This window comes from Amycolatopsis sp. NPDC033938 (genome assembly GCF_055575975.1).
Window position 1 is genome coordinate 906,269 of record NZ_JBVIRO010000001.1, and the last position, 55,554, is coordinate 961,822.

At 69.0% G+C, this 55,554-nt stretch carries 61 protein-coding genes (1 of these 61 running past the window's edge); 43 read left to right on the forward strand and 18 right to left on the reverse strand.

Going from position 1 to position 55,554, the window contains the following annotated elements:
* Positions 1-145: 145 nt before the first annotated feature.
* Complete coding sequence (locus tag ACZ5ZX_RS04500; RefSeq protein ID WP_465500626.1) at positions 146-646, reverse strand: CGNR zinc finger domain-containing protein; 501 nt, start codon at positions 644-646, stop codon at positions 146-148.
* A gap of 60 nt (positions 647-706) precedes the next feature.
* Here ACZ5ZX_RS04500 and ACZ5ZX_RS04505 point away from each other — a divergent pair, with 60 nt between their 5' ends.
* From ACZ5ZX_RS04505 to ACZ5ZX_RS04515, 3 genes are read left to right on the forward strand one after another with little or no spacing between them, the layout of a single operon-like run.
* On the forward strand, positions 707-1,075 hold the full coding sequence (locus ACZ5ZX_RS04505) for a VOC family protein (protein WP_465500627.1): 369 nt from the start codon (positions 707-709) through the stop codon (positions 1,073-1,075).
* A 33-nt stretch (positions 1,076-1,108) separates the two neighbouring features.
* Positions 1,109-1,480 carry a TFIIB-type zinc ribbon-containing protein gene (locus ACZ5ZX_RS04510; protein ID WP_465500628.1) on the forward strand — a complete coding sequence of 124 codons (372 nt, stop codon included), beginning with the start codon at positions 1,109-1,111 and terminating at the stop codon, positions 1,478-1,480.
* A gap of 2 nt (positions 1,481-1,482) precedes the next feature.
* The gene (locus tag ACZ5ZX_RS04515; RefSeq protein WP_465500629.1) at positions 1,483-2,109 is read left to right on the forward strand and encodes a P-loop nucleotide/nucleoside kinase family protein; all 627 of its coding nucleotides are present in this window, start codon (positions 1,483-1,485) and stop codon (positions 2,107-2,109) included.
* Between the two features lie 87 nt (positions 2,110-2,196).
* Here ACZ5ZX_RS04515 and ACZ5ZX_RS04520 read toward each other — a convergent pair whose 3' ends face one another.
* Entirely contained in the window at positions 2,197-2,460 is a 264-nt protein-coding gene (locus ACZ5ZX_RS04520) for a hypothetical protein (protein ID WP_465500630.1), read from the reverse strand.
* Positions 2,461-2,545: 85 nt separating this feature from the next.
* Positions 2,546-3,676, reverse strand: coding sequence for a methyltransferase domain-containing protein (locus ACZ5ZX_RS04525; protein WP_465500631.1), 1,131 nt, complete (start codon positions 3,674-3,676; stop codon positions 2,546-2,548).
* Between the two features lie 151 nt (positions 3,677-3,827).
* Here ACZ5ZX_RS04525 and ACZ5ZX_RS04530 point away from each other — a divergent pair, with 151 nt between their 5' ends.
* From ACZ5ZX_RS04530 to ACZ5ZX_RS04550, 5 genes are all read left to right on the forward strand, one after another.
* Positions 3,828-4,259: a helix-turn-helix domain-containing protein gene (locus ACZ5ZX_RS04530; protein ID WP_465501042.1), complete on the forward strand. Its 432-nt coding sequence runs from the start codon at positions 3,828-3,830 to the stop codon at positions 4,257-4,259.
* Positions 4,256-4,945 carry a hypothetical protein gene (locus tag ACZ5ZX_RS04535; RefSeq protein WP_465500632.1) on the forward strand — a complete coding sequence of 230 codons (690 nt, stop codon included), beginning with the start codon at positions 4,256-4,258 and terminating at the stop codon, positions 4,943-4,945. The genes ACZ5ZX_RS04530 and ACZ5ZX_RS04535 overlap by 4 nt, the downstream gene beginning before the upstream one ends.
* Before the next feature lie 85 nt (positions 4,946-5,030).
* Entirely contained in the window at positions 5,031-5,324 is a 294-nt protein-coding gene (locus tag ACZ5ZX_RS04540; RefSeq protein ID WP_125678935.1) for a DUF2516 family protein, read from the forward strand.
* Positions 5,325-5,337: 13 nt separating this feature from the next.
* A complete protein-coding gene (locus ACZ5ZX_RS04545) occupies positions 5,338-5,892 on the forward strand; it encodes a YbaK/EbsC family protein (RefSeq protein WP_465500633.1) in 555 nt (184 codons plus the stop codon).
* The gene (locus ACZ5ZX_RS04550) at positions 5,889-7,343 is read left to right on the forward strand and encodes an aromatic amino acid lyase (protein WP_465500634.1); all 1,455 of its coding nucleotides are present in this window, start codon (positions 5,889-5,891) and stop codon (positions 7,341-7,343) included. The genes ACZ5ZX_RS04545 and ACZ5ZX_RS04550 overlap by 4 nt, the downstream gene beginning before the upstream one ends.
* Here ACZ5ZX_RS04550 and ACZ5ZX_RS04555 read toward each other — a convergent pair.
* Entirely contained in the window at positions 7,282-7,998 is a 717-nt protein-coding gene (locus ACZ5ZX_RS04555; protein WP_465500635.1) for an ABC transporter permease, read from the reverse strand. The genes ACZ5ZX_RS04550 and ACZ5ZX_RS04555 overlap by 62 nt on opposite strands.
* Positions 7,995-8,681 (reverse strand): ABC transporter permease, encoded by a 687-nt coding sequence (locus ACZ5ZX_RS04560; RefSeq protein ID WP_465501043.1) that lies wholly within the window; start codon positions 8,679-8,681, stop codon positions 7,995-7,997. Before ACZ5ZX_RS04560 ends, ACZ5ZX_RS04555 begins: the two co-directional genes overlap by 4 nt.
* Before the next feature lie 173 nt (positions 8,682-8,854).
* On the opposite strand from ACZ5ZX_RS04560, the gene ACZ5ZX_RS04565 reads away from it, so the two are divergent.
* From ACZ5ZX_RS04565 to ACZ5ZX_RS04575, 3 genes are all read left to right on the forward strand, one after another.
* On the forward strand, positions 8,855-9,751 hold the full coding sequence (locus tag ACZ5ZX_RS04565) for an ABC transporter substrate-binding protein (RefSeq protein WP_465501044.1): 897 nt from the start codon (positions 8,855-8,857) through the stop codon (positions 9,749-9,751).
* Positions 9,752-9,906: 155 nt separating this feature from the next.
* The gene (locus ACZ5ZX_RS04570; protein WP_465500636.1) at positions 9,907-10,341 is read left to right on the forward strand and encodes an SRPBCC family protein; all 435 of its coding nucleotides are present in this window, start codon (positions 9,907-9,909) and stop codon (positions 10,339-10,341) included.
* Positions 10,342-10,445: 104 nt separating this feature from the next.
* Complete coding sequence (locus tag ACZ5ZX_RS04575) at positions 10,446-11,444, forward strand: NADP-dependent oxidoreductase (RefSeq protein WP_465500637.1); 999 nt, start codon at positions 10,446-10,448, stop codon at positions 11,442-11,444.
* Between the two features lie 79 nt (positions 11,445-11,523).
* Here ACZ5ZX_RS04575 and ACZ5ZX_RS04580 read toward each other — a convergent pair whose 3' ends face one another.
* The 5 genes from ACZ5ZX_RS04580 to ACZ5ZX_RS04600 all read right to left on the reverse strand — a co-directional run bounded on the left by ACZ5ZX_RS04580 (position 11,524) and on the right by ACZ5ZX_RS04600 (position 15,030).
* Entirely contained in the window at positions 11,524-12,153 is a 630-nt protein-coding gene (locus ACZ5ZX_RS04580; RefSeq protein WP_465500638.1) for a pyridoxamine 5'-phosphate oxidase family protein, read from the reverse strand.
* 15 nt (positions 12,154-12,168) lie between these two features.
* Positions 12,169-13,053: a formyltetrahydrofolate deformylase gene (purU, locus tag ACZ5ZX_RS04585; RefSeq protein WP_465500639.1), complete on the reverse strand. Its 885-nt coding sequence runs from the start codon at positions 13,051-13,053 to the stop codon at positions 12,169-12,171.
* A complete protein-coding gene (locus ACZ5ZX_RS04590; protein WP_465500640.1) occupies positions 13,031-13,690 on the reverse strand; it encodes a DedA family protein in 660 nt (219 codons plus the stop codon). Before ACZ5ZX_RS04590 ends, purU begins: the two co-directional genes overlap by 23 nt.
* Before the next feature lie 63 nt (positions 13,691-13,753).
* Positions 13,754-14,551, reverse strand: coding sequence for a class I SAM-dependent methyltransferase (locus ACZ5ZX_RS04595; RefSeq protein WP_465500641.1), 798 nt, complete (start codon positions 14,549-14,551; stop codon positions 13,754-13,756).
* A complete protein-coding gene (locus tag ACZ5ZX_RS04600) occupies positions 14,533-15,030 on the reverse strand; it encodes a DUF2505 domain-containing protein (protein WP_465500642.1) in 498 nt (165 codons plus the stop codon). The genes ACZ5ZX_RS04595 and ACZ5ZX_RS04600 overlap by 19 nt, the downstream gene beginning before the upstream one ends.
* A gap of 26 nt (positions 15,031-15,056) precedes the next feature.
* Here ACZ5ZX_RS04600 and ACZ5ZX_RS04605 point away from each other — a divergent pair, with 26 nt between their 5' ends.
* The 7 genes from ACZ5ZX_RS04605 (at position 15,057) to ACZ5ZX_RS04635 (ending at position 22,326) form a co-directional block, all read left to right on the forward strand.
* Positions 15,057-16,121, forward strand: coding sequence for a UDP-N-acetylmuramate dehydrogenase (locus ACZ5ZX_RS04605; protein WP_465500643.1), 1,065 nt, complete (start codon positions 15,057-15,059; stop codon positions 16,119-16,121).
* 160 nt (positions 16,122-16,281) lie between these two features.
* Positions 16,282-17,460: a L,D-transpeptidase gene (locus ACZ5ZX_RS04610; RefSeq protein WP_465500644.1), complete on the forward strand. Its 1,179-nt coding sequence runs from the start codon at positions 16,282-16,284 to the stop codon at positions 17,458-17,460.
* Positions 17,461-17,507: 47 nt separating this feature from the next.
* Positions 17,508-18,320 (forward strand): alpha/beta fold hydrolase, encoded by an 813-nt coding sequence (locus tag ACZ5ZX_RS04615; RefSeq protein WP_465500645.1) that lies wholly within the window; start codon positions 17,508-17,510, stop codon positions 18,318-18,320.
* A 21-nt stretch (positions 18,321-18,341) separates the two neighbouring features.
* On the forward strand, positions 18,342-19,646 hold the full coding sequence (gene mshA / locus ACZ5ZX_RS04620; RefSeq protein ID WP_465500646.1) for a D-inositol-3-phosphate glycosyltransferase: 1,305 nt from the start codon (positions 18,342-18,344) through the stop codon (positions 19,644-19,646).
* The gene (locus ACZ5ZX_RS04625) at positions 19,643-20,158 is read left to right on the forward strand and encodes a type III secretion system chaperone family protein (protein ID WP_465500647.1); all 516 of its coding nucleotides are present in this window, start codon (positions 19,643-19,645) and stop codon (positions 20,156-20,158) included. The genes mshA and ACZ5ZX_RS04625 overlap by 4 nt, the downstream gene beginning before the upstream one ends.
* 67 nt (positions 20,159-20,225) lie before the next feature.
* A complete protein-coding gene (locus ACZ5ZX_RS04630) occupies positions 20,226-21,143 on the forward strand; it encodes a DUF4349 domain-containing protein (RefSeq protein ID WP_465500648.1) in 918 nt (305 codons plus the stop codon).
* Positions 21,144-21,576: 433 nt separating this feature from the next.
* The gene (locus ACZ5ZX_RS04635) at positions 21,577-22,326 is read left to right on the forward strand and encodes a phosphoglyceromutase (protein ID WP_465500649.1); all 750 of its coding nucleotides are present in this window, start codon (positions 21,577-21,579) and stop codon (positions 22,324-22,326) included.
* A gap of 83 nt (positions 22,327-22,409) precedes the next feature.
* On the opposite strand, the gene ACZ5ZX_RS04640 is transcribed toward ACZ5ZX_RS04635, so the two are convergent.
* Positions 22,410-23,327, reverse strand: a complete 918-nt coding sequence (locus ACZ5ZX_RS04640; RefSeq protein ID WP_465500650.1) for a hypothetical protein — start codon at positions 23,325-23,327, stop codon at positions 22,410-22,412.
* Positions 23,324-23,971 carry a DNA-binding response regulator gene (locus tag ACZ5ZX_RS04645; RefSeq protein ID WP_465500651.1) on the reverse strand — a complete coding sequence of 216 codons (648 nt, stop codon included), beginning with the start codon at positions 23,969-23,971 and terminating at the stop codon, positions 23,324-23,326. The genes ACZ5ZX_RS04640 and ACZ5ZX_RS04645 overlap by 4 nt, the downstream gene beginning before the upstream one ends.
* Positions 23,972-24,262: 291 nt before the next feature.
* Here ACZ5ZX_RS04645 and ACZ5ZX_RS04650 point away from each other — a divergent pair, with 291 nt between their 5' ends.
* The 11 genes from ACZ5ZX_RS04650 (at position 24,263) to ACZ5ZX_RS04700 (ending at position 35,548) form a co-directional block, all read left to right on the forward strand.
* Complete coding sequence (locus ACZ5ZX_RS04650) at positions 24,263-25,495, forward strand: sensor histidine kinase (protein ID WP_465500652.1); 1,233 nt, start codon at positions 24,263-24,265, stop codon at positions 25,493-25,495.
* Positions 25,492-26,181: a response regulator transcription factor gene (locus tag ACZ5ZX_RS04655; protein WP_037319339.1), complete on the forward strand. Its 690-nt coding sequence runs from the start codon at positions 25,492-25,494 to the stop codon at positions 26,179-26,181. Before ACZ5ZX_RS04650 ends, ACZ5ZX_RS04655 begins: the two co-directional genes overlap by 4 nt.
* 150 nt (positions 26,182-26,331) lie before the next feature.
* On the forward strand, positions 26,332-27,321 hold the full coding sequence (locus tag ACZ5ZX_RS04660; RefSeq protein ID WP_465500653.1) for a Ppx/GppA family phosphatase: 990 nt from the start codon (positions 26,332-26,334) through the stop codon (positions 27,319-27,321).
* 105 nt (positions 27,322-27,426) lie between these two features.
* Positions 27,427-29,028: a hypothetical protein gene (locus ACZ5ZX_RS04665; RefSeq protein WP_465500654.1), complete on the forward strand. Its 1,602-nt coding sequence runs from the start codon at positions 27,427-27,429 to the stop codon at positions 29,026-29,028.
* Between the two features lie 22 nt (positions 29,029-29,050).
* Complete coding sequence (locus ACZ5ZX_RS04670; protein ID WP_465500655.1) at positions 29,051-29,848, forward strand: sugar phosphate isomerase/epimerase family protein; 798 nt, start codon at positions 29,051-29,053, stop codon at positions 29,846-29,848.
* A gap of 141 nt (positions 29,849-29,989) precedes the next feature.
* Positions 29,990-30,820 carry a thioesterase family protein gene (locus ACZ5ZX_RS04675; protein ID WP_465500656.1) on the forward strand — a complete coding sequence of 277 codons (831 nt, stop codon included), beginning with the start codon at positions 29,990-29,992 and terminating at the stop codon, positions 30,818-30,820.
* A 24-nt stretch (positions 30,821-30,844) separates the two neighbouring features.
* Positions 30,845-31,660 carry a pyrroline-5-carboxylate reductase gene (gene proC, locus ACZ5ZX_RS04680; RefSeq protein ID WP_465500657.1) on the forward strand — a complete coding sequence of 272 codons (816 nt, stop codon included), beginning with the start codon at positions 30,845-30,847 and terminating at the stop codon, positions 31,658-31,660.
* A 984-nt stretch (positions 31,661-32,644) separates the two neighbouring features.
* Positions 32,645-32,860: a helix-turn-helix domain-containing protein gene (locus ACZ5ZX_RS04685; RefSeq protein WP_016330918.1), complete on the forward strand. Its 216-nt coding sequence runs from the start codon at positions 32,645-32,647 to the stop codon at positions 32,858-32,860.
* Between the two features lie 145 nt (positions 32,861-33,005).
* A complete protein-coding gene (locus ACZ5ZX_RS04690) occupies positions 33,006-33,107 on the forward strand; it encodes a 30S ribosomal protein bS22 (protein WP_007030867.1) in 102 nt (33 codons plus the stop codon).
* 288 nt (positions 33,108-33,395) lie between these two features.
* The gene (locus ACZ5ZX_RS04695; protein ID WP_465500658.1) at positions 33,396-34,445 is read left to right on the forward strand and encodes an NAD-dependent epimerase/dehydratase family protein; all 1,050 of its coding nucleotides are present in this window, start codon (positions 33,396-33,398) and stop codon (positions 34,443-34,445) included.
* Positions 34,442-35,548, forward strand: coding sequence for a lysophospholipid acyltransferase family protein (locus ACZ5ZX_RS04700; RefSeq protein ID WP_465500659.1), 1,107 nt, complete (start codon positions 34,442-34,444; stop codon positions 35,546-35,548). The genes ACZ5ZX_RS04695 and ACZ5ZX_RS04700 overlap by 4 nt, the downstream gene beginning before the upstream one ends.
* Positions 35,549-35,633: 85 nt before the next feature.
* On the opposite strand, the gene ACZ5ZX_RS04705 is transcribed toward ACZ5ZX_RS04700, so the two are convergent.
* The 3 genes from ACZ5ZX_RS04705 to ACZ5ZX_RS04715 all read right to left on the reverse strand — a co-directional run bounded on the left by ACZ5ZX_RS04705 (position 35,634) and on the right by ACZ5ZX_RS04715 (position 38,566).
* A complete protein-coding gene (locus ACZ5ZX_RS04705) occupies positions 35,634-36,536 on the reverse strand; it encodes an HAD family hydrolase (protein ID WP_016330921.1) in 903 nt (300 codons plus the stop codon).
* 96 nt (positions 36,537-36,632) lie between these two features.
* Complete coding sequence (locus ACZ5ZX_RS04710; protein WP_465500660.1) at positions 36,633-37,727, reverse strand: DUF5667 domain-containing protein; 1,095 nt, start codon at positions 37,725-37,727, stop codon at positions 36,633-36,635.
* 113 nt (positions 37,728-37,840) lie between these two features.
* Entirely contained in the window at positions 37,841-38,566 is a 726-nt protein-coding gene (locus ACZ5ZX_RS04715) for a sigma-70 family RNA polymerase sigma factor (RefSeq protein ID WP_465500661.1), read from the reverse strand.
* A 292-nt stretch (positions 38,567-38,858) separates the two neighbouring features.
* Here ACZ5ZX_RS04715 and ACZ5ZX_RS04720 point away from each other — a divergent pair, with 292 nt between their 5' ends.
* The 8 genes from ACZ5ZX_RS04720 (at position 38,859) to ACZ5ZX_RS04755 (ending at position 47,839) form a co-directional block, all read left to right on the forward strand.
* Positions 38,859-40,343 (forward strand): AMP-binding protein, encoded by a 1,485-nt coding sequence (locus ACZ5ZX_RS04720; RefSeq protein ID WP_465500662.1) that lies wholly within the window; start codon positions 38,859-38,861, stop codon positions 40,341-40,343.
* A 10-nt stretch (positions 40,344-40,353) separates the two neighbouring features.
* The gene (locus ACZ5ZX_RS04725; protein ID WP_005151738.1) at positions 40,354-40,590 is read left to right on the forward strand and encodes a glutaredoxin family protein; all 237 of its coding nucleotides are present in this window, start codon (positions 40,354-40,356) and stop codon (positions 40,588-40,590) included.
* Between the two features lie 57 nt (positions 40,591-40,647).
* Positions 40,648-42,183, forward strand: coding sequence for a molybdopterin-dependent oxidoreductase (locus ACZ5ZX_RS04730; RefSeq protein WP_465500663.1), 1,536 nt, complete (start codon positions 40,648-40,650; stop codon positions 42,181-42,183).
* 477 nt (positions 42,184-42,660) lie between these two features.
* The gene (locus ACZ5ZX_RS04735) at positions 42,661-43,488 is read left to right on the forward strand and encodes a redox-sensing transcriptional repressor Rex (protein ID WP_465500664.1); all 828 of its coding nucleotides are present in this window, start codon (positions 42,661-42,663) and stop codon (positions 43,486-43,488) included.
* A gap of 1 nt (position 43,489) precedes the next feature.
* The gene (locus tag ACZ5ZX_RS04740; RefSeq protein WP_465500665.1) at positions 43,490-44,803 is read left to right on the forward strand and encodes a glutamyl-tRNA reductase; all 1,314 of its coding nucleotides are present in this window, start codon (positions 43,490-43,492) and stop codon (positions 44,801-44,803) included.
* Entirely contained in the window at positions 44,800-45,747 is a 948-nt protein-coding gene (gene hemC, locus ACZ5ZX_RS04745; protein ID WP_465500666.1) for a hydroxymethylbilane synthase, read from the forward strand. The genes ACZ5ZX_RS04740 and hemC overlap by 4 nt, the downstream gene beginning before the upstream one ends.
* A gap of 59 nt (positions 45,748-45,806) precedes the next feature.
* The gene (locus ACZ5ZX_RS04750; protein WP_465500667.1) at positions 45,807-47,339 is read left to right on the forward strand and encodes a bifunctional uroporphyrinogen-III C-methyltransferase/uroporphyrinogen-III synthase; all 1,533 of its coding nucleotides are present in this window, start codon (positions 45,807-45,809) and stop codon (positions 47,337-47,339) included.
* A gap of 125 nt (positions 47,340-47,464) precedes the next feature.
* Complete coding sequence (locus tag ACZ5ZX_RS04755) at positions 47,465-47,839, forward strand: hypothetical protein (RefSeq protein ID WP_465500668.1); 375 nt, start codon at positions 47,465-47,467, stop codon at positions 47,837-47,839.
* 150 nt (positions 47,840-47,989) lie between these two features.
* Here the strand turns inward: ACZ5ZX_RS04755 and ACZ5ZX_RS04760 are convergent, their stop codons facing one another.
* Positions 47,990-49,276 (reverse strand): Nramp family divalent metal transporter, encoded by a 1,287-nt coding sequence (locus ACZ5ZX_RS04760; RefSeq protein WP_465500669.1) that lies wholly within the window; start codon positions 49,274-49,276, stop codon positions 47,990-47,992.
* A gap of 151 nt (positions 49,277-49,427) precedes the next feature.
* Between ACZ5ZX_RS04760 and hemB the strand changes: the two genes are divergently transcribed.
* Positions 49,428-50,399: a porphobilinogen synthase gene (hemB, locus tag ACZ5ZX_RS04765; protein WP_465500670.1), complete on the forward strand. Its 972-nt coding sequence runs from the start codon at positions 49,428-49,430 to the stop codon at positions 50,397-50,399.
* A gap of 63 nt (positions 50,400-50,462) precedes the next feature.
* On the opposite strand, the gene ACZ5ZX_RS04770 is transcribed toward hemB, so the two are convergent.
* The gene (locus ACZ5ZX_RS04770; protein ID WP_465500671.1) at positions 50,463-51,959 is read right to left on the reverse strand and encodes an outer membrane protein assembly factor BamB family protein; all 1,497 of its coding nucleotides are present in this window, start codon (positions 51,957-51,959) and stop codon (positions 50,463-50,465) included.
* A gap of 88 nt (positions 51,960-52,047) precedes the next feature.
* Here ACZ5ZX_RS04770 and ACZ5ZX_RS04775 point away from each other — a divergent pair, with 88 nt between their 5' ends.
* The 3 genes from ACZ5ZX_RS04775 to ACZ5ZX_RS04785 are packed head-to-tail and all read left to right on the forward strand — an operon-like array spanning position 52,048 to position 53,412.
* Positions 52,048-52,599, forward strand: coding sequence for a hypothetical protein (locus ACZ5ZX_RS04775; protein ID WP_465500672.1), 552 nt, complete (start codon positions 52,048-52,050; stop codon positions 52,597-52,599).
* On the forward strand, positions 52,596-53,051 hold the full coding sequence (locus tag ACZ5ZX_RS04780; protein ID WP_465500673.1) for a hypothetical protein: 456 nt from the start codon (positions 52,596-52,598) through the stop codon (positions 53,049-53,051). The genes ACZ5ZX_RS04775 and ACZ5ZX_RS04780 overlap by 4 nt, the downstream gene beginning before the upstream one ends.
* The gene (locus ACZ5ZX_RS04785; protein WP_465500674.1) at positions 53,029-53,412 is read left to right on the forward strand and encodes a hypothetical protein; all 384 of its coding nucleotides are present in this window, start codon (positions 53,029-53,031) and stop codon (positions 53,410-53,412) included. Before ACZ5ZX_RS04780 ends, ACZ5ZX_RS04785 begins: the two co-directional genes overlap by 23 nt.
* 9 nt (positions 53,413-53,421) lie before the next feature.
* Here the strand turns inward: ACZ5ZX_RS04785 and ACZ5ZX_RS04790 are convergent, their stop codons facing one another.
* Positions 53,422-53,913, reverse strand: a complete 492-nt coding sequence (locus ACZ5ZX_RS04790) for a tryptophan-rich sensory protein (protein WP_465500675.1) — start codon at positions 53,911-53,913, stop codon at positions 53,422-53,424.
* A 121-nt stretch (positions 53,914-54,034) separates the two neighbouring features.
* Here ACZ5ZX_RS04790 and hemL point away from each other — a divergent pair, with 121 nt between their 5' ends.
* On the forward strand, positions 54,035-55,339 hold the full coding sequence (hemL, locus tag ACZ5ZX_RS04795) for a glutamate-1-semialdehyde 2,1-aminomutase (RefSeq protein ID WP_465500676.1): 1,305 nt from the start codon (positions 54,035-54,037) through the stop codon (positions 55,337-55,339).
* On the forward strand, positions 55,336-55,554 hold the beginning of the coding sequence (locus ACZ5ZX_RS04800) for a histidine phosphatase family protein (RefSeq protein ID WP_465500677.1). The gene runs 414 nt beyond the window's last position; the window shows 219 of its 633 coding nt (coding positions 1-219); it begins with the start codon at positions 55,336-55,338; the stop codon falls past the right edge of the window. The genes hemL and ACZ5ZX_RS04800 overlap by 4 nt, the downstream gene beginning before the upstream one ends.

A 55,554-nucleotide genomic window follows, 5' to 3' on the forward strand; every position in this document is an offset into this window, starting at 1 on the left:
CCCGACCCGGGCTGCGGTACCGGGGGTCGTGCGTGCCCTTTGGGTTCATAACCCGAATCGCCACTCACGACCAACCCGGCCCAGCTGGAACCGCCGCGGTCTCCGCCTGGCCCAGCTGGTACCGCCGCCGTCTCCGCCCGGCGCGTCAGGTCGAGACGTCCGCCGTCCGTGCCCGCCACGCCCGCGCCTTCTCCCGGTTCCCGCACGACCGCATCGAGCACCACGTCCGCGACCGGTTGCGCGACTCGTCGTAGAACGCCCACAGGCAGTCGTCCGCCGGGCAGATCTTGAGCCGGATCCACTCCCCGAGCACGGTCAGCCGGATCGACGCCGCCATCACCGCCTCGCTGACCGATTCCGCGACCAGGAGCGGGCCTTCCGGGCCGAGGACGACCTCCGCCGGCGCGCGCAGGCCGAGCCGGGGCAGCCGCGGATCGCCGATCGCGGCCCGAAGCGCGTTCCGGGTTTCACGGGCGGCCGCGGGGGTATCCGGGCGCAGCCGGTGATCGTGGGCCCAGCGTTGCCAGGTCTCCAGATCGTCCAAGAGGTCGGTGCCGCGTTCGACGTTCACCGTGTTCAAAAACTCGACCACCAGGGACGCGTCGGTGTTCACCTCGCCCAGTGTACGGCCGAGACCGGTTGTCATCGGCAGCGATAACCCTCATACTCGTTTCACTGGTTACTCGATCATTCTGGAGGCTGAAGCATGGGTGCGGTACCGACCTTCGGCGCGGTGGCCCTCGACTGCCCGGACCCGGTCGCGCTGGCGGAGTTCTACCGCGAGCTGCTCGACTGGAAGGCCGCGGAAGTCGCCGAAGACGGCCATTGGGTGACGCTGCGGAACCCGGAAGGCGGCGCGCGGTTCTCGTTCCAGCGCGTCCCGGACTACCGCCCGCCCGCGTGGCCGTCCGCCGAGAACCCGCAGCAGGCGCACGTCGACCTCGATGTCACGGATCTCGAAGCGGGGCACGAGCGCGCGCTGGCCATCGGCGCGAAGCTGCTCGACGACTCCCCGGAAAGCTTCCGCGTGTACGCGGATCCGGCCGGGCACCCGTTTTGTCTGTGCGCTTGCTGACCTGGGCGGCGAAAAATGCGTAATCTCTGATACGTGATTTGTCCGAAGTGTCAGAACGTCATGAAGACCGTCGACAAGAACGGTGTCCACATCGACCAGTGCCAGGGATGTCGCGGCATCTTCCTGGACCGAGGCGAGCTGGAAGCCATCGCCAACGCCGAGACTTCGTACTACGGCGGGCATCAGCCTCCGCCGTATCAGGGAGGTGGACACGCGCCGGCTCCGCACTACGGACGGCCGGACTCCCCGCGTCCCCATCGCGGCGGTTACGCCGACTCGCCGAAGGGCTACCGAGGCGGTTACGCGGATTCGCCGAAGGGCTACCGAGGCGGCTACGCGGACTCCCCGCACGGGTACGGCCACAAGCGTCGTAAGGGCGGTTTCCTCGAGGGTCTCTTCGACTGACCGTGGTCCTCGATCTCAAGATCTGCCCGGCCTGCGGTGATCGCGCCGAACGGCCACGAGTCGAGAGCGGGCTGCTGGTGTGCGCCAAATGCGCGCATCGGTGGCCGTTCCGGCGGCTCCCGCTGTTCGCGCTGACCGGCCCGAGCGGGGCGGGGAAATCGACGGTCGGGCCCCGGCTGGCGGAACGGCTCGGCGAGCTGGCACTCGTGGTCGAACAGGACGTGCTGTGGACGGGGGCGCTGCGCGACGACGTCCCCGGCCACCCCGCGTTCCGGTCGACCTGGCTGCGGATGGCGGCGATGCTGCACCAGAACGGGCGGCCGGTCGTGCTCTGCGGCACCGTCGCGCCGCCGGAATTCGAGCGGTTGCCCGAGCGCGTCTTCTTCTCCGACATCCACTACCTGGCGCTCGTCAGCGAGCCCGAAGCCCTGCGCAAGCGCTTGCTGGCTCGACCGGCCTGGCGCGAATGGGACGAGGAGCGGGTCGAGGAGATGCTGGAGTTCAACGAGTGGCTGCAGGCCGAAGCGCCGTCCCTTCAGCCGCCGGTCGAGTTGTTCGACACCACCCACATCCCGGTGGAGCAGACGGTGGACCGGGTCGAAACGTGGGTGCGGGGCCACCTGACGTGAGTGGCCGCACTGCTTGTGCGAACTCGGCCGCCAGGCAGGTGCGGGTCCGGAATCCGGACGGCACCTGCCTTTCACGGCCGCTGAGACCTACCGGTAGACCCAGGTCGCCCAGAAGGGACCGGCGCCGTCATCGCCCTCGAGGCACCGCCCGGGAGGATTGATGTACGTCCCCGCCAGATAAAGGCAGTCGTTGTGCCCCTGATCGGTGTACGGGAAAATCTTGACGATTCGCCAGGACGCCTGGACGGTGATCGGGGACTCCGAGGCCGCGGCCGGAACGCCGGAGCCGAGGAGGCCGATCGCGGCGCCGGCCGCTACCAGCCCGGTGATGGCCATCTTCTTCAAACCCATGCTTTTCCCTCCAGTTGATCTTGCGAGTGCAGTTTCCCCCGGATCGACGGCGCCCGGCGGTTATTTCGAGGAATTTGAATCCTTTTCAGGGGGACAGCGGCCAGGTGCGGCCGTCGGGTGAATCCAGCCAGATCACCTGGTCTTCGCCGTCGAGGCTGAGCCCGAACCGGTCCCGCCACGGCTCACCGAGTTCGAACCATTCCTCCTGCGCGCTTTCGACCAGTTCCCAGAGCCGTCGAGGACCGCCTTCGGCCACCTCGAACCCGTCGCCCCGTCGCCGATGCCGCACCCATGAGCCGTCCGGGTGGACCAGCGCGGTGTTCTGGCCGTCCCGCAAGGCCGTCACGCCGGGAAGCTGGAGCCCGGCGAAGAACTCGAAGCGGCTGCGGACCTCGGTGATGGCCCTCATCGGCAACCGGGTCGGCCGCCAGGCCGTTTCGCCGCCGGGCACCTTCGACGGTTTGAACCGATGCGCGCGCAGCGGCATGAAGCGGCCGTCGCGGGCGAGCACGCGTCCGTGTCCTGTCGCGCCTTCGCCCGCCACGATCCGGACGAGCCCGCCGCCGATCGGCCGGTTCAGCGTGGTGACGATCAACCCGCCCGGCATCGTCTGTTCCAGCCAGGCAGGCGGAATCGACGACACCGAGCAGGTGCACAGGATCCGGTCGTAGAGCACGCCTGCTGGGTAGCCCTCGGCGCCGTCGGCCGCGGCGCACGAAGGCGCGTACCCGGCCTCCGCGAGCCGTTTGCGCGCGGTTTCCACCAGCTCCGGGTCGATGTCCACTGTGTACACGAGTCCGGAACCCAGCCGGTGGCACAGCAGGGCGGCGTTGTAGCCGGTGCCCGTGCCGATTTCCAGCACTCGCTGCCCGTCGGCGACCCGGAGCTCTTCGAGCATGATCGCCATGATCGACGGCTGGCTGGACGAACTCGTCGGTGTGCCCGGCTGCGCGCCGAGATAACGCGCCCGTTCCCAGAGCCCGGAATCGTCGTCGAGCTGGATGACCAGCACGTCGGGGGAGTAGACCCGCTCCAGCCAGCCGTCGTCGCCGCTTTGCATCGCTGCCCAGCCGTTCGCCGCCGGGACGAAGAAGCGCGGCAGGAAGACATGCCGGGGCACGGTGCGGAAAGCGGTCATCCAGCGCGCGTCGTGCAGTACGCCTTCGGCGAGCAAATGCTCGACGAGGCGCCGCCGTAGCCGCGTCGCACTCGACATCCCTCCACCGTAGCGGGGTGAGCGCCAACACACCCGATGGTTGCAAGCAGAGTGCTTGCAATAGCTAGCACTCGGGCGTAGCGTGGAAGACGTCGCGAGGAGGTGACCGATGTCAGACACCAACCGGGATCAGCCCGCATCGGGTGGACCGATGGAGAAGGTCGCGGACATCGCTTCCGACATCGGCGAGTACATCCGCCAGCAGCGCAGCAACGCGAAGATCTCCTTGCGGCAGCTGTCGAAACTCGCCGGCGTGTCCAATCCGTACCTGAGTCAGATCGAGCGCGGGGTCCGCAAGCCCAGCGCGGAGATCCTGCAGCAGATCGCCAAAGGCCTGCGTATCTCGGCCGAGGCGCTCTACGTGCAAGCGGGAATCCTCGATCTGCCGATGGGCGGCCCGGTCGGCGACGCGATCCGCGCCGACACCGAGCTGACCGAACGGCAGAAGCAGGTCCTGCTCGACGTCTACGAATCGTTCCGCCGCGAGAACGCCGCCGCGCAGCCAGAACAGGCGGCGCGGGCGAAAACCACAGCCACAGTCAAGATCGAAAACGAAGCCGTCGAAGCCAAGGAGTCAGCATGACCACCGCCACGAAGAACAAGACCGAGCGCAAGCACAGCGCCCTCGACCAGGTCCGCACCCCGCTGCTCGCCGCCCTCGGCGCCGGGAACCTGGCGGGCCAGGCCGTCGTCGACGCCGTGTCGAAGGCCAAGGAGCGCGTCGTCGAGGGCAGCGAGACCGCCCGTAAGAACATCGAAGAGCTCCCGCACGACGTCGAGGGTCTCCGCGAGAAGCTGGACCCGGCCGAGCTGCGCAAGGTCATCGACGAGTACACCGAGGCCGCGCTGAAGCTGTACAACAAGCTGGCCGAGTCCGGTGAGCAGGCGTGGGACAAGATCGCCACGCAGCCGCAGGTCAAGAAGGCCATCGAGCAGCTCGAGGACGCGCTGAGCACCGCGCAGGACCGTGTCGAGGAAGCCACCACCGACGCCCGTGAGCGCATCGACACCGTGCTCGGCAAGGTCACCAAGGGCACCCGCTCGGTCGGCGAGAAGACCGCCCGCAAGGTGACCGAGGTCGCCGGCGAGATCGCCGACGAGGTCGAGGAGATCGGCGACGACCTCGCGCACGAGACCCGCTCGGCTTCGCGCAAGGTCGCCAACAAGACCGCGCCGAAGACCACCACCCCGGCGCGCCGCACCACCACCAGCACCACCACCGCGGCCGCCAAGAAGCCGGCCACCGCGCCGAAGACGACCGAGAAGTAAGGTCCGCGTGAATCCCAGGGCCCCTGGTACCGGCTTCGGTACCAGGGGCCCGGGCCATTCGCCCGGTTTGACGTAAGCTGACTTCGTGTTCGTTGCCACCTGGATCCTCATCGCCATTCATTGGGGCGGCGCACTGACGGGGCTGTTCGCTTTCGTGCATGCGCTGCTGCAGCGCGCGGACGCGTATTCGGCCGCCGACCGCAAGACCAAACCGATCTGGATGCTCATCACCGGTGGGTCCACCGTCGTGCTGACCGTCTTCCAGTTCTACGGCGGCGGCATGATCCTGTGGCTGCCCGCGCTCGTCGCGGTCCTGGTCTATCTCGTGGACGTCCGGCCCAAGCTCATCGAGGTCCAGCGCGGCGGCCGCAACTGGTGACTATCGTGGCGGTGTGACTGACTGGACCATCGCCGGAAGCCTCACCGTCGTCCCCGCTCCTTCGCGTCCGGACCTGCTCGCCGAGCCCGTCGCCAAGGCACTCGCCGCCCTTTCCGATCCGGACGCCGTCGGCGTCACCGAGATCGATGCCGGACTGGCCGACACCGCCGCCTTCTGCGAGGCGTACGGCTCACCGCTTTCCGCGTCCGCGAACTGTGTCGTCATCGCGGGCAAACGCGCCGGTGAAGTCCGGTTCGCCGCCGCGATGATCCTCGCCACCACCCGCGCCGACGTGAACGGCGTGATCAAACGCCGCCTCGACGTCCGCAAGGCGTCCTTCGCCCCGATGGACGAAGCCGTCTCGATCACCGGCATGGAGTACGGCGGCATCACGCCGGTCGGGCTGCCGGAGGGCTGGCCGATCCTGATCGACCAGCGGGTCGCGGACGAGCCCGAACTGGTCATCGGAAGCGGTATCCGCGGCAGCAAGCTGCTGATCTCGGGTGCGGCGCTCGCGTCCCTGCCCGGCGCCGAGGTGATCGACGGTCTCGCCCGTCCCATCGAGTGAGGCTGTCCACAAAGGACTTCGCGCTGCCTTCGGCGTTCGAGGCGGAGTTCCTCGAGGTCGATTCCGCGTTGCTCGCCAGGCTCGGTGAGAACCGCGCCCGCGTCCTCGCCGCCCTGTCCGACCGTCCTGTCTACGGTGTGAACACGGGCATGGGACGGCTCGCCGGGATTTCCGTGGACGGCTCGGCCGGGCATCAGCGGAACCTGCTGGTCGGCCGGGCCGTCGGCGGACCGCCGTGGCTCTCGGCCGAGGAAGTGCGCTGGCTTCTGCTGGTGCGCCTGCGGGATCTGCTCGCGCCGGAGGCGGGCGCGAGCCCGGAGCTGGTGACGTTCCTCGTCGACCGGCTGAACGAGGGGTTCACGCCCGCGGTGCCGAGGACGGGGTTGGGCAGTGCGGGCGAGATCATCCCGCTGGCGCATGCCTTCCAGACCTTTCTCGGCATCGGGACCGTGCTGGTCGACGGCGTCGAGACGCCCGCGTCGGAGGTGCTCGCGAAGCCGTACGAGCTGGGCCTCAAGGAGGGGGCGACGCTCATCCAGGGCTCGCCACTGGCCGAGACACTCGCGGCTTTCGCGCGGACCGAGGTCCAGCAGGTGGTGGATCTCCAGACGCTGGCCGCGGCCATCGCGATCGACGTTCTCGGTGCGCCGCGAGCGGTCTATCGCCCTTCGCTCGCGGGAGACGACCAGGTGCTGGAGTCGGTGCTGGATGAAATCGGTTGTTTGCTCGACGGTGCCGAGACGCGCTCGGACGTCGTGCAGGCGCCGGTCTCCGTCCGCGTCGCGCCGCGGGCGATCGCTCATCTGACCCGGGTCAACGGTGAGCTGCGCGAGGCCATGCGGCGTTCGATGCCGACCGACTCACCCGCGTTCCTCGACGGCGAATTCGTGTCCACGACGGGTTTCCACGCCGTCGAACTCGGCCTGCGGATGGACGCGGTGACGGCGGCGCTGGTGCATCTCGGCGAGGTGAGCGTCCAGCGGACGCACCGGTTGCTGGACGAGCGGTTCAGCGGGTTGCCCGCGCAGCTCGCGGTGGATCCGGGGCCGCAGGCGGGGCTGGTGCCGTTGCACAAACGCGCGGTGGGGGAACTGCACGCGCTGCGAAGGCTGGCCACCCCGGCGACGGTGGGCTCTGTCGACACTTCCGCCGGGCAGGAGGACGTGCAGGCGTTCGCCTGGGCGGCCGGGAATCAGCTCCGGGAGGCGTGTGCGCGGATGTTCGCCATCACGGCCTGCGAGCTGATCACGGGTTCGCAGGCGCGGTGGCTGGCGGCCGGGGAAGGCGCGGCTGGGCTCCAGAACGCTTACGGGTGGCTTGGTTCGCTGGTTCCGCCGGTCGCGGTGGATCGGTCGCTGGGGCCGGAGGTGACGGCTCTCGTCGCGGCGCTCAAGAGCGGGCTTCCGCGCGGGACCGGACGGCCAGCCCCCGCGGAGTCACCAAGCGAGTGATGAGCGCGAAGGCGGCCTCGCACACCAAAGCCAGTACGACGACGGCGATCCCGCCTGCCAGGATTTCGCCGTGGCCGGGATCCCCGAGCGCGAAACCGTCCACAATGTACCGTCCGAGCCCGCCGCCGTCGTTGACGATCGCGCCGATCGCGACGGTGGCGACCAATTGCAGGAACGCGACGCGAGCACCCGCGAGAATGACCGGAGACGCGAGCGGCAACTCCAGGCGCAGCATGATCTGCCACTCGCGGTAACCCGTTCCGCGTGCGGCGTCGATGGTTTCCTGCTCCAGCTGGATGACGCCCGCGTACGTGTTCGTGAACAACGGCGGCAGCGCCAAAGCCACCAGCGCGAGCATCAGCGGCCAGAACGTCGTGTCGACTTCGAGCCGGGAAGCCAGGAACCAGAACAGGATCACCAGCCCGAAACTGGGGATCGCGCGGCCGATGTTCACCGCGCTCGTCGCGAGGAACTGCGCGCGCCGGTAGTGCGCCAGCCACAACGCGGGCGGGATCGTCAGCACGGCCGAGATCGCCAAGGCCAGCAAGGAGAACTGCAGGTGCTCGACCGTCCGGTACGGCACGCCTGCCGGATCGGTCCAGCTCCAGCGGTCCGGTTCGCCGAACCACTCGATGGTCTGGTCGATGATGCTCATCGCGACGCCGCCTTCCGCGACCACGGCGCGAGGGCGCGCCCGCCGAGCCACAGCAGCAGATCCACCACGACGGCGAGCACCACGGAAAGCCCGACACCGACGATGATCGACGTCGGATTCGGGGTGGCCGTCTGGATTCCGTTGCGGATGAAGTAACCCAAGCCGCCCTTGCCGAGCATGGAAGTCACCGTCACGAGCCCGATCGTCGTCACCGCCGCGACCCGCAGCCCCGCCATCACCACCGGCAGCGCGAGCGGGAGTTCGACCTGCCACAGCAGGCGCGAGCGCGTGAAACCCATGCCTATCGCGGCTTCGCGGACTTCCTTGGGTACCTGTTCGACACCGGTGACGATGTTGCGGATCAGGATCAGCAACGTGTAAGTCGCCAAGGGGATCACCGCGGTGGTGAAGGACGTCAGGCCGGTGAACGGCACCAGTACCGCGAAGGCGCCGAGACTCGGTATGACGTACAGCGACCCGGCCGTGCTCAGCGCGACGACGTAGAACCATCGGCGACGCAGCGAAACCACGGAGATACCGACCGACACCACCAGTCCGATGGCCAGCGCCGCCGCGGTCAGCGTGATGTGCTCGCCGAGCCGATCGAGGATCTCGTCGAAATGGCGGTCCACCCAGCGCCATTCGAACAGCGGCCGCCCGCTTTGGGCGGGCACGGGGAACACGGAGGACGCTCGCACCGGCCGACCCTACCCCGTTCGGGCGGCCCGATTCCGCTTGTCGGGAGCGAAAAGGGCGGAACTCTCAAAATGTGGATTCTGTCGGTACCCGGAGATACTGTCCATTCCTCTGATCGAGTCATAGGAGTGTGCACGTGCGCTGGACACGGAATGTTCGAGTGGGCGCGGTGCTCGCCGCCGCCGTCCTCGGTATGACCGCCTGCGGGGGTGGCGACGACGCTGCGGCTCCGGCCGCGCAGAGCAAGGGCGGGGCACCGATCGTCGTCGCCTCCTTCAACTTCACCGACAGCCTGGTCCTCGCCGAGCTGTACGCGAACGCGCTGGAGGCCAAGGGCTATCCGATCACCCGCAAGCTGAACCTCGGTTCGCGCGAGCTGATCTACCCGGCGCTGAAGTCCGGGGAACTGCAGTTCATCCCGGAGTACCAGGGCGCCGCCATCACCACCGGCTTCGGCAAGGAGGCCGCGAAGGACGCGGCAGGCGAGCACGAGCAGCTCAAGAAGCTGTTCGAGCCCGAAGGAATCGGCCTGCTGGACTACTCGCCGGCGGAGGACAAGAACACCTACATCGTGAAGGCCGACCTCGCCAAGGAGAAGGGCCTCACGAAGATCAGCGATCTGTCCAAGGTCGACAACGTCATCGTGGCCGGCGGCCCGGAGTGCGAGAAGCGGCTTCCCTGCTTCAAGGGCTTCACGGACGTGTACAAGCTGAAGGCCACTTTCCAGACCGTGCAGGAGGCAGGCCCGCGTGTCGAGCAGCTGCGGTCCGGCAAGGTCACCGTCATCCCGGTCGACTCGGTCAGCCCGCTCGTCGGCGACCCGCAGTTCGTGGCACTGGAGGACGACCTCGCCATCGTCCCGACCGAGAACGTCGTGCCCGCGGTGAACAAGAAGGTGCTCGACGAGCGCGGCGCCGACTTCGCGGCCGCCGTCAACGCCGTCAGCAAGGCCCTCGACACCGCGCAGCTGCGTGAGCTGAACAAGCGCGTCGACTCGGACGGCGAGAAGCCGGGCGATGTCGCGAAGGACTGGCTGAAGGAGAAGTCCCTCATCTAGTCCTCCCCCCTCGCGCGCGCCATGAAAGGTCCTTTCCTTGCAAATTTTGCAAGGAAAGGACCTTTCATGGCGTTTGGGGCAGGGGGCGCCCGCTCCGGTCGCACCTCGCGGTGGAATCGTGGACGCTGTCTTGCACACGGGTGAAAGGGAGTGGGATGGGAAAGGTCACCGCCATCGCGGAGCGCACCATCGAGGCGCCGGCCGACAAGGTCAGGGCGCTCGTCGCGGACTACGCCGAAACCCGCCCGAAGCTGCTGACGGAGCACTACCGCGACTACGAGGTCATCGAAGGCGGCGTCGGGGCGGGCACGAAGGCGCGCTGGAAGCTGCAGGCGACGTCGAAGCGCGTACGGGACGTCGCCGCGACGGTGACCGAGCCCGCCGAAGGCACCCTCGTCGAGACCGACGCGAACTCCAGCATGGTCACCACCTGGACCGTCCGCGAGGTGCCGGAAGGCAGCCTCGTCCACATCGAGACGACTTGGGACGGTGCGGGCGGCATCGGCGGCTTCTTCGAGAGGACCTTCGCGCCCGGCGGACTCAAGCGGATCTACGAGGGAGTTCTCGGCAAGCTCGCCGAGGTCGTGTAGCGCTCGCCACAATCGGAATGGTCGCCCCGGTTAGCTCGTTGTACCGGTGGTGAATACGGGGCGATCGCCCCGCTTGTAGTGCGCAACAGACTTGGAGTCACCCCGTGAACGCAACCGAGATCCGGCTCGCCTCCCGTCCCCACGGTGTCCCGACGCTCGAGAACTTCGAGATCGCGGACGTCGAGATCCCGACCCCCGGCGAGGGGCAGCTCCTGGTCCGCAACCAGGTGCTGAGCGTGGACCCGTACATGCGCGGCCGGATGAGCAGCGCGAAGTCCTACGCCGAGCCGTACGAGGTCGGCAAGGTCATGCACGGTGGGGCCGTCGGTGAGGTCGTCGAGTCGACCGTCGACGACTTCAAGCCGGGCGACATCGTGCTGCACGGCCTCGGCTGGCGTTCGCACGCCGTCGTCGCCGCCAAGCACGCGGTGAAGGTCGACCCCAATGCCGCGCCGATCTCGGCCTACCTCGGTGTCCTCGGCATGACCGGGCTCACCGCGTACGCCGGGCTGCTGGAGGTCGCGGAGTTCAAAGAGGGCGACACCGTCTTCGTGTCCGGCGCGGCGGGCGCTGTCGGGTCCGTCGTCGGCCAGCTGGCGAAGCTGAAGGGTGCGAAGCGGGTCATCGGCAGCGCGGGCTCGGACGAGAAGGTCAAGTGGCTGACCGACGAGCTGGGCTTCGACGCGGCGTTCAACTACAAGGACGCCCCCGTCATCGAGCAGCTGCGCGCGGCGGCGCCCGAGGGGATCGACGTGTACTTCGACAACGTCGGTGGCGACCACCTCGAAGCGGCCATCGACTCGATCAACCTGCACGGCCGGATGGCGATCTGCGGGATGATCTCGGTCTACAACAACACCGAACCGGCCGCGGCGCCGCGGAACCTTTCGCAGATCATCGCGAAACGATTCACCATGCGCGGTCTGCTGGTCGGCGACCACTACGCGCTGCAGCCGCAGTTCGTCAAGGAGGTCGCGCCGCTGGTCGCCTCCGGTGAACTCAAGTACTCCGAGACCATTGTGGACGGTATCCGCAACGCGCCGCAGGCGTTCCTGGACCTGTTGGGCGGGGCGAACACCGGCAAGATGCTGGTCCGCGTCTGACCCCTTCACCGATGCTATGAAAGGTCCTTTCCTTGCAAAATTTGCAAGGAAAGGACCTTTCATAGCGCGCGCGGGGGCCTCAGTACTGCGTCGTGAGCGCCCCGTGCGTCAGTGCCGCGTCCAGCTCCTCGGCCGACATGTCGAGCTTCATCTGGTCGCGGAAGATCTGCCCGGCGGTCGGCAGACCGGACCGCTCCGGCCACGTCTCCGGCTTCCACAGCGAAGACCGCAGGAACGCCTTGGCACAGTGCATGTACAGCTCTTCGACCTCGACCAGGATCGCCAGCTTCGGCCGCTTTCCCTTGACCACGAGGTCGTCGAAGAACGGCGCGTCCGCGACCAGTTTCGCGCGGCCGTTGATCCGCAGCGTCTCGTTCATTCCCGGCACCAGGAACAGCAGCCCGGCGTGCGGGTTCTCGATGATGTTGGTCTGGCTGTCGAGCAGCTTGTTGCCGGGCCGGTCGGCCAGCACGAGCGTCCGGTCGTCGAGCACCTTCACGGAACCGGCCGGGTCACCGCGCGGGGAGACGTCACAGGTCCCCTCGGACGACGCCGTCGCCAGCAGATAGAACGGCGAGTGTTCGATGAGCGTGCGCGCGTGCTGGTCGATGAAGGGGATGATCTTCCCCTTGGTCCGCTCGGCCGGGTGGCCGAGGTGCTCGCGGAGCGCTTCGTGCGTCTCGATCACCTTGATCTCTGGAGTCCCCATGGATCCAGTCAACCACTAGAAGACGACAGTCCGGTTCCCGTGCACCAGGACGCGGCCCTCCAGATGCCACCGCAGTCCCCGCGCCAGCGTCACCTTTTCGATGTCGCGGCCCTTGCGGACCAGGTCCTCGACCGAGTCACCGTGGTCGACGCGGATGACGTCCTGGTCGACGATCGGGCCCGCGTCGAGGTCGGCGGTGACGTAGTGGCAGGTCGCGCCGATCAGCTTCACCCCACGCGCGTGGGCCTGGTGATACGGCCGCGCGCCGACGAACGACGGCAGGAAGCTGTGGTGGATGTTGAGCGCCCGCCCGGCCCAGGCCTCGCACAGTTCCGGGGGCAGGACCTGCATGAACCGGGCGAGGACGACGGCGTGCGGGTCGTGTTCGTCGACCAGTTTCCGCACCTCGGCGAAGGCGGACGCCTTGGCCGCGGCGTCGCCGGCGGGGAACGGGACGTGGTGGAACGGGATGCCGTGGGCGCGGGTGATGTCGCCGAGCGACTCGTGGTTGCCGATGACCGCGGCGACGTCGACGTCCAGTTCGCCGGACGCGACACGGCCGAGGAGGTCGTAGAGGCAGTGCCCGGCCTTGGAGACGAGGATCACGGCGCGGCGGCGCTCGCCGGTGTCGCTGACCTGCCAGCTCGACTCGGCCGAAAGCGACTTCGCGACCTCGGCGAAGCGCGAGCGCAGTTCCGTGGCGTCGAAGGGCAGCGAATCGGCGCGGACGACCTGGCGGGTGAAGAACCAGCCGGTGTCGGGGTCGGTGTGGTACGCGGCTTCGACGATCCAGCCGCCGTGCTCGGCGAGGAAACCCGAGATCCGGGCGATGATGCCGGTGCGGTCGGGGCAACCGAAGGAGATCACGTAGCGGCGTTCAGGGTTCGACACGCACACCATTGTCGCTGGTCCCGGCCGCGGCGCGGCGCCGGGTCAGGATGCGGACGCGGACCCGGCGGCCGATCTCGATCGCCCCGACCAGCAGCAGGCCGAGTGCGAAGGACAGCAGAAGGCCCTTCTCCGGTTCGTCCGTGAAGGCCGCTCCGCCGACGAGACCGATCAGGACGCTGTACACCGCCCAGACGCTCGCGCCGAGGGCGTCGAGCGGGATGAACTTGCGCGGTGGGTAGCCGAGGCTGCCGGTGGCGAGTCCACTCGCGACGCGGCCGCCTGGCAGGTAGCGGGCGGCGAGGATCAGCAGGACGGCGTTGCGCCGGACCTGGATCTTGGCCCATTCGTAGCGCCGGATCCCGTCCGGACCGCGCTGCAGACGGGCGAGTGCTCGCGGGCCCGCCGCGGCGCCGACGGTGTAGCCGAGGCAGTCGCCCAGCCAGGCCCCGAGCGCGGCGATCACGGCGAGCAGCACCAGTTGCGGCAGATCCGGGCCGGTCAGGACGGCGACCGTGATGACGGTCGTCTCACTCGGCATGAACGGCAGGAGCGCGTCCAACCCGGACACGAGGAACACGATCACCCACAGCCAGGGTGATCCCAGCGAGCCCCGAAGCAGTTCGGTGACGTACTCCAGCAGTTCCACGGTTCCATGGTGATCACCGCAGGTCGCTTTGGGGTGACGGAGCGGGGTTCGGCCGATGAATTCCTAGTCGGGGGCCACCGAGGACCACGGCACGGTGAGTTCGCCCAGTCGCCAGCGCGACGGGCGGCTCAGCACCGGCCAGCCGCGCGCGGTGAGCAGGTGCACGGTATGCGCCCAGCGGGCACGGACACCGAAGTTCTGATGCGGCGCCGCCGTCGCCCAGCAAATGTCCAGAGTGGACAATAGCTCGTAGATACGTTCACCGGGAACGTTGCGGTGAATGAGGATCTTGGGTAGTCGTTCGGCCACTGTGGACGGACGTTCCAGGCTGGCGAGGTGCACCGAAAGGGTCAGCGCGCGAGGGCCGTCGTGCCCGACGGCGACCCAGGTGCTCAGTCGCCCGATCTCGTCGCAGGTGCCTTCGACGAGGAGTCCGTCCGGGGCCATCGCGGCCAGCATCAGCGACCAGGCCCCGGCGACCTCGGCTTCGTCGTACTGCCGGAGCACGTTGAACGCGCGCACCAGCACGGGCCGGGTCCCGGCGAGTTCGAAGCCGCCGCGCCGGAAGTCCAGCCACGGCCGGTCGGCACACGCCTGCGCCACGGCCACTCGTTCGGCGTCCAGTTCCAAGCCGAGCACCCGGACGTCGCGGCGCACGGAGCGCAGCCAGCGCGCCATCTCCACCGTGGTCACCGGGGAGGCGCCGTAGCCGAGGTCCACCACCAGCGGTTCGTCCGCGCGGCGCAGCAGCCGGGTCACGACGGCGTCGCTCGCGAGCCACCGGTCCACGCGGCGGAGCCGGTTGGGGTTGGTCGTCCCGCGTGTCGGTGCCCCGACCGGTTTCAGCGCTCGGCCAGCCACTTCGCGACGAATTCGGCCTCGCGCTCCAGCAGTTTGACGACCTGTTCGGCGATCACGCCCTCCAGCTTCCCGCCGACGAACGGGATCCGCACCTTGACCTCGCCGCTGTTGGCCAGCGTCGTCTGCCCGCCTTGGCCGGTCAGCGACGTCTTCGCGGTGATCTCGCCCGGCACACCGTGCACGGACGCCGACGCGACGCCCGTGTACCCGTCGCCGTCGGCACGCCAGGTCTGCTCGCGCTCGACGACGAGGTCGCCGCGGTGCAGGGTCCGGACGGCGGACGGGAGCTTGTCCGAGCTGATGCCCTGACGCAGCTTGTAGCGCACGCCGTCCCCGGTCGTGACGTACTCCAGCAGTTCCGCGTCGTCCCCGCCGATCTGCTCCAGCCTGGCCCGCAGCGCCGCCTCGCTCGACACCGCGTCCCACACGCTCGGGACGTCGGCGGAGAAGGCTGTGCGGTGCTCGATACGGGAGGCCATGGCGCCAGACAGTACCGTTCACGGGCGTGAGCACCGCTGAAACTCCCACCCAGCACGCCGCCCTCGCCGACCACACCACGCTGCGGCTCGGCGGCCCGGCGCGGCGCTACGCCGAGGCGACGACGGCACAGGCCCTGGTCGACGCGGTCCGCGAGGCCGACGACGCGGGTGAGCCGGTCCTGCTGCTCGGCGGCGGTTCGAACCTGGTCGTCGCCGACGAGGGCTTCGAGGGCGCGCTCCTGAAGGTCGGCCACACCGGCTGGACACGTGACGGAGATCTCGTCGAGGTCGCGGCCGGGCAGAACTGGGACGGTTTCGTCGAGGGCCTCGTCGCGGAAGGCGTCGGCGGACTCGAATGTCTTTCCGGGATCCCCGGCTCGGTCGGCGCGACGCCGATCCAGAACGTCGGCGCGTACGGCTGCGAGGTGGCCGAGTCGCTGGTCTCGGTCGACCTCTACGACCGCGCCGACCGCGAGATCCGCACGCTGACCGCCGAAGAGCTCGGGTTCGGCTACCGCACTTCGATCCTGAAGGGGACCGACGCGGGCGTCGTGCTCACGGTGCGCTTCAACGTCACCGAAGACGGCCTCTCGGCCCCGATCCGCTACGCCGAACTCGCCCGCACGCTCGGCGTCGAGATCGGTGATCGCGTCCCAACGGCCGAAGCGCGCGAAGCGGTCCTCGGGCTGCGTCGCGGTAAGGGCATGGTCCTCGACGCGGACGATCACGACACCTGGAGCGCGGGCTCGTTCTTCACCAACCCGATCATCGGGGAGGCCCAGGTCGCGAAGGTGCTGGCGAGGATCGTCGACGTCGTCGGCGAGGACGTGCGCGTGCCGCGGTACCCGGCACCTGGCGGCACGAAGCTGTCCGCGGCGTGGCTGATCGAGCGGGCGGGGTTCGCGAAGGGACACGAAGGGCCCGGAGGCCGGGTCTCGCTGTCGACGAAGCACACCCTCGCGCTCACTAACCGGGGGAAGGCGTCGACCGCCGACCTCCTTGCCCTGGCCCGCGAAGTGCGCGACGGCGTCGAGGCTCGCTTCGGTGTTTCGCTCCACCCGGAACCCCTGCTCATCAACTGCTCGCTCTAGCCCTGTCGCGAAATGCGGGTAGCCGGAACAACCCGGCGACGGTCCCATGCGTCTAGACCATGAGGGGCGCGGGGTGAGTTCCGTCGCCGCGGGTAACGTCGGAGAGGTCTCCAGCGCTGAGCGGGTAGGTGCTCGCGTGGGGGTCAATGGGAGGTTCACGGTGATCGAACGGCGCACGGTGTTCAAGGCCGCGCTCGCCGCGGGTGCGGCCATGCTGGCGGCTGCCTGCTCCAGCGAAGAAGGCGGCAACGCCAAACCGCAGGGCAGTGGTGGCGAAGGAGAGACCGCCACGCCGCCGGTCGCGAAGATCACCGCCGAACCCGCCGTCGACGCCAAGGACGCTCCCGTGGTGACGCCGGTCGTGGTGAAGGTCGCCGACGGCAAGCTCACCGAGGTCAAGGTCACCGGCGATTCGGGCAAGGACGTCAAGGGTGAGCTTTCCCCCGACGGCCTCACCTGGACGGCCTCCGAGGTCCTCGGCTACGGCAAGACGTACACGTACGCCGCCAAGGCCACCGGCAGCGACAACAAGACCGCCGAACTCAAGGGCACGTTCACCACGGTCAAGCCGGCCAAGGAGGTGCGCGCCACGCTGAACCCGACCGACAACGCCGAGGTCGGCGTCGCGATGCCGATCAGCGTGAAGTTCGCGTCCGCGGTCAAGGACAAGGCGGCCGCCGAGAAGGCGCTCAAGGTGAAGACCGACAAGGACGTCGAGGGCTCCTGGGGCTGGCTGTCGGATACGCAGGTCGACTGGCGGCCCAAGGAGTACTGGCCAGCCAACATCACGGTCAGCGTCGAGGCGAAGCTCTACGGGGTCGCGCTCGGCGGCGGCGCGTACGGCAAGGCCGACGTCACGACCAAGTTCAAGATCGGCCGCAACCAGGTGGTCAAGATCAACACCCCGGACCACGTCATGAAGGTCTACCGCAACGGGGCGGAGTCGGCGAGCTACCCGTGCTCGAACGGGCTCGACGGCGACGTCCAGCGCAACACCCCCAACGGCACGTTCATCGTGATGACGAAGGAGCCGATGGCGCGGTTCGACAACGCGCGCTACGGCTACACCAACGTCAACAAGAAGTGGTCCTGCCGGATCTCGAACAACGGCGAGTACATCCACGAGAACCAGGACAACGCGGCCAACATCGGCAAGGCCAACACCTCGCACGGCTGCGTGAACCTGCTCGAAGCGGACGCGAAGAAGTACTTCGACTCGGCGATGATCGGCGACCCGGTCGAGATCACCGGTTCGAAGCTGGGCAGCCCGACCAAGTCGGACGTCAAGAACTGGTTCTACGACTGGAAGTCCTGGAAGGCCCTCTCGGCCGTCAAGTAGAAGCCGGGTGAGGGCACCGGCCACCGAAGCCCTCATAGGCTGCTGGCATGAAAACCGAAGTGGTCGGCTATGGCGGGACGCGGATCGGGCTGTGGGTCGAGGGTGCCGAGAACACCCGTCCGATCGTGTTCGTGCACGGTTGGGCCCAGTCCGCCAAGGCCTGGGCGCCCCAGCTCGCCGATCCCGCGCTGTCCGAGCGGTTTCGCCTGGTCGCGATGGATCTGCGCGGGCACGGGGACTCCGAAGCCCCCTCGGCCGGCTACGACGACCCGCGGGTCTGGGCCGAAGACCTCGCCTCCGTGCTCGACTTCGCCGGCGAAGACGCGATCGTCGTCGGCTGGTCGTACGGCGGGTTGGTGATCACCGACTACCTCCGCGTGCACGGTTCCGCACGCCTCGGCGGTGTCATGCTGGTGGGCGCGATCACAGAGATCGGCAAGAATCGTCCGGGCGGGAAGGTCGGCCCCGCCATGCGCGAAGCCATCCCGGCGGTGCTGTCGGACGATCCGGCGGTCGCGATTCCCGCGTTGGTGCGGTTCAGCCGGCGGATGACCGCCTCGCCGGTGTCGGGGACGCTGACCCAGTCCCTGCTCGGCGCCAGTCTCGCCACGCCGCCCTCGGTGCGTTCCGCGCTGTTCAGGCGCGACGTCGGCAGCGAGGACGTACTTCGCGAACTGGACAAACCGACACTGATCGTCCATGGTCTCGCGGACGCTGTGATCGATCCGACGTCCGCGGAGTACGCGGCCGGGAAGATTCCGGGTGCCGTCCTGCGTTGGCTACCTGAGGTGGGGCATCTGCCGTTCGCCGAAGCGGCGGAGGAGTTCGGTGGCCTGCTGCGCGGGTTCGCCGATCAGTAGGACTTCAGGAGTGTTGACCAGGTGACGTTCCCTCCGTACGGGTTCGATGCCGCGCCCAGGCGCGTCGCGGTGCTGTCGTTGCACACCTCTCCGCTGGAACAGCCGGGTACCGGTGACGCCGGCGGGATGAACGTCTACGTGAGCCAGACGGCCACCGAGATGGCCCGCCGCGGCGTCGAGGTCGAGGTGTTCACGCGGGCCACGTCCTCGGACCAGCCACCGGTGGCCGAACTGGCGCCCGGCGTGCTGGTGCGGCACATCCCGGCCGGGCCGTTCGAGCCGCTGGGCCGCGACGAGCTGACGGCGCAGCTGTGCGCCTTCACCGCCGGGGTGCTGCGGGCCGAAGCGTTCCACGAGCCCGGCTACTACGACCTCATCCATTCGCATTACTGGCTCTCCGGCCAGGCGGGCTGGCTCGCCCGCGACCGCTGGGGCGTGCCGCTGGTGCACACCGCGCACACCCTGGCCAAGGTCAAGAACGCCGCGCTGGCCGAAGGCGACACGCCCGAACCGCGCACCCGCGTGATCGGCGAGGAGCAGGTCGTCGCCGAGGCGGACTGTCTGGTCGCGAACACCCGCGTCGAGGCTCGCGAGCTCATCGAGCTGTACGACGCCGACCCGAGCGCCGTGCACGCCATCCCGCCGGGGGTCGACCTCGACCGGTTCACGCCGGGCTCCCAGCAGGCCGCGCGCCGGGCGCTGGGGCTGCCGGAGGACGCGATCGTGCTGGCCTTCGCGGGCCGGATCCAGCCGCTGAAGGCACCGGACGTCCTCCTGCTCGCCGCGGCTGAAATGCTGCGCGAGCGGCCGGAACTGGCGTCGCGGCTGGTCGTGCTGATCGTCGGCGGCCCGTCCGGGAACGGGCTGGAGCAGCCGCAGGCCCTGCGTGAACTGGCCGTCTCCCTCGGCATCGAGCGGCAGACCCGGTTCATGCCGCCGCAGCCGGGCGCGGCATTGGTCGACGTCTACCGTGCGGCCGACATCGTCGCTGTGCCGAGCTACAACGAGTCGTTCGGCCTCGTCGCCCTCGAAGCGCAGGCCTGTGGGACGCCGGTGATCGCGGCCGAGGTCGGCGGGCTGCCGGTCGCGGTCCCGCACGGTGTTTCCGGGCTGCTGGTGCCTTCGCATGATCCGAAGGACTGGGCAGGCGCGCTCGCGAACGTCGCTCTGCGGCCCGGTTGGCGTGCCGAACTCTCGGCCAACGCCGTCGTCCACGCGCAGCGCTTTTCCTGGCGCCGCACGACGGATCGGCTGCTCGGCACGTACGCTCAAGCGACCGGCGCGTTCCGGCGTGCCCTCGAACAGCGCGCGGAGGTGGCGGTTTGACGCTCGACGAGACTTTGCGGTCCTCTTTGGACAACGCGGGCCTGAAGTACGACAAACGTGGCGAGGGAAAGTACTTCGTCACCTTGCCCGGTACCAAGAAACTGCAGACGAACTGCTGGCTGGTCGCCGGGGATCACGCCTTCGCCGTCGAAGCCTTCGTCTGCCGCCGCCCCGATGAGTCCCATGAGGACGTTTACCGATTTCTGTTGCGGCGCAACGCGAAACTGTACGGCGTGCACTACACGGTGGACGCGATGGGCGACATCTACCTGGTCGGCCGGTTCGGCCTGGACACGGTGACCGAGTCCGAATTGGACAAGATCCTCGGGCAGGTGCTGGAGGCCGCCGACGGCGACTTCAACACGCTGCTGGAACTCGGGTTCGCCGAGTCGATCAAACGCGAATGGGACTGGCGGGTCTCGCGTGGCGAGTCGCTGGCGAATCTGCAGGCGTTCAAGCATCTCGTCGAGCCTTCGAACGGACACGAACCAGGGGCCTTGACCGACTCGTGACCCGGACGGTGCAACGGCGCCGAGTCCCGCTCCGTCTCTCTCCGCAGCACTGGAGGGAGAAGGTTTGATGCACAAGCGATGGAGATGGGTCGCCGCCGCCGGGATCGTGCTGGCGCTCGCGGGCTGCTCGGCGAACGACTCCGGCGAGAAATCCGCCGCGCAGCCGATGTCGGCGGACGGCCGGGCCGCGCCGAACCAGGGCGCGCCGAACCAGGAAAGTGGCGACGGGGCCGGGAAGGCGGGCCAGCAGAAGGCGCCGGTGCCCGCCGGGCAACCGGGGGTCGCCGACCGCAAACTGGTGCGCACGGCGAACCTGGAGCTCACCGCGCCGAACGTGGCTGAGGTGATCTCGCAGGTGCGGGTCATCACGCAGGGCGCCGCCGGTTACACCGGGCAGGAAAGCACCCAGGAGAAGCGGGCGTCGGTCAACGTCATCGTCCCCTCCGAGCGCCTCGACGGTGTGCTGGACCAGCTGGGGAAGCTGGGCAAGCAGGTCAAACGTGAGGTCACCGCGACGGACGTGACCGAGCAGATGGTCGACGTCGATTCCCGGCTGGCCACCCAGCGGGCGAGTGTCGAGCGCATCCGGGCACTGCTCGCGAGGGCGACGTCGGTTTCGGAGATCGCTTCGGTCGAGAGTGAGCTGACGAGCCGCGAAGCCGAACTCGAGTCGCTTCAGAAACGTCGCGAGAGCCTCGCCGGAAGTGTCGCCATGTCGACGATCACCCTGCAGGTGAAGGCGGAAACGGTCGCGGCGACGGAGGAATCGCGCGGCGGGTTCTTCGGCGGGCTGGCCGACGGCTGGGACGCGTTTCTGACCTTCGGTGGCGGTCTGCTGACCGTGCTCGGCGCGATGGCGCCGTTCCTGCTGGTCTTCGGGGTCCCTGTGGCCGCACTGGTGTGGTGGCTGCGCAAGCGGCGCCGCTCGGCGACGCCCGCGATGGCGACGGCGTCCGATCTGCCGTCCGCGCCGCCGCTGGACTGAAAGAACTAGGCGGGACGGCTCGAGGGAGGGGGGAGTCGCGATCTCGAGCCGCCCCGCTGAAGTTCCCGCCGAGGTGGACCCGGTGACGAGGGGGATGCCAACGGGGCCGGCGGGCGCCGCGACTCGGCAGGGGGGAGACGAGTCGCGGTCGTCACCCGCGTCGGGCCGGGGAGTGCGTGGAATCCGGCCGCGCGGGACGTAGTCAACCTGTCAGATCTCCACCTGTAATCACAAGACTACCCGTTACTCCGTTAGAGTGAACTTCGTGAACTGGGATAACGGAGTGCAGTCCGAAATTCGCGGATTCGCGCTTGTTGGCAGCCCGTCTTCTGGACGAGTGAGGTGTTACTCGCGGGTAACGCACTCTCTGTAGAGGAACGGGCAATTCCAGCCCTCTGACCGGCGCTTCCGCTCGCTCTGGCAGGCTGGGCGCATGGCTGAGCTTGGGACTCTGGTGCTGCTGCGTCACGGGCAGAGCACGTGGAACGCCGAAAATCTGTTCACCGGCTGGGTGGACGTGCCGCTCTCGGAGCAGGGCGAGCAGGAGGCCCGGAAGAGCGGGCAGCTGCTCGCCGAGTCCGGTCTGCTGCCGGACGTCGTGCACACCTCGCTGATGCGCCGGGCGATCTCCACCGCCAACCTGGCGCTCGACGCCGCCGACAGGCACTGGATCCCGGTGAAGCGCGACTGGCGCCTCAACGAGCGGCACTACGGCGCGCTTCAGGGGAAGAACAAGAAGCAGACGCTGGACGAGTTCGGCGAGGAGCAGTTCATGCTCTGGCGCCGTTCGTACGACACCCCGCCGCCCCCGATCGACCCGGCCGACGAGTTCAGCCAGGTCGGCGACGCGCGCTACGCCGACCTCGGCGACTCCGCGCCGCTCACCGAATGCCTCAAGGACGTCGTCGCGCGGCTGCTGCCGTACTGGGAGTCCGCGATCGTGCCGGATCTGCGGGCGGGCAAGACCGTTCTGGTCGCCGCGCACGGAAACTCGCTGCGGGCGCTGGTGAAGCACCTCGACGGCATCTCCGACGACGCCATCGCCGGGCTCAACATCCCGACCGGTATCCCGCTGCGCTACGACCTGACCGACGACCTCAAGCCGGTCACCGCCGGCGGGACCTACCTGGACCCGGAGGCCGCCAAGGAAGCCGCGGCCGCCGTCGCGAACCAGGGCCGCTGAACCTCGCGCCACACCGCCCGCGTTTCGTCCTCTAGACGCGGTAGTTCGTACTACGGACCACCGCGTTTAGAGGACGAATTGCGTCAGGGGAGGGCCGAGACCATCTCGACGTCGGCGGCCTTCCAGCCTTCGGGGAGACGCTGCAGGCGCAGGACGATCGGCAGGTACTTCGGCTGGGTCGTGCCCTGGGCGTCCGTGACGTTCGTCGTCGCGAAGAGCAGCACGCTCGCCTTGTCGCCCACGAGTTCCATCACCGCCGCGATCGACTTCGGATCCATCGACGACTTCGTGCCCCCGCTCCGGATCCGGTCCACCTGAGCCGCTTTGCCCTGCTGGAACTGGGTCAGCAGCGGTCCGGTCGAGACGGATTCGTAGCGAGCGTAGGTGCCTTCAGGGTCGGCGGGATTCACGTTCAGCAGGACCTCCGCGATCCGCAGACCGCCGTCACGGGCGGAGTCCCGCGCCACCGCGATCGCGCGGTCGCCCGCGCCCGGCTTCTCGGGCGGCAGCTGGACCCGCGACGGATTCACGTTGATCCCGCCGATCCGCCACCGGTCGCCCTCGCGCACCGTCGAAAGCAGTATCGACGCGACGCCCTTGTTGGTGGTGCCCGCCCGGGTGCTGGTCTGGTCGAGCACGGTCAGCACCTGTGCCTTGTCGGGTGCCTGCTCGACGGCCGCCGAGACGATCACCCGCGTGACCAGCTTGATCGGCTCCGGCGAGTTCCGGACCTCGGTCAGCAACTTCGCCACCTCTTCACGCGCGGCGGGCGTCAGGTGTTCGTTGGCCGCCTTCTCGTGCGCGGGCAGGGCCGTGCTGTCGTAGGAGAACACCGCTTCGACGGCCGTCTTCACCGCTCCCAGCACCGAACCGGTCTGCGCCGGGTCGACGAGGGCGAAGTTCGCCGGTGGGCTCTCCGGTTCGGGCCGCGCGGCGCCGGAGACCGTGGTGGTGCAGCCCGCGAGCGCGAGCAGCACGGCGAGTCCCACCCAGCGCTTCACAGCAGCCCCAGCTCCCGCGCCCGCGCGTCCACCTGGAGCCGCGACGTCACGCCGAGCGCGACCAGCAGTTCCGAGACGCGTCGCTGATAGGTGCGCACGCCCATACCGAGGCTCTTCGCCGCCTTGTCGTCCTTGCAGCCGGTGGTCAGGAACTCGAGGATTTGCGGTGCCTCCATCCGGATGTCGGCGAACCGCGCGTCGAACGTCTCCAGTGTGGCGGCCGCCCGCCAGGCGGTTTCGAACAGCGACAGGATGCCCTGCACCAGCTCCGGGCGCGAGATGACGCTGTAGGAGCGCACCGCCTTGCCCTCGTCACCCGCCATGATCGCGACCCGCTCGTCGAGCAGGATCGTCTCGTTGATCTCCTCGGTGCCGATCCGGATCTGCGCGCCGAGGCCGGAGAGGCGGTGCAGATGCTGCGCGGTCTGCTCGTTCAGCAGGACGCCGGGGCGGTACAGCTTCCGGATCCGCTTGTCGGGCACCAGCCGCTCGCCCTGCCTGGTGAGCGACGGCCGGGAAAGCGCCCAGGTGTACAGGTCGTCGGCCGCGCACGCGATGTCGGTCGCCGCGACGAACAGATGAGCCGTCCGGTCGAACAGCTCTTCTTCTCCACGGATCAGGGAGATGTCACTGACGAGTTCCACGGCGACAGTCTCCCAACATTCCTTGGCGACTGTGACGGGAACGTCGCTATTTCCCCGTGGACGGGATATCGGGTGCCGGATGATCGCGACGAAAGTAGGAATCCGGGCGCCAGGTGCCGTCGGTGTCCCCGCTTCGGGTGACCCGCCTCACCCAGGAGATCTCGGCAAGGGCTCGGCCACGTGAACGGGGTCTGACCTGCAGGCGAACAGGGTGTCCCCAGGTGTCATAGGCATCACGAGTACGGATCCAGTACTAGGCCAAAAGGCTACCCGGACGCTTACGATTCCCCTGTGACCACGCCTGTTGCACTCGCCCTTGCCGTCGGCGGACTGATCGTCGGTGTGGTTTTCGGCTTCCTGATCGCGAGGGGCCGTGCCCGCCGCGAGGAGCGTCGCCCGACCGGCCCCACCGTGGCCGAACTGCTCGAACGGCTCGTGCGTTCCAGCAACAACGGGGTCGTCGTGCTCAACAAGTTCGGCGACATGGTCCTGCACAACCCCCGCGCCTACGAGCTGGGCCTGGTGAAGGTCAACCAGGCCGACCCGCGGGCCCGCAAGGCGGCCGAGCAGGTGGTCGAGACCGACGAGCCGATGGAGATCGACCTCTCCCCGCTGGAGGCGAGGGGCCGCCAGCCCGAAGCCGTCCTCGGCGAGGTCCGTCCGCTCGGTGACGGGTTCACCGTGGTCGAGGCCGTGGACCACTCCGAAGCGATCCGCCTCGAAGCCGTCCGGCGGGACTTCGTCGCGAACGTCAGCCATGAACTGAAGACTCCGGTCGGCGCGATCGCACTGCTCACCGAGGCCGTCCTCGACGCCGCGGACGACGTGGAGGAGGTCCGCCGGTTCGGCGGCAAGATCCTCCGCGAGTCGACCCGGCTCGGCCAGCTGGTCACGGAGCTGATCGCGCTTTCACGGCTGCAGGGCGCCGAGCGGCTGCCCGATCTGAACGTGGTCGAGGTCGACGCCGTCGTGCGCGAGGCGCTCGGCCGGACCACGCTCTCGGCCGAATCCGCCCAGATCACCATCACCACCGACGCGGCGAGCGGGCTCCTCATCGAGGGCGACCGCACGCTGATGGTCACCGCGTTGTCGAATCTGCTGGAGAACGCGGTCGCCTACTCGCAGCCGGGCAGCCCGGTGTCGATCAGCAGGCGGCTGGTCGACGGCAAGGTCGAGATCGCGGTGACCGACCGCGGGATCGGCATCGCCGAGGACGAGCAGCAGCGCGTCTTCGAGCGGTTCTACCGCGCGGACAAGGCGCGGTCGCGGGCCACCGGCGGGACCGGGCTCGGCCTGGCGATCGTCAAACACGTCGCGGCCAACCACGGCGGTTCGGTCGGCCTGTGGAGCCGTCCCGGCACCGGATCGACGTTCACCCTGCGGATCCCCGCGCATATCGGTGCCGAACCGGCGGCGGCCGCCAAACAGACTCCGCCGGCATCCCGGCCGGAGAAGACCCCCGAGCGGACACCCCGTCTCGTGGCAACAGGGCAAGAAAGCCCCGACCATGGAGGAAACCTGTGACGAGGGTTCTCATCGTCGAGGACGAAGAGTCGTTCGCCGACCCGCTCGCGTTCTTGCTGCGCAAGGAGGGCTTCACCGCCGCCGTGGCCGGAACGGGACAGCAGGCGCTCGAGGAATTCGACCGCAACGGCGCCGACATCGTCCTGCTCGATCTCATGCTTCCCGGAATGAGCGGAACGGACGTCTGCAAGCAGCTCCGGCAGCGCTCCGCCGTCCCGGTGATCATGGTGACCGCGCGGGACAGCGAGATCGACAAGGTCGTCGGGCTGGAACTCGGCGCCGACGACTACGTCACCAAGCCGTACTCGGCCCGCGAGCTCATCGCGCGGGTGCGGGCGGTGCTGCGCCGCGGCGGTGAACCCGGCGCCGAAGGCGAGCTGGCGCCGCTGGTGCTGTCCGCCGGGCCGGTCCGGATGGACGTCGAGCGGCACGTGGTGACCGTCGACGGCCAGGAGGTGTCCTTGCCGCTCAAGGAGTTCGACCTGCTCGAGTACTTGCTGCGCAACGTGGGCCGCGTGCTCACCCGCGGGCAGCTGATCGACCGGGTGTGGGGCGCGGACTACGTCGGTGACACCAAGACGCTCGACGTCCACGTGAAGCGGCTGCGGTCCAAGATCGAACCGGACCCGGGTTCGCCCCGGCACCTGGTCACGGTGCGTGGCCTCGGCTACAAGTTCGAGACGTGAGCTGAAGGGGACTTTCCCCGCATAAGACGCGGTGAAGGGAGCTTTCCCCGCATCGCATGCGGGGAAAGTCCCCTTCAGCTCCGCCGGTTGCGATACAGATCACGGTTACGGTTTCGTGACCTGACGTGCGGGCGGGTACCGTAGACGCTCGTGCGCCTAGGGGTACTCGACGTCGGTTCCAACACCGTCCACCTACTCGTGGTCGACGCCCATCGTGGCGCCCACCCGACCCCGATGCATTCCGAAAAGGCCGTCCTCCGGCTCGCCGAGCAGATCACCCGCAACGGCGACCTGAGCCGCGCGGGCGCGGACAGCCTCGTGCGGGCGGTCGAATCAGCGAAGGCGGCGGCCCTGCGGCTCGGCTGCGAAGAGGTCATGGCGTTCGCGACCTCCGCGGTCCGCGAGGCCAAGAACGCCCCCAAGGTGCTGGCGAAGGTCCAAGAGCAGACCGGCGTCGAGTTGAAGGTGCTCTCCGGGGTCGACGAGTCCCGGCTCACCTTCCTCGCCGTCCGCCGGTGGTTCGGCTGGTCGGCAGGCAAGCTGCTGGTCCTCGACATCGGCGGCGGCTCGCTCGAGGTCGCGATGGGCCGCGACGAGGAGCCCGAGCTGGCCGAGTCACTCCCGCTGGGCGCGGGCCGGACCACCCGGACGAGGTTCCGGAACGATCCGCCGTCCCGCTCGGAACTCATCGCGACTTCGGCCTGGCTCGAAGAACAGCTCGGCACGCTCGCGAAGAAGGTCGCCAAATTGGGTGAACCCGATCGTGTCGTCGCGACGTCGAAGACGTTCCGGTCACTCGCTCGGCTGACCGGAGCGGCGCCGTCGGCCAGCGGGCCGCATGTGCGCCGTACCCTGACCGACACCGCGTTGCGCCAGCTCATCGCGTTCATCTCCCGGATGACCGCCCATGACCTGGCACAACTCGAGGGGGTCAGCGCGAGCAGGTCGCATCAACTGGTGGCGGGCGCGCTCGTCGCACAAGCCACCATGCGGGCGCTTTCACTGGAAGAACTGGAGATCTGCCCGTGGGCGCTGCGAGAAGGTGTCATCCTGCGGCGGCTGGACCATTCGAATGGTGCGGACGAGACTGGGGGCGGCAGCGCCCGACTGGACTTCGTCGAAGGAGAACGGGCACGGTGAAGAGGTGACGGAAATGCGGATGACGGCCACTAGCGCGCGTGACGCCGCCGATGCCCCGTCGCGTGCCGGTTCGCGACGGCTGGAGCGCGCATTGGACAGCACGGTATGACGGACGAGACAGAGAGCGGCCCGCCGCAGAAGACCGTGGCGGAGCTGCTCGCGCAGCACGGAGCCCAGCCGGAAGGCGGGCGCCGCAGGCGACGCCGCGCGGCCGACGACGAGGACGAGGCTCCCGAGCCGACGCGCGGCCGCCGCGCGCCGTCGGTGAGCGACACCGCGCCGCAGGCGATCATCGACCGGGTCTCCGGCGACACCCCGCCGCCGCCTTCGCGCCCGCCGCGCCGCGGCCGCCCGCAGGCTCCGCCGCAGCAGGACTCCGCGCCGCTGCCGGTGCCGCCGGACGTCGCGTCGACACCGACCCGGCAGACACCGCCGGTCCGCCCGCCGAAGCCGGTCCAGCCCCCGCAGGAGTCCGGGCAGTTCGCCCGTCCGGCCCCGCCGAAGCCGGGCCAGCCGCCGCAGGAGTCGGGCCAGTTCGTCCGGCCCGCCCCGCCGCAGGAGCAGAGCGGCTACCAGCAGCGGCCACCCCAGCAGTCCGGCCAGTTCGCGCGCCCGGCCCCGCCCCAGGAGTCGAGCGGGTACCAGCGGATGCCCGATTCCAACGGCCTGCCCCCGCGCGGCCGTCCGCGGCCGCCCGGCCCGGAAGAGACCCGCGGCGCGGTGCCACCGGTCCGCCGGCGCCCGGAGCCGCCCGCCGGTCCGCCGTCCGCCGGTCTCTCGGCGAGACTCGACGGTGGGGCGGACGCGGGCGTCGACGAGGACCAGGACCAGCCCGGCCCGATGGCCAGCGGCGCGTTCGCGACCCCGCCCGCCCAGCCGGTGCGGCGCCGTCGCCCGCCCGCCCGGCCGGCCCAGCCCAAGGCCGAGCCGAGCACCGAGCAGTTCGCCGCCGTGGGTGACGAGGCCGCGCCCGAAGCCAAGGCGCCCGCGCCCGTCGAGCCGGAGGTGCCCGCCGGGCTGGCAGGCTGGCGCAAGCGACGCCAGAAGGTGCAGTCCGAGGACACCGAGATCGGCGGGATCCCGCCGGTGCCGCCCCCAGTGGCCGCCGCGCCCGTCGAGCCGCAGGCGGATCCCGAACCGGATCCGTTCGACGCCGGACCACCCACCATGGGTTCTTCCCACCCGCCCCATCCCGCCCCGATGCCGTTCGTGCCGCCGCATTCGCTCGACGAACGCGACCGGCAGCAGGACGACCTCGACGAGTACGAACGCGACTTCGCCGACCCTGCCTACCCGGACAGCGGTCCCGACTTCGACCGCGAGGAGTACGGCTTCGGCCGGACGGCGGACGGCTACCGGTCCGACGACTATGAGGACGACTACGAGGACGACCAGGACGCGGACGTCGTCGAAGAGGACGAGCCCGAGTACGCCGAGAACGTGTCGCCGGGCAAGCAGTGGCTGGCCTTGGCGGGTCAGCTCGCCCTCGGCGTCGTCGGCGGTGCCGGGGTCTGGCTGGGCTTCAACTGGCTGTGGGTGAACATCCCCGCCGCCGCGCTGGTCGCCGCGCTGCTGGTGATCGTCGCGCTGGTGTGGATCGTCCGGAAGATCCGCAAGGCGGACGACCTGCAGACCCTGGTGCTCGCGGTACTGGTCGGACTGGTGGTGACGGTCTCACCGGCCGCACTCCTCCTCGTCGCCCGTTAGCGGCCTCGGGGAGGATGCCGGAATGGCAGTTCCTGTTCCGGTGGGGATCTCGACCGCTTCCGTCTGGCCGTTACGGGCGGGAGCGGCCTTCGAGATGGCCGCCGACCTCGGCTACGACGGCGTCGAGGTGATGGTCTGGGCCGACCCGGTCAGCCAGGACGTCACCGCGCTGCGCCGGTGGTCGCGCCGCACCGGGGTGCCGGTGCTGTCGATCCACTCGCCGTCGCTGCTGATCACCCAGCGCGTGTGGTCGCCGGATCCCGAAGTACGCCTGCGGATGTCCGTCGACGCGGCGCTGGAACTGGGCGCGCGCACGGTCGTGGTGCATCCGCCGTTCCGGTGGCAGCGCCGCTACGGCGACGCGTTCGGTGACCTCGTCGACGAACTCGAAGCGGAAAGCGGCATCGAGATCGCGGTCGAGAACATGTTCAAGGTCCGCCCGCCCGGCGGCTCGCGGACCGCGCGCGTGTCGGCTTTCCGGCCGTCGATCGACCCTACGGACGTAGGGTTTCGTCACTACACGCTCGACCTGTCCCACACGGCGGCGGCGGGAATGGACGCCCTCGCGCTCGCCGAACGGATGGGTTCCGGGCTCACCCACGTCCATCTGGCGGACGGCACCGGCCTCCCGAAGGACGAGCACCTGGTGCCCGGACGCGGGATCGAACCCTGCGCCGAACTTCTCGAAAAGCTCGTGAACAGCGATTTCGCCGGACAGATCGTGCTGGAGATCAACACCCGCCGAGCACCGAACGCGGCACAGCGATCGAGGGACCTCGCGGAGTCACTCCTGTTCGCGAGGTTCCACCTCGGCCAGTGACAAAGATCGTCTCCAGGTGCGGAGATTCATTCCTCTCTGCACTCCAGGCGCTGGTACACGTAAAGTTCCGACCGTGAACCAGCTGCGCTTGTTGATCTCCCGCACCCCGATGGATCGGCTCGTGGCCTTGGTCAGTTCTCGGTGAGCGCGGCCGACAACACGGTCACCTCCTTCGACGCGGCATGCGCGACGCGATCACTGGGTGACGGCACGTTCACCGCGGTACTGCGCACGGAATGGTCGATCGGCGGACATCCGCACGGCGGCTTCCTGATGGCACTGATGGCCCGGACCGCCATCGCACACCTGCACGAACGCGGCGAACCGCCGTCCGAGCCGCTGGCGATCAGCGCGGAGTTCCTCCACCCGCCGGCGGTGGGGCCGGTGCTGCTGCGGATGGACGTCCGGAAGGTCGGAAGGCGCGCCTCGGTCGTCGCGGTCCTGCTGGAGCAGCGGGGCCGCAGTTGCGTCGAGGCCAGGGTGACCACCGGACGGCTGCCGATGCGGCGGCCGGAGTGGACCGACGTCCCCGCCATGCCCGCCGAGCCGCCGCCCGGCGCGGTGCCCGTCACCGGTGAGACCTCCGAAGGCATGTTCAACCTGGCCAAGGGGTGCGACGTCCGGCTGGATCCGGCGAGTGTCGGCTACCTGCACGGCCGGATCGGCGACCCGCCGAAGATGCGGCTGTGGGTCCGGCCGCGGCACGGCCTGCCGGACCCGTACTTCGCCTTGCTCGCGGGGGATGTGAACCCGCCGGTGGTCTACAACCTCGGCCGCGTGGGCTGGGCGCCCACCGTGCAGCTGACCGCGTTGCTGCGCACGCGCCCCGCGCCGGGCTGGCTGCGGGTGATCGTGCAGGCCCAGTCGGTGCACGAGTCCTGGTTCGACTCGGACGCCATGGTGGTGGACTCGCAGGGCAGGCTGGTCTGCCAGGCGCGTCAGCTGGCGCTCGCCCCGGCGCCCGGCGGCTGACGGCGGTTTGGCACGCTGAACGGCATGAGTGTGATCGCGGTCCTTGGTGCCGGAAAGATCGGGGAGGCCCTGCTCTCGGGCCTGCTGCACGGCGGGCACAGCCCCGCTGACCTGCTGTTCACCGAGCGCTACCCGGCCCGCGCGGCCGAGCTGACCGAGCGCTACGGCGTCCAAGGGGTCACCGTCGCCGACGCCGCGCGCCGGGCGGACGTGCTGGTCGTCGCGGTCAAACCGCAGGACATCGAGCCGGTGCTGGACGAACTCGCGCCGTTGCTCGGCAAGGAGTCGCTGGTGGTCTCGCTGTGCGCGGGCCTGCCGACCGCCCTGTACGAGCGCAGGCTGGCCGAGGGCGTCCCCGTGGTGCGGGTCATGCCGAACACCCCGATGCTCGTCGGCGAGGCCATGAGCGCGGTCTCAGCGGGTGCGCACGCCACCGCCGAGCACATCGCGGTGGTGAAGGACCTGCTTTCGCACGTCGGGCAGGTCGTGGAGGTGCCGGAGTCGCAGCAGGACGCCGTCACGGCGCTGTCCGGTTCCGGACCGGCGTACTTCTTCTACCTGGTCGAGGCCATGATCGACGCCGGGATCCTGCTCGGCCTGCCGCGCGCGCTCGCCGGGCAGCTGATCATCCAGTCGGCGGTCGGGGCGGCCAAGATGCTCGCGGAGTCCGACGAACACCCGGTACTGCTGCGCGAAGCCGTCACTTCGCCCGCCGGGACGACCATCAACGCGATCCGCGAACTGGAGAAGCACGGTGTCCGCGCGGCACTCCTGGCCGCCATCGAGGCCGCGAAGGACCGCTCGACCGAACTCGGCGCCGCCCACGACCCTCGCGTTTAGTCCTCTATTGAGGGGTGAGACCAACGTGGCGTGATCGGCTCACTGTCTGGTGGCAGGCGAGGAGCTCCCCGCTGAGGCGGGAGGTGTCGTGTGACTGTCCACAAGGGACACCTTTCGAGGGCTCGTTGTCCGATTGATGACGCTATGCGCGGTTCCGCGTGGGGTCGTGAGTGGCGAATAGGGTTAGAACCCTCATTGCCACTCACGACCCCCCAGGCGGACCGCGCAAAACACCCAAGTCGGACAACTTCTTCAGAAAAGCGTTCCTTGTGGACGCTGGGGGCGCGGCCCGGCTTTCGTCAGCCAGCACAGTCCCGCGCCGGGACACGCCACATTTGCCTTACCCCTCAATAATGCGGGCTGGCGGTCGTGAGTTCGGTGGCTGCCGACACAAGGGGATCGCATCGGCTCGGATGGTGCTCAAGGGCACGTCGCTCAGGTTCGGCACGAAGCCGGGTGTGGCGCACGGCCCGCCCGGCGCGAGAACTCCACTAGGAGGTCAGCAAATCAGTGGTCGTGGAGGGGCGCCGCCGGTGTGACCGGTGGTGCTGGTGAGGCTCGCGAGGGCCTTCCAGGGCAGGTGAGGGGAACTTTGAGGGACTCTGAGTCCCTCAAGGGGTCCTTCAGGGCCCCGCGCCCCTGGCAAGCGGGCCCAAGTCACTCGCGACCCCTCTGGACGCCGAAGCGACCCCCGTGGACGCCGAAGCGACCCAAGCTGAGGCGACCAAGGTCTTTTGATCCCTTGAAGTCGCGCGTTTTAGGCCAATAGGCCCCGCTATCGCGATGGCAGGGCGCCATTCGAGCGAACCGCGACTTCACTCCGTAGTCGCGCCCTGGCAGCGCGATAGCGTTCGCGCGATATAAATCCAGTCTCGCGTCGCTTTAGTCCCACCAGTCCCGCTACTCTCAGGAGAGCACGTGCGTGTCGATACCACAGGTGGGGAAGCCTCGTGGCGCGACACGTGTCGAAGGACACGGTGAATCATGCCGCCGAACAAGAAGGATGATCTGCCCTCAGTGGGCCAGGTCCAGTTTCTGACGGTCGCCGAGGTGGCCACGCTGATGCGGGTCTCCAAGATGACCGTCTACCGCCTAGTTCACTCGGGCGAGTTGCCCGCGGTGCGCGTGGGGAAGTCGTTCAGAGTGCCCGAAAAGGCCGTTCACGAATATCTGCAGGGCGCGTACTTCGACGTGGGCTGAGGCTCGCTTCGCGGAGCACAGCGTGCCCGCCGGAGGGCGTCTTCCGGGGCGCGGGTACCCTGGAAGACCGCTCGTGCCTGTGCGCTCCACCCGTTGGACGCTGCGCCGGGCAGCGTGACCGACGACGAAGGAAGGAGCGCTCTCGATGGGCTCTGTGATCAAGAAGCGCCGTAAGCGCATGTCGAAGAAGAAGCACCGCAAGTTGCTGCGCCGGACGCGCGTTCAGCGTAGGAAGGCCGGCAAGTAAGACACAGCCGGTGAGTGGCCCGTCCAGTTTCTGGACGGGCCACTCCCATTTAGTGGGCGCCGTCCACCCATTCGAGTGAGACGTGCATCCCCTCTGCGAGCGCCTGGTTAATAGCATGTAAGCGCTGCCTCGACTACCCCTAATGAGCGGTAACATCTCAAGGGCAGCCGCGCGATGCTTCCAGTGAGTGCAGGTACGCGCACACTCGGTGGATCAAGTACGTACTCAAGGTCATCAGGACCCCGTGATCGAAGTCCGAGAAACCGCCTGAAAGCCGCAGGGAGTCCTATGCCGTCGAACATCGTGCTCGTGACCGGGGTCGGGGGAGACCTTGGCGGGAAACTGCTCGCCAGACTCGGCAACAATCCGGAGTTCGAGCGGGTGATCGGCGTGGACACCACGCCTCCGCAGAAGTCGGTGTTGCAGCGGATGGGCCACGCCGAATACGTCCGCGCCGACATTCGCAACCCGCTGATCGCCAAGGTGATCAGCACGGCCAAGGTCGACACCGTGGTGCACGCGTCGTGCACCGCGCATCCGGCCGGGCCCGCTCGCCGCACGGCGATCAAAGAGGTCAACGTCATCGGCACGATGCGACTGCTGGCGGCCTGCCAGCGCTCGCCGCTCGTGCGCAAGCTCGTGGTGAAGTCGACGGCCGCGGTCTACGGCGCGGGAGCGCGTTCGCAGGCCGTCTTCACCGAGGATTCCGAGCTCATCCCCACCTCGACCAGCGGATACGCCAAGGACGCCGTCGAGATGGAGGGTTACGTGCGCGGGCTCATGCGCCGCCGTCCCGACATCACGACGACGCTGTTCCGGTTCGCCAACATCATCAGCCCCGAAATCGACACCGTGCTCTCGCGCTACTTCGCGCTGCCGGTCGTCCCGACGGTTTTCGGCTACGACGCGCGGATCCAGCTGCTGCACGCCTCGGACGCGCTGGCCGTCTTCGAGCGGGCGACGCTGGAAGACAAGCCAGGCGTGTTCAATGTCGGCTCGGAAGGGGTACTCACCCTTTCTCAGGCGATTCGGCGAGCTGGCCGGGTCGGGCTGCCGATGCCCAGTGGTGTCGTGCCGTCGGTCGGGAAGGTCCTGCGCGGTGCCCGCGTGGTCGACTTCTCCGCCGACCAGGTCCGGTTGCTGAACTTCGGCCGCGTCGTGGACATCACGAAGCTGAAGAAGGACTTCGGCTACATCCCGCGCTGGACGACGCGTGAGGCGTTCGACGACTACATCACCGGCCGCGGGCTCAGGCCCGTGGTGGACGGTGGCAGGCTCGCCGGGCTCGCGGGCAAGGTACTGGTGGCCGCGGCCACCGGGCAGGCGACGAACCGGTGAGCAGGCCCTACGAGAACACCCCCGAAAACTCTCACGAAGGCGAGGCGGAAAACGTGAGCGGCGCTCAAGCGCAGGTCATCCCGTTGCACGGCCCCGGCAGAGAGAAGCCGGCCCCGGCCGCTCAGGCGGATCGGGATCTTCGCGAGTCCGAAGAGGCGCAAAGGCACCTGAACCAGCAGGAACGCGGGGCCGACGCGCCCGTCGTCGAGTTCCCCGGCGCTTCACGGGTCTCCCCGGCGAAGACCCGGCCCGCCGACGCGGATCTGCTCCCGGAGTCGCTCAAGAAGGCACTGGGGTTCCTGCGGGGCAGGCTGACCGGTGACTACACCGTCGACGAGTTCGGGTTCGACGCCGAACTCACCGAAACACTGCTGTTGCCGCCGCTGCGCGCGCTGTACGAGAAGTGGTTCCGCGTCGACACCTTCGGCGTCGAGAACCTGCCGCCCGACGGCGGCGCGCTGCTGGTTTCGAACCACTCGGGCACGTTGCCGCTCGACGCGCTGATGACCGCCGTCGCCGTGCACGACCACGCCCCCGGCGGCAGGCATTTGCGGGGCCTTGGCGCGGATCTGGTGTTCCAGGTGCCGCTGATCGGCTCCTTCGCGCGCAAGTCCGGGCAGACCCTCGCCTGCAACGCCGACGCGGAACGCTTGCTGCGCAAGGGAGAACTCGTCGGTGTCTGGCCGGAAGGGTTCAAGGGCATCGGGAAACCGTTCTCGTCGCGGTACAAACTGCAGCGCTTCGGCCGTGGCGGTTTCGTTTCCGCGGCGTTGCGGGCCGGGGTGCCGATCATTCCCGTGTCGGTCGTCGGCGCGGAGGAGATCTACCCCAAGGTGGGCGACATCAAGCTGCTCGCCCGGCTTCTCGGCTTGCCGTACTTCCCGGTGACGCCGTTCTTCCCGCTGCTCGGCCCCCTCGGCGCGATCCCGCTGCCGACGAAGTGGAGCATCGAGTTCGGCGAGCCCATCCGCACGGACACCTACGACGCGGACGCCGTCGACGACCCGATGCTGGTGTTCACGCTGACCGATCAGGTGCGGGAGTCGATCCAGCAGTCGCTGTACAAACGTCTTTCGCAGCGGAAGAGCGTCTTCAAGGGCTGAGCCGCTTTTCCGGATGCCATGAAAGGTCCTTTCCTTGCAAAATTTGCAAGGAAAGGACCTTTCATGGCGTTGGGGAGGTGGGTGGTCAGCGCTTCCGGTAGGCCATCCCGGCCGCCACGGCACCGGCCACCGCGCCGACGCCGAGCACCGACGGGACGCCGATCTTCGCGGCCTTCCGCCCGGTCCGGAAGTCGCGGATCTCCCAGCCGCGCGCACGGGCGACGTCGCGAAGGCCGCCATCGGGGTTCACCGCGACCGCGGTTCCCACGACCGACAGCATCGGGACGTCGTTCTGCGAGTCCGAATACGCCGTGCAGCGCTTGAGATTCAGCCCTTCGCGTGACGCGAGTGCCCGGACGGCGTGGGCTTTCGCCCGGCCGTGCAGGAGATCGCCGACGAGACGGCCGGTGTAGACGCCGTCCTTGGTCTCGGCGACGGTGCCCAGCGCGCCGGTGAGGCCGAGGCGCCGCGAGATGATGGCCGCGAGTTCGATCGGGGTCGCGGTGACGAGCCAGACGCGCTGGCCGGCGTCGAGGTGCATCTGCGCCAGTGCCCTGGTGCCGGACCAGATCTTGTCCGCCATCAGCTCGTCGTAGATCTCTTCGCTGATGTCGGTCAGTTCCTGCACGGTCCGACCGGCCACAAAGGACAGTGCGCGTTCGCGATGGGTTTTGATGTCCTCTTTGTTCTCCCGGCCGCCGAGCCGGAATTTCACCTGCTGCCAGACGAATCCGGCCAGATCGGCGGAGGTGAAGAACTTCCGCGCGGCCAGGCCGCGGGCGAAGTAGAAGATCGACGCGCCCATCATCATGGTGTTGTCGACGTCGAAGAAGGCGGCCGCGGTCAGGTCCGGCGGTGCGGGCGGGGCCGGCGGTTCGAGGGCTTCGGCGGACGCGGTCGCCATGGCGGCCTCGGCCGACGCCTCGCCCGCGAGCTCGGCCAGCCGTTCGAGCTCTTGACTCTTATCCCTGCCCCGCCAAACTGACACGCACACCGCCTCCGGAATCCCAGGTGCCTACGCACAGCGTAGCGAGAGCTCAACCGGGCTGTCCCAGGTGTGGCGCCTGCCTCATCACCCGGCTCGTCAGCCGATGACGATCGGTGGCAATCCCGGGATCAGCGGCGGAATCGAAAGCAGCGGCGGGGGTGGCGTGACGGTCGTCGGAACCGGCAGCGGCGGGTTCGGTTTCGGTGTGGGAGTCGCCACCACGGGCGGCGGCGTCCCACCGGTCGGCGGCGCGAGCGGGCCGGTGGGGTTCGCGGTATCCACGCCGGACGACGGCGGGACGGCCGTCGGTGTCGGCGTCGGCGAGCCTGTCAGCGCGGAGGACGGCGGGGGGATGGTCACCGGCGGTACGACGGCGTCGGGGGAGCTGGGGTCGCGTACACAGTCACCGGCGGCCGGGACGGCGCCCAGCTCGTCGGAGAAGCCCGTGGTGATCGTGTAGCAGACCAGCCGCGAGCCGAGCTCCGTCGTGCGGGCCTGGACCTTGTCGAGCAGGGTGCGGGCGGCGGTGAACTTGTCCCGCGCTTCGGCGGGGGCCCGCTCGATCTGCAGGCCGAGCCGATCGGACTGCTGCCGCGCCCAGGTGCGGAGTTCCGTCAGCCGGGTCTGGCCGCCTTCGTCGGTGACGACGGCCGTCAGCTGCGAGACACCGGCGCGCAGATCGGACTCGAAATCGGCGAGGCCGGTGAAGTACGCCTCGGTGGTCGAAGCCTGGCGGGTGAGTTCGTCGAGTTCACCGACACGGTTCGTGGCGAACTCCAGATGCTTGTTCGCCTTGTCCTTCTCGTCGAAGGTGAGCCCGAGCGCGGCCGATTCACCCGCTCGTTTGATGCCGTAGAGCGGATCACCCGGCAACGCGTCCTTGGACAGCAGCAAGGTGAGACCGCCCAGCGCGAGGACGAGCGCGACGGCGGCCGCGGCGAGGTTGGCGACGGTGTGGCCACGCCGTTTCGGCGGTGCTTCGGCTTCGGCGAGACGTCCGGCGATCTCTTCGCGGATCCGTCGCCGGGTTTCGGCGTCGGGAGCGCCGGCCGCGCCCAATTCGCGGAGGCCGCCGACGAGCGCGAGTTCACGCGAGAATTCGTCCTCTTCCGGAACCGCGTCGCCGTCGACAAGGTCCGCGAAGCGGTCACCGTCCGCTCGCTCCCGTGCGAACCATCCCGGCACGCCCACGGTCCTGCTCCGTCTCTTGCGCTCAGCCCGGTCCTGACACCGGTCTGGCTTGGGAAACGAGTGGGAACGCCCCAGGGTTACGGCAAGGTCCGGTGAGGAACAAATATGGAACGTTAACGCAATCCGGTGGGCAGAAGTTGTGCCAAACGGCGTACCGCTCGGTGCTGGAGCGCCTTGATGGCGCCTTCGTTGCGTTTCATGATCGCCGCGGTCTCGGCGACCGAAAGCCCCTGCATGAACCGCAGCACGATGCATTCGCGCTGGTCTTCACCGAGTTCGGCGACACAACGCAGCAATTCGGCACGGGTGGCGCGGCTGATCGCCTGCTGTTCCGGCCCCGCGACGGCCTGGACACCGACGTTGCCGATCGGCGCCCCGCTGGGTTCGGCGACCTCGTCGGTCACCACCTCCAGCCGGAACCGGCTCGACTTCACGTGGTCGAGGATGATGTTGCGCGCGATCGTGACGAACCAGGCGCCGACGTCACGCCCCTGGTAGCTGACCGACGTGATGCGGCGCAGCGCGCGCAGGAAGGTCTCGCTCGTGACGTCCTCGGCGAGGTCCCGGTCGCCGAGCCGGAACAGGACGTAGCGGTAGACGACGTCGACGTAGCGGTCGTACAGCCTGCCGAAGGCGGAAGTGTCGCCACCCTGCGCGGCGCTGACCAGCTCCCAGGCTTCGGCCTTCGCGGCTTCGGCGGCGGCATTGGTCTCTTCGGCGGTTTCGTCGTGGCTCGGGGCCTTGGCCTGCCGAGGCGACGACGGCGCCGGGGAGAGACCGCTCCGGCGGAGGATGTGGCCCGCCAGCATGGAGACGGGGTTGGGCGCGGGAAGGGTCACGGTGCACCTCCCGTTCCGGGCAGAGAAGACCGGCCCGCATGTCCCACCGCCGCGTGGGCCTGCAAGATCTGCACGTCCGGACTTCCTTTCTCACCATCGAGTGATCAACACCACTCGACGACGCCCAGCAGCATACGTGTAGTTACCGCGAAGTAGGTAGCGGTGCCGGGGTTACGGAACTGCGACGAAACCGAGTGACCCCCATGACGGTGGCCGAGATGACAAACTGGCAACGCCGTTCACCGAGGGAAGAGGTTCGCAGTTGAGCGCGGAGCAGGTTGCCGATCCAAGTGTGCCCACTTTGCTCGCCGAGGCCGCCCGGCAGTGGCCCGGCAAGACGGCCGTCCAGGAGACCGGCGGCGGGGTCACGCTGACTTGGGCGGAACTCGACAACGCCGCCCACACACTGGCCCGTGCCCTGCTCGACGCGGGAATCGACCGCGGCGACAGGGTCGCGTTGCGGCTGCCGACTTCGGCCGCGTTCGCCGTCTCGCTGTTCGGGGCGCTGCGGGCGGGCGCGACCGTCGTCCCGATCTCGCCGCAGGCTCCGGTGGCGGAGCTGAACGGGTTGCTGGAGCACAGCGGCGCGCGGCTCCTCCTGGAGCGCGAAGCGACCGAGGAACTCCTTGAGGGGGTGACAAGCCTCTCACCACCCGTTACCTCGGATGGAGCAGTCGAACCGGTCGACTCGGCCGGCGCCGGTGAGGACATAGCCGTCATTTCGTACACCTCCGGAACGACCGGCCCGCCGCGCGGCGTGATGCTGTCGCACCGGGCGCTGCTGGCGAACCTGGACCAGCTGAGCCGGATCGTCCCGACGCCGCTCGAGCACAGCGACCGCGTGCTCATCACCATCCCGCTGTTCCACGTCTACGGCCTCGGTCCGGGGCTGCTGCAGACCACGTCGGTCGGCGCGACGGCGATCCTTTCCGAGCGCTTCCTCGCCGAACGAACCCTCTCCGACTGCGCCGAATACCGCGTGACCTCGATCGCCGGCGTGCCCGCGATGTACGCCGAGTTCGCCGCGATGGACCCGGAAGAACTGGGCGCCGGGCTCTCCAGCATCCGGCGGATGACCTCGGGAGCGGCACCGCTGCACCCGAGGATCCTCGCCGCGATCCGCGGCGCCACCGGCTTGGACGTCTACGAGGGCTACGGCCTCACCGAATGCGCGCCGGTGGTCACCACGACGCTGGTCACCGGCTACCCGAAGCCGGGTTCGGTCGGGCGGCCGCTGCCCGGGATCGAGATCCGGCTGGTCGACAGCGACGGCGACGCGGCGCCCGTCCCGCTGGACCCCGACGACCTCGGCGACGCCTTCGACGAGGACGGCGGCACCGGGCTGGTGTCCATCCGCGGCGCGAACCTGTTCTCCGGCTACTGGCCCGACGGCGCGCACGGTCCCGACGAGGAGGGCTGGTTCCGCACCGGAGACGTCGGCTATCTCGACACCGACGGCGACCTGCACCTGGTGGACCGGGCGAACGACCTGATCATCGTCAACGGCTTCAACGTCTACCCGCACGAGGTCGAGAACGTGATCTCGATGCTGGACGAGGTCGTCGAGGCGGGTGTCGTCGGCGTCGTCGACGAGCGCACCGGTGAGGCCGTGAAGGCCGTCGTGGTCCCCGCGCCGGGCGCGTCGCTTTCGGAACAGCAGGTCGTCGAGCACTGTGCGGAGCACCTGGCCGGGTACAAGGTGCCGCACACCGTCGAGTTCGCCGAGTCGCTGCCGCATTCGGCGACCGGGAAACTCCGTCGGTTGCGCCTCAGGTGAGGATTGACGCATGGCACACCACGTGACCGTCATGACCCGCACGGGCTGCCATCTGTGCGAGGTCGCGGAACAGGACATCGAACGGATCTGCGGCGAACTCGGCGTCGCCTGGTCGGCTCAGGACGTCGACAGCGACCCGGAATGGCGGGCCGAATACGGCGACCGCGTGCCGGTGATCCTGATCGACGACGCCGAACACGGCTACTGGCGGGTCGAAGAGGACAGGCTCCGGAAAGCACTGGCGTAAGACACTCGTAAGGGCGAACGGCCGACCCCGGGCACCGCGCCTGACGAAGATGGAGTCGTGAACGACGAACGCAGGCTCACCTTCCCGCAAGCCGCGCTGACCGGCCTGCTCGCGCTGGCCGCCGCGCTCGGCGTCGGGCATCTTGTCGCGGGCTTCGTCGGGTACACGGCTTCGCCGTTCATCGCCGTGGCGAACTTCGTCATCGACCACAGCCCGCACGCCGTCGTGGCCTGGGCCGAGCGGACGCTGGAGACCTGGGACAAACCCGTCCTCAGGTTCGGTCTCGCTGTCGTCTTGGTGCTGTTCGCGCTGCTCGCCGGACAATTGTCGCGACGCAAGCCGCTGCCGGGCCAGATACTCGTCGGGGTACTCGGCGCGGCCGGGGTCGCCGCGGTCTTCGTGCGCACCGACCTCGGGCAGATCTCGCTTCTGGCGCCGGTGGCCGCGACTGTCGCGGGACTCGCCGTCTTCACCTGGCTGCACCGGTTCTTCCGGCCGCCGGTGTTCTTCGACGACCGCGAAGGCGAGGGGCCGGACCGGCGGAAGGTCCTGATCACCGGGGCTTCCGTCGCGGCGGGAGCCGGTGTGGCCGCGCTGACCGGCCAGGTCGTCGGCACCAGGAAGAACGCCGACGAGTCGCGTGCCGCCGTCGGCAGGCTCGTCGCGGCCCGGACCGCTCCGCCGATCCCGCCGGACGCGGACTTCGTGAAGTTCGGCACCCCGCCGTATCTCACTCCTTCGAAGGATTTCTATCGGATCGACACGGCACTGGTCGTCCCGCAGGTCCGCACCGAGGACTGGCGCCTGCGGATCCACGGGATGGTCGACCGCGAAGTCACCTATACGTATGACGACATCCGCTCACGGCCGCTGATCGAACGCGACGTCACGCTGTGCTGCGTCTCCAACGAGGTCGGCGGCCCGTACATCTCCAACGCGCGCTGGATCGGCGTCGACCTGCGCGACCTGCTGAACGAGGCGGGGGTGAAGTCCGGCGCCGAGCAGATGTTCGCGACGAGCGTCGACGGCTGGACCTGCGGATCCCCGGTCGAAGCCGCCCTCGACCCTCAGCGGGGCGCGATGCTCGCCATCGGCATGGACGGCGAACCGCTGCCGATCGAACACGGTTTCCCCGCGCGGATCGTGATCCCCGGGCTGTACGGCTATGTGTCCGCCACGAAATGGGTGACCGACCTGGAGATCACCACCTGGCAGGCGCGCGAGGCGTACTGGCTCGGTCGCGGCTGGGGCCGCGAGGGGCCGGTGAAGACGCAGTCACGGATCGACGCGCCCGGTTCGGCGGTGAACGCGGGCAAGGTCGTCGTGTCCGGGATCGCGTGGGCGCAGCACACCGGCGTCGCGAAGGTCGAGATCCGGGTCGATCAGGAGCCGTGGCGGGAGACCGTGCTGTCGGCCGAGACGTCGAAGGACACCTGGCGTATGTGGTGGACCGAGGTCGACATCGCCGCCGGTTCTCACCGAATCGCCGTCAGGGCGACGGATCAGTCGGGCTACACGCAGACGGAAACGCGCGCCGGCACGGTGCCGGATGGCGCCACGGGCTGGCACACGGTGTCGGTGAACGCGCGCTGACGTCGCGTGAAGGCCCCCTTCCCTCGGCTGAGCCGCGGGAAGGGGGCCTTCACGCGGGAGCGGCAAAGTCGGCAGCTCGCAGGTGTCTTCGTCATGGCGCAGGCTGGCGATGAAGGAATTGGGACGTTGAGTGTCCCAATTCCTTCATGGACGCTCTATGCACGGTTCTGGTGGTGCTAGGTGAGGGGAACTTTGAGGGACTCTGAGTCCCTCAAAGTGGCCTTCACGGACTTCCGACTTCCGGCACTTCGCCGTCGCCGACCGCCACTCGCCTCCTCGCACGGCATCAAGCGTGGGTGTGGGGTGCGTCATCCCCTCTACCTGTGACTTTGTGCCTGCGTTCACAAGTGGCTACCGTAGAGCCATCGCCGCCGATGGGCGCCCGGCATCGAACCGGACTCAGCGCCTCGGGTCAAGAGCCGATTTCCTGGTTCGGGCGACTCATGTACTCAGCAGGACCAGAGGGAGCGGACAAGCGTGGTGTCGCAACGAGGCCGGCGCACCCGGGTGACACCGGACGCCGACAACGCGCCCACCGCGGAGATGCCCGCCGTCGAGACCGCCGCCGAACCGGAAGCGGTCCGCGCGAAGTCGATCCCCGAGGCCGCGGTCGCCCGCCTCGCCGTCTACCTGCGAGTCCTCTCCGGATTGGCCGAGCAGGGCGCGACCACGATCTCCAGCGAGGAACTCTCACAGGCCGCGGGCGTCAACTCCGCGAAACTGCGCAAGGACCTGTCCTACCTCGGTTCCTACGGCACCCGCGGCGTCGGCTACGAGGTCGGCGTCCTGGTCAGCCAGATCGAGCGCATCCTCGGCCTGACCCGCAAGCACAAGGTCGCCGTGGTCGGTATCGGTAACCTCGGCCACGCGCTGGCCAACTACGGCGGGTTCCCCGGCCGCGGTTTCCCGGTCGAAGCGCTGTTCGACCTCGACCCGGACCTGGTCGGCGTGCCGGTCGGCGGCCTCCCGGTCTCGCATCTCGACGAGATCCCCAAAGTCTGCGCCGAACGGCAGATCTCCATCGGCGTCATCGCCACCCCGCCGACCGCCGCGCAGTCGGTCTGCGACCGGCTTGTCGCAGGTGGCGTGCAGTGCATCCTGAATTTCGCCCCGGTGGTGCTGCAGGTGCCGCCGCATATCGAGGTTCGCAAGGTCGATCTCGCCGTCGAGCTGCAGATCCTGTCGTTTCATGTCGCCCGCCGCGCGGATCTGGCCGCTCATGGCAACGGCGGAGGAGACGCTGGCCCCGCGACGGCCGAGAATGGCAGCGTGAACGGCCACGGCAACGGAATGGTGGTGCGCTGAAATGAGCGTGTTGGCGGTCGGGCTCTCGCACCGCAGTGCCGAGCTGAGCACCCTGGAGCGCGTCGCGGTCCCCGCGACCGACGTGACCAAGGTGCTCCACGAACTGCAGCAGGCCGAGCACGTCAGTGAGGCGATACTCGTCTCCACCTGCAACCGCATCGAGGTCTACGCCGTCGTCGAGACCTTCCACGGCGGGCTGAACGACGTTTCCGACGTGCTCGCCCGCCAGGCCGGGATGCAGCCCGCGGACCTCTACGACTCGCTGTACGTGCACTACGCGGGCGCGGCGATCGAGCATCTGTTCTCGGTCACCTCGGGCCTGGATTCGATGGTCGTCGGCGAGACGCAGATCCTCGGCCAGATCCGGTCCTCCTACGCCACCGCGCGTGACGCCGGCACCGTCGGCCGCACCCTGCACGAGCTGATCCAGACCACGCTGCGCGTCGGCAAACGTGTGCACAGTGAAACGGGTCTCGATCAGCTCGGCGCCTCGGTCGTTTCCGAGGCGCTGGCCGCGGCCGGGGACATCGCGGGCAAGCACGCGCTGATCGTCGGCGCCGGTTCGATGGGCGCGCTGACCGCCTCTCACCTGCGCAAGTCCGGTATCGGCGAGATCACCATCGCCAACCGCACCGAGGCGAGGGCCGCCCGGCTCGCCGCCGCGAGCGTCGAGCAGGGTGTGCCCGCGAAGGCCGTGCAGATGAGCGGCATCGCGGCCGCGGTCGCCGAGGCGGACGTCGTCGTCTGCTGCACCGGCGCGCAGGCCGCGGTCTTCACCGCCGAGCACGTCCCGGCCCGCGAAGGCCGTCCGCTGGTGGTGTGCGACCTCGGTCTCCCGCGCGACGTCGAGCACGACGTCGCGGAGCTGGCCGACGTCACCGTGGTCGACCTCGAGACCATCCAGCGCCGCATGCGTGAGGCCGGCACCCCGACCACCGAACGCCAGACCGCGAAGGCCACCGGCATCGTGCTCGACGAGGTGCGCGAGTACCTCGCCGGACAGCGCAGCGCCGAGGTCACCCCGACGGTGACCGCGCTGCGGCGCCGGGCGGCCGAGGTGGTCGACGCCGAACTGCTGCGGCTGGACAACCGCCTGCCGGACCTCGAAGCCGGGGTCCGCGAGGAGGTCGGCCGCACGGTCCGCCGGGTGGTCGACAAGCTGCTGCACGCGCCGACGGTGCGGGTGAAGCAGCTGGCCGCCGAGACGGCCGACACCGACTACGCCAACGCGCTGCGCGAGCTGTTCTGCCTCGACCCGCAGGCGCCCGCCGCCGTGGCGAGTCCCACCGCTACGAAAGACAGTGATCATCAGTGAGCAGAGTCATCCGCATCGGGACGCGCGGCAGCAAACTCGCCCTCGCGCAGACCGGCACCATCGCCGACGCCCTGCGCGCCACCGGGGCCGAGGTCGAGCTCGTCACCGTGACGACCCCTGGCGACAAGTCGTCCGCGCCGATCCCCACGATCGGGGTCGGCGTCTTCACTTCCGCACTGCGCGAAGCGTTGCTGCGCAAGGAAGTCGACGTCATCGTGCATTCGTACAAGGATCTGCCGACGAAACCGGAACCGGGCATCGTGCTCGCCGCCGTGCCGCGCCGCGAGGACCCGCGTGACGCGCTGATCGCCCGTGACGGGCTGACCCTCGGCGAGCTTCCGCCCGGTTCGACCGTCGGCACCGGCTCGCCGCGACGCACCGCGCAACTGCGCGCGCTCGGTCTCGGTTTGGAAATCGTGCCGATCCGAGGCAATATCGACACCCGCATGCGCAAGGTGACCGACGGAGAGCTCGACGCCGTCGTCCTGGCGCGTGCCGGACTGGCCAGGATCGGCCGGGCGGAGGAGATCACCGAGACCCTCGACCCGATCCAGATGCTGCCCGCCCCCGCGCAGGGTGCGCTGGCGGTGGAGTGCCGGGCCGGAGACGTGGACATCGAGCACCTGCTCGGATCCACAGTGGACGATGAAGGCACCCGTGCCGTGGCGACCGCCGAACGGGCGTTGCTCGCGGCGCTGGAAGCCGGGTGCAGCGCACCGGTCGGAGCGCTGGCGGAGATCGTCGAGGACCTGGACGCCGAAGGGCGGGTCGTCGAGCGGATCTCGTTGCGGGGCACCGCCGCCGTCGAAGCCGACGGGGAAGCGGTCGACATGGTGCGCGCTTCGGCGCTCGCCGACAAGCACGAAGCCGAACAGCTCGGCCGGACATTGGCCGCCGAGCTGCTCGACCTGGGGGCCGGCGCGCTGTCCGGCCCCGCCCAGTGAGCTGAGAGTGACAGTTACGGCCGCGATCGACCGCGGCCGCCTAAGAGGAGAACGCACAGATGACCCCCGCGCGTAAGACCACCGGGCGTGTCGCCTTCGTGGGCTCGGGCCCCGGTGACGCCGGTCTGCTGACCGTCCGCGCTCAGGAGCTGCTCGCCAAGGCCGAGGTCGTGGTGACCGACCCGGACGTCCCTTCGGGCGTTCTGGCCTTCACCGCGGAGGGCGCCGAAGTGCGCCCCGCCGTCGGCGAGGCCACCGAGGTCGCCAAGGACCTGGTGAACGAGGCCAAGGCCGGACGGCTGGTGCTCCGGCTGATCGCCGGTGACCCGCTGACCCAGCCCGCCGTGGTCGCCGAGGTGCAGGCCGTTTCCCGGACCAGCGCCGTCTTCGACATCATCCCCGGCGTCTCGCCCGGCGCCGCCGTCCCGGCGTACGCCGGTGTCGCGCTCGGTGGCACGCACACCGAGGTCGACGTCCGCGGTGACGTCGACTGGGCCGCGCTGGCCGCCACCCCCGGCCCGATCGTGCTGCACGCGACCTCGGCGCACCTCGCCGAAGCCGCGTCCGCGCTGACCGAGCACGGCCTGGCGGCGACCACGCCGGTAGCGGTGACCTCCAACGGCACCATCAACACCCAGCGCACCCTGGACACCACGCTGGCCACCGTCGCGAACGAGGCGGGCGAGCTCGTCGGCCCGCTGATCGTGACCATCGGCCAGGCCGTCGGCCAGCGCTCGAAGCTGTCGTGGTGGGAGTCGCGCGCGCTGTACGGCTGGAAGGTCCTGGTGCCGCGCACCAAGGAGCAGGCCGGTGAGATGGCGGAGCGGCTTCGCGGCCACGGCGCCACCTCGCACGAGGTCCCGACCATCTCGGTCGAGCCGCCGCGCAGCCCCGCGCAGATGGAGCGTTCGGTCAAGGGTCTCGTCGACGGCCGCTACCAGTGGATCGTCTTCACCTCGACCAACGCCGTCCGCGCGGTGTGGGAGAAGTTCGAGGAGTTCGGCCTCGACGCCCGCGCGTTCTCCGGTGTGAAGATCGCCTGCGTCGGCGAATCGACCGCCGCGAAGGTGCGTTCCTTCGGCATCATCCCGGAGCTGGTCCCGGAGGGCGAGCAGTCCTCGGAGGGCCTGCTGGCCGAGTTCCCCCCGTACGACGACGTCCTCGACCCGGTCGACCGCGTGCTGCTGCCGCGGGCGGACATCGCCACCGAGACCCTGTCGGCCGGTCTGCGCGAACGTGGCTGGGAGATCGACGACGTGACCGCGTACCGCACCGTGCGCGCCGCGCCGCCGCCGGCCGAGACCCGCGAGATGATCAAGACCGGTGGTTTCGACGCGGTCTGCTTCACCTCGTCCTCGACCGTGCGGAACCTCGTCGGCATCGCCGGCAAGCCGCACACCCGCACGCTGGTCGCGTGCATCGGCCCGAAGACCGCGGAGACCGCCGTGGAGTTCGGGCTGCGGGTCGACGTCCAGCCCGAGAAGGCCGACGTCCCGCACCTGGTCGACGCGCTCGCCGAGCACGCCGCACGGCTCCGCGCCGAAGGTGCGCTTCCGCCGCCGCGTAAGGCGAAGCGGGCCCGTCGCTCCTGATTTCGTGACGAAAACCCCCTTCTCCGCCTGATGCGGGAAGGGGGTTTTCTTCGTTAGCGAAACCTTGGTGAGCGCCAAGCGGGGCGGCTTAGCCTCGGTGATCCGACAATCGCTGGGGAGTGACCATGAAATCTCTTGTGCACGCAGGTACCGCTTTCAGTGTGCTGGCACTCGGTTTCGCCGGGTTCGCGGGGACCGCCTCCGCCGCGGCGGCCCCGTTCGAGGTCTGCAGTCCGCTCGGGTGCGCGGCGCAGAGCGTGCGGGGCACGGTCGAGACCGTCGGGGGCCAGGTGCGGGTGGTGGCCACGGTTTCCGACAGTGCGCCTTCGTCGAGTCTCACCGCTCAGTTCGTCCTGTCCGGCAAGACGACCGAAGCACACCGGGTCGTCGTGAATGACGAGACGCGGCGGGTGTTCTTCACTTCGTTGGCGGATCCGACGAAGCTGACCGTGACGGCCTGCGGTGGCGGGGGCTGCAACACCAAGTCCATTCCGCTGTAAGGACTTGCTGGCGTGAGGTACATGATGGCCCCCTTCCTTGCTGTAGGCGCAAGGAAGGGGGCCATCATGTACTGGGCAAGGAGCCCTTCACGGCCTGGCCGCTACCGGCCTCGCCCGCCATAGGTACCTAAAACACCCTTGGTTCGTCCTTCAGCTGAAGAACTTCACGACTTCGGTGTAGGCGAGATACGCGAACATCGCGAGACAGATGCCCAGCAGGGCGTTGGAAAGCCAGCCGGATCGCCCTTCGCGGGGCACCCGTGACGTATTGAGCAGCACCAGCAGGGTCGCCGCCAGGAACGGCATGAACAACGCGCCCAGCACGCCGTAGATCACCGTGAGCTGGAAAGGCTGATCGAGGAACAGCAACGCCATCGGCGGAAAAGTCAGCCACAGCACGTAACCCCGGTATGCGGGACTGCGTTCACCGGCCTTCTTTTCATACGCCTCAACGGTTTCGGTTGTGTTCGCGGGCAGTCGAAGAATGCGCCAACAGTCCGCGAAAAGCAGGCTCACGCCGTGCCAGACCCCGATCACCGAGGTGAACGAAACCGCGAAAAAGCCGATGAGGAACGGGATCCGCGCCCATTGCCCGTAATCCGCGGCGAGCGTGTCGCCGAGGAACAGCAGGCCCTTGTCACCCGAGATGATCTTCTGGCCCAGCAGCAGTTCCGCGCCGACGATCAGCATCGCGATCACGAAGATCCCGGTCATGACGTAGCCGACGGCGTTGTCGGTCCGCATCATCGGCAGCCACTTCGACGAACGCCAGCCCTTCGCGAGCGTCCAGTAGCCGTAGGCCGCCATGGTGATCGTGCCGCCGACGCCACCCACCAGACCGAGCACGTAGACGAGCGAGCCGTCGGGCAGTGTGGGGACGGCGCCCTCGAACAGCGCGGTGAAGTTCGGCACGACCAGCACCGCGGTCCCGACCACGGTCACGAACATCACGCCGGTGAGCACCGTCATCAACTTCTCGATGATCGCGTACCTGCCGAACCACACCAGCGCGAAGCCCAGCAGACCGCAGAGCATCGCCCAGTACCGCACCGAAAGCGCGGGGAAGAGCGCGTTCAGCGGCAGCCCCGACGCCGACATCGCGGTCGCGCCGTAGACGAACCCCCAGATCACCGCGTAGATCCCGAAGTAGATCAGCGCCCAGATCCCCAGCGTTCGCCAGCCGGACAGGATCGTGCGGCCCGACGTCAGATGCCAGCGGCCGACCGCTTCGGCCAGCGCGAGTTTGAAGATCGTCCCGACGAGCACCGCCCACAGCAGCGTGTACCCGAAGCGCGATCCCGCCACCATCGTCGCGACGAGGTCGCCCGCGCCGACGCCGGTCGCCGCGGCCATGATCCCCGGTCCGACCTGGCGCAGCCGTGCGCGCCAGCCGACGGGCGGTTCCTCCACTTGGCCGGTCACCGTTGAACTCGACATGACTGGGAAGGTAACCCACGTCACACTGGGTGCGAATAGGACAAAGGTGACTCTTTACCGTTTCTTAGGGAAGGTCCGCCCGGCTGGACCAACGAGCCGTTCACCGCGCCTGCGGACCGCTTCTCGAGCGGGCGGGAGTACCGTCTATGGGGTGTTTCCCGAACATCGTCCCCGCAGGCTCCGTACCACTCCGGCCATGCGCAGGCTGGTCAGTGAGACGACGCTGCGCCCACGTCAGCTGATCCTCCCGATGTTCGTGGCCGAGGGCATCGACACGCCCCGCCCGATCTCGAGCATGCCCGGCGTCGTCCAGCACACCCGTGACACGCTGCGCAAGGCCGCCGTCGACGCGGTCAACGCCGGTGTCGGCGGTCTGATGCTGTTCGGCATCCCGAAGACCCGTGACGCCGAAGGTTCCGGCGCGATCGACCCGGACGGCATCCTCAACGTCGCCCTGCGTGACCTGAGGGCGGAACTCGGCGACGCGACGGTCTTGATGGCCGACACCTGTCTCGACGAGTTCACCGACCACGGCCACTGCGGCGTCCTCGACGCCGACGGCCGGGTCGACAACGACGCGACCCTGCGGGTGTACGCGGAGATGGGCCTGGCGCAGGCGGAAGCGGGTGCGCATCTGCTCGGGCCCAGCGGGATGATGGACGGCCAGGTCGGCGTCATCCGCGCGGCCCTCGACCGGGCCGGGCGCACCGACACCGGCATCCTCGCCTACTCGGCGAAGTTCGCCAGCTCGTTCTACGGCCCCTTCCGGGAAGCCATCGATTCGCAGCTGAAGGGCGACCGGAAGACGTATCAGCAGGATCCGGGCAACGTGCGCGAGGCGCTGCGCGAGATCGAGCTGGACATCGCCGAGGGCGCGGACATGATCATCATCAAGCCCGCACTGTCCTATATGGACGTCATCAGGGCGGCCGCCGAGGCTTCGCCGGTCCCCGTCGCGGCGTACAACATCTCGGGCGAATACGCGATGGTCGAGGCCGCCGCCGCGAACGGCTGGATCGAGCGCGAGCGCACGGTCCTCGAGCTGCTGACGTCGTTCCGCCGCGCAGGCGCGGACATGATCCTCACCTACTGGGCCGCCGAAGCCGCCGCCTGGCTGGACTGACCTGCCTGTACTGACTCGTGAGTGGTAATGACGGTTAGAACCGTCATTACCACTCACGAGGCGCTACTTGTCCAAGGTGAACAGGTCCAGGCTGTACTTCGGGAAGCGCCCGGAAACGGCGTAGACCCGCTCTTCCGCCCAGTAGAAGCGGTAGTGCCCGGTCGTCGGCCCGAATTCGTCCTTCTCGTCGTTCTTGATCTTGACCTCCGCGTACGGCGTCACGGCCCCGTCGCCGACGGCGGCCTTCACGACCCGCTGCGGGCCCTTCTTGTCGACCGGCGCGACCTCGGTGATCACCTGGCCGTCCTCGACGGCGATCGGCGTCATCACGGTGCCTTCGGGAATCTTCGCCTCCCACTTCCGCTGTCCGGACTTGAGGTCGACGGCGACGAGCGCGTTCACCGTGCCCGCCTGCGGGGTCGTGACGGTGTACAGCGTGTCGTCGGTGACGACGGCCCGGCCGCCGTTGTGCTCGGTGCCCGACGCGTCCACTCCGAAGCCCATGCCGTCGGCCCCGGCGAGCCCGTCCGGTTCGTGCGACGTGCCGCCGTCGATGGTCGAAGTGACCTTCAGCTGGTCGTCGAAGACCTGGTAGATGCCCTTCGTGCCGTCGGAGGAGAACACGACCAACGGCTTCAGCGACAGGATTCCGATACCGACCAGCATCTGGCCCGTTTTCGGCAGGCTTTCCTCGAGTTCGACGTTCCCGGTCGCCGGATCCACCGAAAGCAGGCTGAGGCCGTAGTCGCCGAGGAGGCAGGTCATCACGAGGAGGACCTTGCCGTCCTTGGGCATCAGGTCGGCCGCCGAGCACGGATCCTCGTTGTCCGCCTTGCGGATCAGCGTCTTCGCCCATTTCTGAGTGCCGGTCGCCAGGTCGAGTCCGGCGATGCCCTCCTCCTGGCCGACGAAGACGACGTCGCCGACGATCTGCAGCACCGCGACCTCGGGCGGCGAGGTGCCCGCCAGTTTCTGGGGGACCTTGAGCGGTTGCTGCCAGCCGAGTTTCCCGTCTTTCAGGTCGAGTACGGTCGCGTTCTCGCAGGTCTTGTCATCCCCGAAACCGAGCGCGATCTTCCCGTCGGTGGGGACCGCCGACGTGCCGCAGAACCGCTTTTGGCCCTCCGGGACCTCGGTGAGCCAGTTCCGCTTGCCGTTCGCCCTCGCGAAGGAGGCCACGTACTTGTCGCGGACGACGACGATCGCGTCGTCGACCAGCCAGGAGGCGAGGCCGTCGTGGTACTCGGGGACGTCTTCCCGGTAGGCCGACAGCTGCCACTTCTCCGTCTTGACGGCGGGTGCCGTCGACGCGGGGGGAGCGGCGGTGGGATTCCCGCCGTCGTCGCCACCACTGAGCAGGATCGGCACGGTCACCGCGGCGGCGACCACCACGACGACCAGCGGGATCAGCCAGTACAGGAACTTCTTGCCCCGCTTGGGCGGCGGTGGCTGCTGCGGCCAGCCGCCCGGGTACGGCTGCTGCTGCGGATAGCCGTGGCCCTGCTGCGGCCAAGGCCGCTGCCCCTGCCATTGCCCGCCGGGATGGTTCGGTGTGGTCATCGCGAAATCCCCAGTGGTCGAGTCGATTCGCGCATAAGCTACCCGGGCGGAAACCCTCTGGCCTGCGGAACCACGTAGGCTGCCTCGCGTGAGCGACAGCACAGCCGACGAAACGGACGACGAGCGCCGCAAGCGGGGGAGGGCACCCGACCCGCTCCTTCCCGGGCAGAAGCCCCCGGCGATCACCGTGCCGACGCCGATCACCATCTCCTTCTGGCTCTGGATCGCCACGGGCGTCGTGCTGGTGGCCGGTCAGATCGCCTTGCTGGTGTTGAAGCAGGAATTGACCGACGGGATCATCAAGCAGATCACCGCCAACCCGGTCCCCGGCCAGCCGGTCGACCCCGCGCAGATCGCCTCCGGGGTGAACACCCTGCTGTGGATGCTGCTCGGCGGCGCGGTCACCTTCGCCGTCCTGTTCGCGTTGTTCGCCTACAAGGCTCGCGAGGGAACGCGTTCGGCCAGGACGGTGCTGACCGTGGGCGCCGTCTTCCTGGTGCTGGTGGAGTTGTTCGTCCTGCGCGGCACGCTCAACGTGTTCCTGCTGGTGGCCACGCTGCTGACCGCGATCGCGCTGATCCTGATGTACCTGCCCAGCGTCGCCGACTTCTTCCCGAAGGTCGGGCGCAAGCTGCCATGACGCCCGAGCCGTCCCTCTACGGCGAACCCGGCGTCGGCTGGACGGCGTTGCTCTGGGCACCGCTGTTCGCCCTCGCCGGGTTGCTCGCCGAACTGGCGACCGGCGGACCCGTGCACTGGACGGCCTGGATCCTGGTCGCGGCGGGGCTGGTGCTGATCACCGTGCCATGGGTGTACGCGCGCCGCCGCTACCTCTCGCTCGAAGTCACCGCCGACGGCTACCGGCAGGGCAGGGAGACCCTGGCGGCGGCCCGGATCGCCGAGGTCCTCGAAGACGAGGAAGCGCCCGTCGGGTCACGGGTCCTCGGTGGCGGCTGGACGATCCCCAAGAAGCACGGCGAGGTCCCGTTGAAGCTCGACGACGGCGTCTTCGTCCGCGCCTGGGCGAAGGATCCCGACGCCCTTCGCGAGGCTCTCGAGGGTTTGGTGCGTGCTCGCACCACAGAGTCATGAGAAGCTGCTCATTGTGATCGACCTTCCCCAGCCGACCGGGGCCGACTTGTGGCCGCCGGAGGACGACCGGCCAGCGGCCCGGCTGCACAAACCCCTGCGCGCGCTGGTGGGGGTCGCCGAACTGATTCTCGCCGCGCTCGCGGTCTGGGGCGTTTTCGCTTGCTGGAAGGCCGGTGTCGTCCCGGTGCGGATCACCTACGGCGAATCGACGACGCTCGAATCGCAGCGGTACTTCGGCGGCCCGCTCGCCGGTGCCATCGGGCTGGGTGTGCTGGCCGCGATCCTGGTGGTGGACGCGATCCGCCAGTTCCTGCTCGCGATGAAGACGCGGCAGCGCGCGCCCAAGGATTCCCAGAAGTGAGAACCCGGCTCAGTTGAGCCAGACGACCGCGGCGTTGACCGCGGTCGAGAACAGCAGCCACAGCAGATACGGCACGAGCAGCCAGGCCGCGAGCTTCGAGCGGCGCGCGAACTCCATCATCGTGACGGGCACGACGAAGTCCAGTACGACGACGTCGGCCAGTGCCAGGGCGTGGGCGCCGCTCGCGAAGAACAGCGGTGTCCACAGCAGGGTCAGCAGCAGGCAGACGCCGTAGAGGGCGAAGCCGCGCGTTTCGCCGTCGGTCCGCCAATAGCACCAGCCCGCGATGGCCACCAGGAGGAGCAGCGCCGACCACATCGGGCCGTAGAGCCAGCCCGGCGGCGCCCACGACGGGCGGGCCAGCGCGGTGTTCAGCTCGGACCGGCTGGCCACGGCCAGCGCGGCCACCACCCCCACGATCACCGACATGGCGATGAATCCGGCCAGTGCTTGCCAGCGCAGGCGACGGTGGTGGGTCGGCGGTGGCGGCACCGTGGACACGTGGATTCCTCCGCGAGGGTTTCGGCGGGAGTGGTTCCCACCCTAGTGGGGCCGGTCACCCCGCGCCCGTATCCGCGAGACTCGGCGGCGGGTGTCGACGGGGATTTGCGAGACTGGGGAGGTGACTACCGGAGTCGATCAGTCCAAGGCATGGTTCGAACGAGCGAAGGCCGTGGTCCCGGGCGGGGTGAACTCCCCGGTGCGGGCCTTCAACTCCGTCGGCGGGACCCCGAGGTTCATGGTCCGCGGCGAGGGGCCGTATCTCTGGGACGCCGACGACAACCGCTATGTCGACCTGGTCTCTTCCTGGGGGCCGATGATCCTCGGGCACGCGCATCCGGCCGTCGTTTCCGCCGCGCGCGAAGCCGCCGTCCACGGACTGTCGTTCGGCACGCCGACCCTCGGTGAGGTCGAATTGGCCGAGGAGATCATCGGGCGCGTCGCGCCGGTCGAGCAGATCCGGCTGGTCAACTCCGGCACCGAGGCGACGATGAGCGCGATCCGGCTGGCCAGGGGGTTCACCGGCCGGGCGAAGATCATCAAGTTCGCGGGCTGCTACCACGGCCACGTCGACGCGCTCCTCGCCGAAGCGGGCTCGGGCGTCGCGACGCTCGGCCTCCCGACCTCGCCCGGGGTCACCGGTGCGCAGGCGGCCGACACGATCGTCCTGCCCTACAACGACCTCGACGCGGTTCGTAAGTCCTTTGTGGACAATCCGGACTCGATCGCCGCGATCATCACCGAGGCCGCCGCCGGCAACATGGGCGCCGTCGCCCCGGTCGACGGCTTCAACGCCGGGCTCAAGGAAATCGCGCACGAGCACGGCGCGCTGCTGATCATGGACGAGGTGATGACCGGGTTCCGCGTTTCGAAGGCGGGCTGGTTCGGCCTCGAAGGTGTCGCCGGTGACCTGTACACCTTCGGCAAGGTGATGTCCGGCGGGCTGCCCGCCGCGGCCTTCGGTGGCCGCGCCGACGTGATGGCGAAGCTGGCCCCTGGCGGTCCCGTCTACCAGGCCGGGACGCTTTCGGGGAACCCCGTGGCCGTCGCCGCCGGGCTCGCGACGCTGCGCGCGGCCGACGACGCCGTGTACGCGGCCCTCGACGCCAACGCGAAGCGGCTCGGTGACCTGTTCGACCGGTCGCTGACCGAGGCCGGTGTCACGCACACCGTGCAGTACGCGGGCAACCTGGTCAGCGTGTTCTTCAGCGACAGCCCGGTGACGAACTACCCGGGCGCGCAGGCCTCGGAGACCTGGCGGTTCCCGGCGTTCTTCCACGCCCTGCTGGACAACGGCGTGTACGCGCCGCCGAGTGCTTACGAGGCGTGGTTCGTCAACGCCGCCATGGGTGACACCGAGTTCGAGATCATCGAGTCCGCGCTGCGCGTGGCGGCTCGTGCCGCGGCCGAGGCGGTCCAGGCGTGAGCGAGACGACGATCGTGCACCTGCTCCGCCACGGCGAGGTGCACAACCCGGACAAGATCCTCTACGGCCGCCTGCCCGGCTTCAAGCTCTCCGACCGCGGTCAGCGCCAGGCGCTGACGGTCGCCGAAGCCGTCGCGACCCACGACATCACCCACGTCGTCGCTTCGCCGCTTCAGCGGGCGCAGGAAACCGCGGCGCCGATCGCCGCCGCGCAC

What these genes read in the sequence shown, in the direction of transcription:
- ACZ5ZX_RS04500 (WP_465500626.1), bottom strand. Translation starts at nt 646, where the DNA reads ATGACAACCGGTCTCGGCCGTACACTGGGCGAGGTGAACACCGACGCG.
- ACZ5ZX_RS04505 (WP_465500627.1), top strand. Translation starts at nt 707, where the DNA reads ATGGGTGCGGTACCGACCTTCGGCGCGGTGGCCCTCGACTGCCCGGAC.
- ACZ5ZX_RS04520 (WP_465500630.1), bottom strand. Translation starts at nt 2,460, where the DNA reads ATGGGTTTGAAGAAGATGGCCATCACCGGGCTGGTAGCGGCCGGCGCC.
- ACZ5ZX_RS04525 (WP_465500631.1), bottom strand. Translation starts at nt 3,676, where the DNA reads ATGTCGAGTGCGACGCGGCTACGGCGGCGCCTCGTCGAGCATTTGCTC.
- ACZ5ZX_RS04530 (WP_465501042.1), top strand. Translation starts at nt 3,828, where the DNA reads ATGGAGAAGGTCGCGGACATCGCTTCCGACATCGGCGAGTACATCCGC.
- ACZ5ZX_RS04535 (WP_465500632.1), top strand. Translation starts at nt 4,256, where the DNA reads ATGACCACCGCCACGAAGAACAAGACCGAGCGCAAGCACAGCGCCCTC.
- ACZ5ZX_RS04555 (WP_465500635.1), bottom strand. Translation starts at nt 7,998, where the DNA reads ATGAGCATCATCGACCAGACCATCGAGTGGTTCGGCGAACCGGACCGC.
- ACZ5ZX_RS04570 (WP_465500636.1), top strand. Translation starts at nt 9,907, where the DNA reads ATGGGAAAGGTCACCGCCATCGCGGAGCGCACCATCGAGGCGCCGGCC.
- ACZ5ZX_RS04580 (WP_465500638.1), bottom strand. Translation starts at nt 12,153, where the DNA reads ATGGGGACTCCAGAGATCAAGGTGATCGAGACGCACGAAGCGCTCCGC.
- purU (WP_465500639.1), bottom strand. Translation starts at nt 13,053, where the DNA reads ATGGTGTGCGTGTCGAACCCTGAACGCCGCTACGTGATCTCCTTCGGT.
- ACZ5ZX_RS04600 (WP_465500642.1), bottom strand. Translation starts at nt 15,030, where the DNA reads ATGGCCTCCCGTATCGAGCACCGCACAGCCTTCTCCGCCGACGTCCCG.
- ACZ5ZX_RS04615 (WP_465500645.1), top strand. Translation starts at nt 17,508, where the DNA reads ATGAAAACCGAAGTGGTCGGCTATGGCGGGACGCGGATCGGGCTGTGG.
- ACZ5ZX_RS04630 (WP_465500648.1), top strand. Translation starts at nt 20,226, where the DNA reads ATGCACAAGCGATGGAGATGGGTCGCCGCCGCCGGGATCGTGCTGGCG.
- ACZ5ZX_RS04635 (WP_465500649.1), top strand. Translation starts at nt 21,577, where the DNA reads ATGGCTGAGCTTGGGACTCTGGTGCTGCTGCGTCACGGGCAGAGCACG.
- ACZ5ZX_RS04665 (WP_465500654.1), top strand. Translation starts at nt 27,427, where the DNA reads ATGACGGACGAGACAGAGAGCGGCCCGCCGCAGAAGACCGTGGCGGAG.
- ACZ5ZX_RS04670 (WP_465500655.1), top strand. Translation starts at nt 29,051, where the DNA reads ATGGCAGTTCCTGTTCCGGTGGGGATCTCGACCGCTTCCGTCTGGCCG.
- proC (WP_465500657.1), top strand. Translation starts at nt 30,845, where the DNA reads ATGAGTGTGATCGCGGTCCTTGGTGCCGGAAAGATCGGGGAGGCCCTG.
- ACZ5ZX_RS04685 (WP_016330918.1), top strand. Translation starts at nt 32,645, where the DNA reads ATGCCGCCGAACAAGAAGGATGATCTGCCCTCAGTGGGCCAGGTCCAG.
- ACZ5ZX_RS04690 (WP_007030867.1), top strand. Translation starts at nt 33,006, where the DNA reads ATGGGCTCTGTGATCAAGAAGCGCCGTAAGCGCATGTCGAAGAAGAAG.
- ACZ5ZX_RS04695 (WP_465500658.1), top strand. Translation starts at nt 33,396, where the DNA reads ATGCCGTCGAACATCGTGCTCGTGACCGGGGTCGGGGGAGACCTTGGC.
- ACZ5ZX_RS04725 (WP_005151738.1), top strand. Translation starts at nt 40,354, where the DNA reads ATGGCACACCACGTGACCGTCATGACCCGCACGGGCTGCCATCTGTGC.
- ACZ5ZX_RS04740 (WP_465500665.1), top strand. Translation starts at nt 43,490, where the DNA reads ATGAGCGTGTTGGCGGTCGGGCTCTCGCACCGCAGTGCCGAGCTGAGC.
- ACZ5ZX_RS04750 (WP_465500667.1), top strand. Translation starts at nt 45,807, where the DNA reads ATGACCCCCGCGCGTAAGACCACCGGGCGTGTCGCCTTCGTGGGCTCG.
- ACZ5ZX_RS04755 (WP_465500668.1), top strand. Translation starts at nt 47,465, where the DNA reads ATGAAATCTCTTGTGCACGCAGGTACCGCTTTCAGTGTGCTGGCACTC.
- ACZ5ZX_RS04760 (WP_465500669.1), bottom strand. Translation starts at nt 49,276, where the DNA reads ATGTCGAGTTCAACGGTGACCGGCCAAGTGGAGGAACCGCCCGTCGGC.
- ACZ5ZX_RS04770 (WP_465500671.1), bottom strand. Translation starts at nt 51,959, where the DNA reads ATGACCACACCGAACCATCCCGGCGGGCAATGGCAGGGGCAGCGGCCT.
- ACZ5ZX_RS04780 (WP_465500673.1), top strand. Translation starts at nt 52,596, where the DNA reads ATGACGCCCGAGCCGTCCCTCTACGGCGAACCCGGCGTCGGCTGGACG.